The sequence below is a fragment of the Pseudomaricurvus sp. HS19 genome (assembly GCF_009857815.1).
Taxonomy (GTDB): domain Bacteria; phylum Pseudomonadota; class Gammaproteobacteria; order Pseudomonadales; family Cellvibrionaceae; genus Pseudomaricurvus.
The window spans coordinates 1,206,957-1,264,627 of the sequence record NZ_WVVW01000001.1; the positions used below are offsets into that span (position 1 = coordinate 1,206,957).

Annotated in this window: 47 protein-coding genes (2 of these 47 cut by a window edge); 15 read left to right on the forward strand and 32 right to left on the reverse strand. The window is 57.4% G+C overall.

Annotation, left to right across the window (positions count from 1 at the left end; translation table 11 throughout):
- The 4 genes from GSF27_RS05415 to GSF27_RS05430 form a co-directional block, all read left to right on the forward strand.
- Positions 1 to 515: the final stretch of a Gfo/Idh/MocA family protein gene (locus GSF27_RS05415; protein ID WP_237457349.1), read on the forward strand. 643 nt of this gene lie to the left of the window's left edge; 515 of the gene's 1,158 nt are visible here — the last part of the coding sequence; its start codon lies beyond the left edge, outside the window; it ends in the stop codon at positions 513 to 515.
- Between the two features lie 34 nt (positions 516 to 549).
- Positions 550 to 1,626 (forward strand): sugar phosphate isomerase/epimerase, encoded by a 1,077-nt coding sequence (locus tag GSF27_RS05420; RefSeq protein WP_160966440.1) that lies wholly within the window; start codon positions 550 to 552, stop codon positions 1,624 to 1,626.
- 34 nt (positions 1,627 to 1,660) lie between these two features.
- Positions 1,661 to 2,821 (forward strand): ThuA domain-containing protein, encoded by a 1,161-nt coding sequence (locus GSF27_RS05425; RefSeq protein WP_202410269.1) that lies wholly within the window; start codon positions 1,661 to 1,663, stop codon positions 2,819 to 2,821.
- A 104-nt stretch (positions 2,822 to 2,925) separates the two neighbouring features.
- Positions 2,926 to 4,266, forward strand: a complete 1,341-nt coding sequence (locus tag GSF27_RS05430; protein ID WP_160966442.1) for a sugar MFS transporter — start codon at positions 2,926 to 2,928, stop codon at positions 4,264 to 4,266.
- Positions 4,267 to 4,299: 33 nt separating this feature from the next.
- Here GSF27_RS05430 and GSF27_RS05435 read toward each other — a convergent pair whose 3' ends face one another.
- The 9 genes from GSF27_RS05435 to uxaC all read right to left on the reverse strand — a co-directional run bounded on the left by GSF27_RS05435 (position 4,300) and on the right by uxaC (position 18,103).
- A complete protein-coding gene (locus GSF27_RS05435; RefSeq protein WP_160966444.1) occupies positions 4,300 to 5,304 on the reverse strand; it encodes a LacI family DNA-binding transcriptional regulator in 1,005 nt (334 codons plus the stop codon).
- Positions 5,305 to 5,380: 76 nt separating this feature from the next.
- Entirely contained in the window at positions 5,381 to 6,595 is a 1,215-nt protein-coding gene (locus tag GSF27_RS05440; RefSeq protein ID WP_160966446.1) for an alpha/beta hydrolase, read from the reverse strand.
- A gap of 114 nt (positions 6,596 to 6,709) precedes the next feature.
- Positions 6,710 to 8,419, reverse strand: a complete 1,710-nt coding sequence (locus GSF27_RS05445) for a GMC family oxidoreductase (RefSeq protein ID WP_160966448.1) — start codon at positions 8,417 to 8,419, stop codon at positions 6,710 to 6,712.
- Positions 8,420 to 8,462: 43 nt separating this feature from the next.
- Positions 8,463 to 9,089: a gluconate 2-dehydrogenase subunit 3 family protein gene (locus tag GSF27_RS05450; RefSeq protein WP_160966450.1), complete on the reverse strand. Its 627-nt coding sequence runs from the start codon at positions 9,087 to 9,089 to the stop codon at positions 8,463 to 8,465.
- A 434-nt stretch (positions 9,090 to 9,523) separates the two neighbouring features.
- Positions 9,524 to 11,893, reverse strand: a complete 2,370-nt coding sequence (locus tag GSF27_RS05455; protein WP_160966452.1) for a TonB-dependent receptor — start codon at positions 11,891 to 11,893, stop codon at positions 9,524 to 9,526.
- Between the two features lie 1,186 nt (positions 11,894 to 13,079).
- Complete coding sequence (gene uxuA / locus GSF27_RS05460; RefSeq protein WP_160966454.1) at positions 13,080 to 14,258, reverse strand: mannonate dehydratase; 1,179 nt, start codon at positions 14,256 to 14,258, stop codon at positions 13,080 to 13,082.
- 47 nt (positions 14,259 to 14,305) lie between these two features.
- Positions 14,306 to 15,172: a sugar kinase gene (locus GSF27_RS05465; protein ID WP_160966456.1), complete on the reverse strand. Its 867-nt coding sequence runs from the start codon at positions 15,170 to 15,172 to the stop codon at positions 14,306 to 14,308.
- Positions 15,173 to 15,176: 4 nt separating this feature from the next.
- Complete coding sequence (locus tag GSF27_RS05470) at positions 15,177 to 16,685, reverse strand: mannitol dehydrogenase family protein (RefSeq protein WP_160966458.1); 1,509 nt, start codon at positions 16,683 to 16,685, stop codon at positions 15,177 to 15,179.
- Positions 16,682 to 18,103 (reverse strand): glucuronate isomerase, encoded by a 1,422-nt coding sequence (uxaC, locus tag GSF27_RS05475; protein ID WP_160966460.1) that lies wholly within the window; start codon positions 18,101 to 18,103, stop codon positions 16,682 to 16,684. Before uxaC ends, GSF27_RS05470 begins: the two co-directional genes overlap by 4 nt.
- Before the next feature lie 233 nt (positions 18,104 to 18,336).
- On the opposite strand from uxaC, the gene GSF27_RS05480 reads away from it, so the two are divergent.
- Genes GSF27_RS05480 through GSF27_RS05490 form a run of 3 tightly spaced genes read left to right on the forward strand, consistent with a single transcriptional unit; the run spans position 18,337 to position 21,122 of the window.
- Complete coding sequence (locus GSF27_RS05480) at positions 18,337 to 19,329, forward strand: TRAP transporter substrate-binding protein (protein WP_160966462.1); 993 nt, start codon at positions 18,337 to 18,339, stop codon at positions 19,327 to 19,329.
- Positions 19,329 to 19,808, forward strand: coding sequence for a TRAP transporter small permease (locus GSF27_RS05485; protein WP_202410270.1), 480 nt, complete (start codon positions 19,329 to 19,331; stop codon positions 19,806 to 19,808). The genes GSF27_RS05480 and GSF27_RS05485 overlap by 1 nt, the downstream gene beginning before the upstream one ends.
- A 12-nt stretch (positions 19,809 to 19,820) precedes the next feature.
- On the forward strand, positions 19,821 to 21,122 hold the full coding sequence (locus tag GSF27_RS05490; RefSeq protein WP_160966464.1) for a TRAP transporter large permease: 1,302 nt from the start codon (positions 19,821 to 19,823) through the stop codon (positions 21,120 to 21,122).
- Positions 21,123 to 21,163: 41 nt separating this feature from the next.
- Here GSF27_RS05490 and GSF27_RS05495 read toward each other — a convergent pair whose 3' ends face one another.
- Positions 21,164 to 21,853: a FadR/GntR family transcriptional regulator gene (locus GSF27_RS05495; protein WP_160966466.1), complete on the reverse strand. Its 690-nt coding sequence runs from the start codon at positions 21,851 to 21,853 to the stop codon at positions 21,164 to 21,166.
- A 285-nt stretch (positions 21,854 to 22,138) separates the two neighbouring features.
- On the opposite strand from GSF27_RS05495, the gene GSF27_RS05500 reads away from it, so the two are divergent.
- Positions 22,139 to 23,416, forward strand: coding sequence for a sugar MFS transporter (locus GSF27_RS05500; RefSeq protein WP_160966468.1), 1,278 nt, complete (start codon positions 22,139 to 22,141; stop codon positions 23,414 to 23,416).
- Between the two features lie 47 nt (positions 23,417 to 23,463).
- On the opposite strand, the gene GSF27_RS05505 is transcribed toward GSF27_RS05500, so the two are convergent.
- The 6 genes from GSF27_RS05505 to GSF27_RS05530 form a co-directional block, all read right to left on the reverse strand.
- Positions 23,464 to 24,894, reverse strand: coding sequence for a hypothetical protein (locus GSF27_RS05505; RefSeq protein ID WP_160966470.1), 1,431 nt, complete (start codon positions 24,892 to 24,894; stop codon positions 23,464 to 23,466).
- On the reverse strand, positions 24,881 to 26,569 hold the full coding sequence (locus GSF27_RS05510; protein WP_160966472.1) for a hypothetical protein: 1,689 nt from the start codon (positions 26,567 to 26,569) through the stop codon (positions 24,881 to 24,883). Before GSF27_RS05510 ends, GSF27_RS05505 begins: the two co-directional genes overlap by 14 nt.
- A 44-nt stretch (positions 26,570 to 26,613) precedes the next feature.
- Positions 26,614 to 27,129 carry a DUF1579 family protein gene (locus tag GSF27_RS05515; RefSeq protein ID WP_160966474.1) on the reverse strand — a complete coding sequence of 172 codons (516 nt, stop codon included), beginning with the start codon at positions 27,127 to 27,129 and terminating at the stop codon, positions 26,614 to 26,616.
- Between the two features lie 41 nt (positions 27,130 to 27,170).
- Complete coding sequence (locus tag GSF27_RS05520) at positions 27,171 to 28,031, reverse strand: DUF4231 domain-containing protein (protein ID WP_160966476.1); 861 nt, start codon at positions 28,029 to 28,031, stop codon at positions 27,171 to 27,173.
- A gap of 301 nt (positions 28,032 to 28,332) precedes the next feature.
- Positions 28,333 to 29,172 (reverse strand): S-formylglutathione hydrolase, encoded by an 840-nt coding sequence (gene fghA, locus GSF27_RS05525; protein WP_160966478.1) that lies wholly within the window; start codon positions 29,170 to 29,172, stop codon positions 28,333 to 28,335.
- Positions 29,173 to 29,206: 34 nt separating this feature from the next.
- The gene (locus GSF27_RS05530) at positions 29,207 to 30,319 is read right to left on the reverse strand and encodes an S-(hydroxymethyl)glutathione dehydrogenase/class III alcohol dehydrogenase (protein ID WP_370462579.1); all 1,113 of its coding nucleotides are present in this window, start codon (positions 30,317 to 30,319) and stop codon (positions 29,207 to 29,209) included.
- 142 nt (positions 30,320 to 30,461) lie between these two features.
- Between GSF27_RS05530 and GSF27_RS05535 the strand changes: the two genes are divergently transcribed.
- Positions 30,462 to 31,337, forward strand: a complete 876-nt coding sequence (locus GSF27_RS05535) for a LysR substrate-binding domain-containing protein (RefSeq protein WP_160966482.1) — start codon at positions 30,462 to 30,464, stop codon at positions 31,335 to 31,337.
- Between the two features lie 52 nt (positions 31,338 to 31,389).
- Here the strand turns inward: GSF27_RS05535 and GSF27_RS05540 are convergent, their stop codons facing one another.
- The 7 genes from GSF27_RS05540 to GSF27_RS05570 all read right to left on the reverse strand — a co-directional run bounded on the left by GSF27_RS05540 (position 31,390) and on the right by GSF27_RS05570 (position 37,613).
- Positions 31,390 to 32,652, reverse strand: coding sequence for a cytochrome P450 (locus GSF27_RS05540; RefSeq protein WP_160966484.1), 1,263 nt, complete (start codon positions 32,650 to 32,652; stop codon positions 31,390 to 31,392).
- Between the two features lie 471 nt (positions 32,653 to 33,123).
- A complete protein-coding gene (locus GSF27_RS05545; RefSeq protein ID WP_160966486.1) occupies positions 33,124 to 33,771 on the reverse strand; it encodes a TetR/AcrR family transcriptional regulator in 648 nt (215 codons plus the stop codon).
- Positions 33,772 to 33,959: 188 nt separating this feature from the next.
- Positions 33,960 to 34,559 carry a carboxymuconolactone decarboxylase family protein gene (locus GSF27_RS05550; protein ID WP_160966488.1) on the reverse strand — a complete coding sequence of 200 codons (600 nt, stop codon included), beginning with the start codon at positions 34,557 to 34,559 and terminating at the stop codon, positions 33,960 to 33,962.
- Between the two features lie 24 nt (positions 34,560 to 34,583).
- Entirely contained in the window at positions 34,584 to 35,318 is a 735-nt protein-coding gene (locus tag GSF27_RS05555) for an SDR family NAD(P)-dependent oxidoreductase (RefSeq protein ID WP_160966490.1), read from the reverse strand.
- A gap of 101 nt (positions 35,319 to 35,419) precedes the next feature.
- On the reverse strand, positions 35,420 to 36,199 hold the full coding sequence (locus tag GSF27_RS05560; RefSeq protein ID WP_160966492.1) for an SDR family NAD(P)-dependent oxidoreductase: 780 nt from the start codon (positions 36,197 to 36,199) through the stop codon (positions 35,420 to 35,422).
- 92 nt (positions 36,200 to 36,291) lie between these two features.
- A complete protein-coding gene (locus GSF27_RS05565; RefSeq protein WP_160966494.1) occupies positions 36,292 to 36,771 on the reverse strand; it encodes a hypothetical protein in 480 nt (159 codons plus the stop codon).
- A 77-nt stretch (positions 36,772 to 36,848) separates the two neighbouring features.
- Positions 36,849 to 37,613: an SDR family oxidoreductase gene (locus GSF27_RS05570; protein ID WP_160966496.1), complete on the reverse strand. Its 765-nt coding sequence runs from the start codon at positions 37,611 to 37,613 to the stop codon at positions 36,849 to 36,851.
- 251 nt (positions 37,614 to 37,864) lie between these two features.
- Between GSF27_RS05570 and GSF27_RS05575 the strand changes: the two genes are divergently transcribed.
- Genes GSF27_RS05575 through GSF27_RS05585 form a run of 3 tightly spaced genes read left to right on the forward strand, consistent with a single transcriptional unit; the run spans position 37,865 to position 40,198 of the window.
- Positions 37,865 to 38,689 (forward strand): TauD/TfdA family dioxygenase, encoded by an 825-nt coding sequence (locus tag GSF27_RS05575; protein WP_160966498.1) that lies wholly within the window; start codon positions 37,865 to 37,867, stop codon positions 38,687 to 38,689.
- A gap of 54 nt (positions 38,690 to 38,743) precedes the next feature.
- A complete protein-coding gene (locus GSF27_RS05580; RefSeq protein WP_160966500.1) occupies positions 38,744 to 39,604 on the forward strand; it encodes an SDR family NAD(P)-dependent oxidoreductase in 861 nt (286 codons plus the stop codon).
- A 33-nt stretch (positions 39,605 to 39,637) separates the two neighbouring features.
- Positions 39,638 to 40,198, forward strand: a complete 561-nt coding sequence (locus tag GSF27_RS05585; protein ID WP_160966502.1) for a nuclear transport factor 2 family protein — start codon at positions 39,638 to 39,640, stop codon at positions 40,196 to 40,198.
- Positions 40,199 to 40,676: 478 nt separating this feature from the next.
- Here the strand turns inward: GSF27_RS05585 and GSF27_RS05590 are convergent, their stop codons facing one another.
- From GSF27_RS05590 to GSF27_RS05600, 3 genes are all read right to left on the reverse strand, one after another.
- On the reverse strand, positions 40,677 to 42,062 hold the full coding sequence (locus GSF27_RS05590; protein WP_160966504.1) for an ATP-binding protein: 1,386 nt from the start codon (positions 42,060 to 42,062) through the stop codon (positions 40,677 to 40,679).
- Positions 42,062 to 42,715, reverse strand: a complete 654-nt coding sequence (locus tag GSF27_RS05595) for a response regulator transcription factor (protein WP_160966506.1) — start codon at positions 42,713 to 42,715, stop codon at positions 42,062 to 42,064. The genes GSF27_RS05590 and GSF27_RS05595 overlap by 1 nt, the downstream gene beginning before the upstream one ends.
- Positions 42,716 to 42,791: 76 nt before the next feature.
- Entirely contained in the window at positions 42,792 to 45,500 is a 2,709-nt protein-coding gene (locus GSF27_RS05600) for a glycoside hydrolase family 2 TIM barrel-domain containing protein (protein ID WP_160966508.1), read from the reverse strand.
- 274 nt (positions 45,501 to 45,774) lie between these two features.
- On the opposite strand from GSF27_RS05600, the gene GSF27_RS05605 reads away from it, so the two are divergent.
- On the forward strand, positions 45,775 to 47,661 hold the full coding sequence (locus GSF27_RS05605; protein ID WP_160966510.1) for a cation:proton antiporter: 1,887 nt from the start codon (positions 45,775 to 45,777) through the stop codon (positions 47,659 to 47,661).
- Between the two features lie 162 nt (positions 47,662 to 47,823).
- On the opposite strand, the gene GSF27_RS05610 is transcribed toward GSF27_RS05605, so the two are convergent.
- The 3 genes from GSF27_RS05610 to GSF27_RS05620 are packed head-to-tail and all read right to left on the reverse strand — an operon-like array spanning position 47,824 to position 50,778.
- Positions 47,824 to 48,852 carry a phosphotransferase gene (locus GSF27_RS05610; RefSeq protein ID WP_160966512.1) on the reverse strand — a complete coding sequence of 343 codons (1,029 nt, stop codon included), beginning with the start codon at positions 48,850 to 48,852 and terminating at the stop codon, positions 47,824 to 47,826.
- Between the two features lie 15 nt (positions 48,853 to 48,867).
- Positions 48,868 to 50,091, reverse strand: coding sequence for an acyl-CoA dehydrogenase family protein (locus GSF27_RS05615; RefSeq protein WP_160966514.1), 1,224 nt, complete (start codon positions 50,089 to 50,091; stop codon positions 48,868 to 48,870).
- A gap of 15 nt (positions 50,092 to 50,106) precedes the next feature.
- Positions 50,107 to 50,778 (reverse strand): histidine phosphatase family protein, encoded by a 672-nt coding sequence (locus GSF27_RS05620; RefSeq protein WP_160966516.1) that lies wholly within the window; start codon positions 50,776 to 50,778, stop codon positions 50,107 to 50,109.
- 96 nt (positions 50,779 to 50,874) lie between these two features.
- On the opposite strand from GSF27_RS05620, the gene GSF27_RS05625 reads away from it, so the two are divergent.
- Positions 50,875 to 51,798, forward strand: coding sequence for a LysR family transcriptional regulator (locus GSF27_RS05625; RefSeq protein ID WP_370462580.1), 924 nt, complete (start codon positions 50,875 to 50,877; stop codon positions 51,796 to 51,798).
- 325 nt (positions 51,799 to 52,123) lie between these two features.
- Positions 52,124 to 53,041 (forward strand): hypothetical protein, encoded by a 918-nt coding sequence (locus GSF27_RS05630; protein ID WP_160966520.1) that lies wholly within the window; start codon positions 52,124 to 52,126, stop codon positions 53,039 to 53,041.
- A gap of 399 nt (positions 53,042 to 53,440) precedes the next feature.
- Here the strand turns inward: GSF27_RS05630 and GSF27_RS05635 are convergent, their stop codons facing one another.
- The 3 genes in view from GSF27_RS05635 to GSF27_RS05645 are tightly spaced (each overlapping or abutting the next) and all read right to left on the reverse strand, a layout consistent with a single transcriptional unit that may run on beyond the window.
- Complete coding sequence (locus GSF27_RS05635; protein WP_160966522.1) at positions 53,441 to 54,772, reverse strand: DUF1552 domain-containing protein; 1,332 nt, start codon at positions 54,770 to 54,772, stop codon at positions 53,441 to 53,443.
- Complete coding sequence (locus GSF27_RS05640; RefSeq protein ID WP_160966524.1) at positions 54,769 to 56,472, reverse strand: DUF1800 family protein; 1,704 nt, start codon at positions 56,470 to 56,472, stop codon at positions 54,769 to 54,771. Before GSF27_RS05640 ends, GSF27_RS05635 begins: the two co-directional genes overlap by 4 nt.
- On the reverse strand, positions 56,462 to 57,671 hold the 3' portion of the coding sequence (locus tag GSF27_RS05645; RefSeq protein WP_160966526.1) for a hypothetical protein. 23 nt of this gene lie beyond the right edge of the window; only the last 1,210 of its 1,233 coding nucleotides appear in the window; its start codon lies beyond the right edge, outside the window; the stop codon is at positions 56,462 to 56,464. The genes GSF27_RS05640 and GSF27_RS05645 overlap by 11 nt, the downstream gene beginning before the upstream one ends.

Sequence of the window (57,671 nt, forward strand, 5' to 3'; positions counted from 1 at the left end):
TGCAGATCAGTGAGATGTGTGCCGACCTGGCCCCCGTAGTTGCCGGCCGCACCCTGGACGACGACGGTTCGATTTTGCTGCGCTTTAACAACGGTGCCAAAGGGGTACTGATTGCCAGTCAGGTCAGTGTCGGTGAAGAGAACAACCTGCGTATCCGTATCTACGGTGACCAGGGCGGCCTGGACTGGTCGCAACAGGAGCCCAATACCCTGTGGCTGAAGTGGAACGACCGACCCACGCAAATGCTGCGCACCGGCATGCCTTACCTAAGCGAGCTCGCAACCGCCAACACGCGCACACCGAACGGTCATCCGGAAGGCTACCTGGAAGCCTTTGCCAACCTTTATATGGCCTTTGCCGGGCAAATTCGTGCCAGGGAGAGCGGCTGTCAACCGGATGCACGAGCGATGGATTGCCCGGGCATTGAAGATGCGGTGAGAGGCATGGCGTTTATTGAGCACGCCGTGGCGGCCAGTAACAGCGAGAAGAAATGGCACTCGCTGCCACAGTACTGACTGTTATCACACCCGTTTAACCATAGGAGCCACCATGGCTGACAGCACTACAAGCTCCGGTATCAAAGGCCCGGGAATATTTCTGGCACAGTTTGCCGGTACAGAAGCGCCCTTTAACAATCTGCGCAATATAACCCGCTGGGCCGGAGAGCTGGGCTACAAGGGAGTACAGATCCCTACCTGGGAGTCCGGCCTGATCGACCTGCAGCAGGCCGCCAGCAGCAAGGACTACTGTGACGAGCTGGCCGGTGTCTGCGCGGAAAACGGTGTGGTCATCACCGAACTCTCCACACACCTGCAGGGCCAGCTGATTGCCGTTCATCCCGCCTATGACGAGCTGTTCAATGGCTTCGCACCGGAGGCATTACGCGCTAATCCCAAGGCACGCCAGCAGTGGGCTGTGGAGCAATTGTTACTGGCCGCCAAGGCCAGCCACAACCTGGGACTGAAGGCCCACGCCACCTTTTCCGGCGCACTGCTCTGGCATACCCACTACCCCTGGCCACAGCGCCCCGCCGGTCTGGTGGAAACCGGATTTGCTGAATTGGCTGCGCGCTGGCTACCCATACTGGATGCCTTCGATGCCGCCGGCGTGGATCTCTGTTACGAAATTCACCCCGGCGAAGACCTGCACGATGGCGTAACCTTCGAGCGTTTCCTGGACGCTACCGGTAATCACCCCCGCTGCAACATGCTCTACGATCCCAGTCACTTTGTGCTGCAGCAGCTGGACTACCTGCAGTTCATCGACATCTATCACGACCGTATCCGCATGTTTCATGTCAAGGATGCCGAGTTCAATCCCAATGGCCGCAGCGGCGTCTACGGTGGCTACCAGAACTGGAAAGATCGACCCGGCCGCTTCCGCTCCCTGGGTGACGGCCAAATTGATTTCGGCGCTATCTTCAGCAAGCTCACCCAGTACGGTTTCGACGGCTGGGCGGTGCTGGAGTGGGAGTGCTGCCTGAAGCATCCCGAGGATGGCGCCCGGGAGGGAGTGGAGTTTATCAACCGCCACCTGATCCGCACCACCGACAAGGCCTTCGATGACTTCGCAAGCAGTGGTGCCGATGAGGCCAGCAATCGCCGCATACTCGGCCTGGCCGATTGACAGCATAACTAAAAAAGTTTCAGGAGTGCCTGACATGATGTGTTTTCCCCGTGATCGCAAGGGTCGTACCTTGCTACAGCAACTTAGCCGCAGGGCTGTCCAGGCAACCATGATAGTGGCCGCTGCGATGGTCACACCCGTAACTTCCCTGGCCGCAGAGATTATCGACTGCCCCTTGCGTGATGCCCCCTACTCCGTCGAACTGCCTTTTATCGACATCCTCAACAACCCGCAGGCCAAAGCCATTGCCGAGAGTAAGCTCCCGGGAATCAGCGGCCTGCCGGAGATGATGACGCGCACCGAAGTGCCTTCCTTCGGCACGATCATGTCCCTGCGCAATATCGCCGGGATGCTGAGAGCACCCGGGGAGACAGTTGAGGCCATCGACGCGGAACTGGCAAAGCTGGAGGTCACCGATGCTGACAGGATGTCCCGTTGCAAACGCTACGACGCGGACCTGCAAAAGCTGCCGGTGGCTGATGCAAAAGCCCGGCTGCTGGTGTTCACCAAGATCAATGGTTTTGATCATGGCCCTTCGGTTACTGCTGCCACAGAGGCCATCCGGAAAATTGCTGAACAGCAGGGCTGGGCCGTCACCGTCAGCAACAACGGCGGGATCTTTACCCCAGCTATCCTGCAGCAGTTCGATGCGGTTATCTGGAACAACGTCAGTGGTGACGCCCTGACCCTTTCCCAAAGAAAGGCGTTTGAGGACTACATCAATGGCGGTGGTGGTTACGTGGGCATCCACGGCTCCGGTGGAGACACGCTTTACCTGTGGGACTGGTATGCCAATACCCTGCTCGGCGCCCGTTTTATTGGCCACCCGGCCGACCCGCAATTTCAGGATGCCCGGATTAACGTGGAAGCCACCAGCAGTGGTATCGGCAAATCCCTGATGCCTGGCTGGAATATGGAAGATGAGTGGTACTCGTTCCGCGAAAGCCCGCGCCTGAACGGCGCCGATGTTATCGCCACCCTGGATGAATCCACTTATGTTCCCGTGGGCTATTCCGGTCAGGACCTGCGCATGGGCGAGGATCACCCCATCGTCTGGAGCCGCTGCATCGGTGCGGGGCGCGCGTTCTATTCCGCCATTGGACATCGCCCTGAAGTCTACCAGGATGCCAATAACCTCAGCCTTATCCAGCAAGCCCTGACATGGGCAACTACCGACGGCGTTTGTGCCAGGTAGGTAACCAGACTTAACACAGAGACGCCTGACAACCGTTTGCCCTGATAACGCTACAGGGTAAACGGACCTGATAATAACAACGATAAATCCGCAAGGTGGAGCCTATGAACAACACCGCCATCAATCGACAGCGCCTGTACCTGATCGGCAACCTGTCGATTTTCATGATCGGCCTCGGCTTTGCTGTGCGCGCCAACATCGCGCCGGATCTGCAAGCCAATATCTACGACCAGATTGACCTTGCGACGTCCGCCACCAGGGTGGGTGAAGCACTGGGGGCGACCTTTACCGGCTTTGCCCTGACCCTGCTGTTTGGCAGCGCGCTTGTGGATTTGATCGGCATGAAACGCATGCTTCTGCTGTCGGCGCTCGGCTACGTACTCGGCTCTGTCGGCCTGGTTGTGGCCTCACTGCTACCGGCGGACCAACTGGCGGAGAGCCTGGTTCTCGGCAGCTTGCTGCTAACGGGGCTCGGCTGGGGCGCCGTTGAGGCAGCCTCCAATCCCATGGTGGCAGCCCTCTATCCCGAAGAGAAAACCCATCGCCTTAATATCCTGCACGCCTGGTGGCCCGCCGGCATTGTGGTTGGCGGTCTACTGGGTGTGACCATAAGCAGCGTTGGCTTACCCTGGCAGCTCAACCTGCTGATCCTGATGCTGCCGTCTGTGGTGATGGCATGGCTGGTGGTGCGGGCACAGTTCCCGGTCACCGAACGCGTTGCTGCCGGGGTCAGCTACCAGGGTATGCTGGCTGAATTGATCCGTCGTCCGCTGTTCTGGGTGTTCTGGGTCTGCATGTGGCTCACGGCGGCCACCGAGCTGGCGCCCGGCCAGTGGGTAAACATGGCTCTCTCCAATATTGTGGGGATGCAGGGCATTTTGTTGCTGGTGTATGTGAGCGCATTGATGTTTGTGATGCGCCATTTTGCCGGCGCCATCGTTGAACGTATCTCTTCAGTGGGCCTGATGTTTGTCTCCTGCATCGCCGCTACAGTCGGGCTCTATGCATTGAGTAAAGCCAGTTCGCCATTGCTGGCGTTTGGTGCCGCCACCATCTGGGGTATCGGGGTTTGCTACATGTGGCCCACCATGCTGGCAATAACGGCTGAGCGTTTTACGCGCGGTGGTGCGCTGGCAATGGGCTTGATGGGCTTTGCCGGCGGCATGTCCATTCAATTTGTGCTGCCGCAGATGGGGGCTGTTTTTGACAGTGCCAAGGCAGAAGCTGCCGGCGGCGCAGCCGCACTGGCCACACTCAGTCCGGAAGCCATGAGTGAAGCCGTGCGTTACGCCTCGGTACAATCATTCCAGGCCGTCGCCTTCGTCCCCCTGCTTCTGTTACCGGTCTTCAGTGTCATCTGGATGCTGGATCGCAAACGTCGTGGGCAGCAGCCTGCGGTGATTGGCGAGCCAGGCACACCACTGACAGTTAACGGCAAGAAGTGAGGCAGCCACTGCCGGGAGAGAAGGCGGATCGCCCTACTGTGTAGCTGTAGATGCCCGCACCACCAGTTCATGGGGCAATATCACCAATCGCGGCATAGGCGGCTTTTCTCCCAGAGCCTCCAGCATCAGCGCCATGGCAGTCTGCCCGATCTCACTGCGTGGCTGTCTTACGGTGGTCAGGGGCGGGTAGCTGTAGGCTGCTGCATCAATATCATCAAACCCTGCGATGGCAAGATCGCCGGGGATATCCATGCCCAGATCCCGGGCCGCGTGCATTGCACCGATTGCCATCTCGTCACAGGCGCAAAACAGGGCAGTGGGTTTACTGCGCTGTTTGAAAAGACGTCGGGCGGCCTCGTAGCCGGATGCCAGACTGAAGTCGCCGGCCTCGATCAGTGCTGGCTTCACCTCAATACCGGCGACTCGCAAGGCGTCACAATAGCCCTGCAGGCGGCCCACACACAGCGGGGAATCTTCGGGACCATTGATAAAGCCTATGCGTTTGTGACCAAGACTTAACAGGTGCTGCACCATATCCTGGGCCGCCTGCACGTTATTGATAACAACGCTGGGCACTTTGAGGGGGCCGGAGTATTCGCAGGCCATAACAACCGGCAGCGAGTCGTCTGCACTTTTGCGATTCAGCTCGCGGTCCACCGGAATCTCGCGTCCCAGGCAGATAAGTCCATCCGCCTGACGCTGACGAACCAGCTGGGCATAGGCCTTCTCCCGCTCCCGACTGTGCAAGGTATCCCCCAGCAGGATGCGGTAGCCAGCCTCCATGGCCCTGCTCTCTATGCCCTGAATGACAGCAGCGTAAAAGGGGTTGCTGATATCCGGCACCAACACGACCACGTTGTTGGTTTGGCGACGACGAAAGTTGCTGGCCAGCGCATTGGTTACGTAACCACTTTTCGCAACTGCCGTCATCACCTTCTCGCGGGTCGCCTCAGCGACACTGTCGGGTTTGGAAAGCGTACGTGACACCGTGGCGATGGAAACTCCGGCAAGCCGGGCAACGTCTTTGATGGTGACCATGTTGAATCCGTTCTGAAACAGTGGGCCTATTCTACCTCTATCCCCGCTGCCGTGCAGGCTGAAAACCCTGACCCGATTATGGCGTCCGGCCAGAGCCATCAAGCAGGTCAAGGTCTGCCTGAATCGCGGCCAGTACCTCATCGCTCAAGCTATCGCCGGCTTGCGCCTGCAAACCACTCAGCGTCTGGCCCCGGATCATTCGCAGATAGCGACTATTGGTGATATCGGGGACGTGCTGGTCAAGAACGGCTTTAGTTGCGGGATTATCCACCAGCTCACCGATTGAACTCCCGGCAACAGAATAGCCACGGTGGCCCGAACCTGACGTTGCCGCCTGCCTGGTCAGCAGCCTCTGATCGTCCATCCAGCCATAAAACTGGTGGATCCACTGGGCGGAGGCCTTGCTGTTACCCTGCATACCAAAACCGTGACCGCCGGTCGTGTAGAGATGTGCTTCAACCGGCTTGCCGGTCTTGCGCCAGGCATCAATCAGGCCCAGTGATTTACCTTCCGCGAACAGAGGATCATCCAGTGCAATGGCCAGGAACATGGGCGGCGCATAACCAGGTACTGTGCGACTCATCATGGGCGGATAGACAGGGGCAATAAAGTTCGGGCGGGAGCCCTCGTCGTCCTGTAACGCTACCCCTATTGCCGTCATGGCGCCTGCGGAAAAGCCGGCAAATCCTACACGATCCGGATCAACACCCCACTCTGCCGCGCGCTCACGCACCAGGCGCACTGCAGCCTGACCATCCACCACCGCTTCAGCAGTCGCGTCCAGCGGCTTTTCCGTGGGTACATTACTCATCAAATCCATCAGCTGCTGCTGAAATACCTCGGGGTCTTCGGCCGTGGTGCGTGTGCGGTACTTCAGTACAAATGCGGCAATTCCGTGTTGTGCCAGCCAGCGCGCCACCTGATAGCCTTCGCTGTCGATAGACAACATCAGAAAGCCTCCTCCCGGTGCGACAATGACCGCCGCCCCGGTAGCCTTGCCGGGCGCCGGCAACAGAGGCGTCAAGGTTGCCCTGGTCACATTGCGCACGTCACGCGCCTCCGGAGTGCGCAGGCTCCACTGTTCCTCCACATCCGGCACATTGTCGGCCTCGGTATGCAGCGGAATGTCATTCAGAAAGCGGATATCAGCCGCATCATTACCTGCCACAACCCATGGCGCCACAGCACTGAGGATAAACAGAAACACATACCGGCATACAGAACGGGTTACGCCCTGAGTGCTGGTACCAGTGCGGATACAGAAGCCGTGCGCGACCGATAGAGCTTTCATAGACATCTTTCCTTGTTGTTATTGTGTCCAGGTCGATGGGAACAAGTATGGCTACGTGCCTGAAGGCAGACATGAATACGACCACAGCCAGGCTGTAGTCGTATTCACCGGTGGTTAAATGGTACCAGCCTGCATCTGTTTGACGGCGTAGTCACAAGCGCGTGCGGTAAAGGCCATATAAGTCAGGGAGGGATTCACGCAGGAGGAGGAACTCATAAAGGAGCCGTCCGTGATAAACAGGTTGGGAACATCGTGAGCCTGGTTGTATTTATTCACCACCGATTGTGTCGGGTCGTTACCCATACGTGCAGTGCCCATCTCGTGAATGCCGGAACCGGGTACCGAAAGTGTCTCCGGATCTCCAAGTGACATGCTGAAGGCCGCACCGGCGGCGTCCATGATGCGTTTGGCCTGGGCGTGAACATCCCGGGCCATGGCTTTTTCGTTCTCTCCCCAGCTGAACTCAAACGCCACCTGGGGAATACCGTAACGATCTTTCTTTTTGCTGAGGTAGACACGGTTATTGGGATTGGGCAGACACTCACCAAAGCCTGCGGCAACGAACATCCAGCCTGCCGGTGGCTTGCGCAGATTGTCTTTCAAGCCGGCCCCAAAACCCTTCTGATTGAAGCTGCCGGTCCAGTTGCTGGTGTTCACCATGGTCTGATAGCCGTAACCACGCACAAAACCGGGATCCTCGTCCTGCCCCGGCAGGTTGCGGAAGCGCGGGATATAGAGGCCGGTGGGACGATTGCCGTAGTAGTAGCTATCCTGGTGCTCCATAAATATGCCCACGGAACCCAATCCCAGGAAGTGATCCATGAGATTGCGCCCCAGCATACCACTGCTGTTGCCGAGGCCATTGGGGAATGCTGCACTGGTGGAGTTGAGCAGCAACTGGGCAGAGCCGATGGTTGAAGCACAGAGGAAGACCACCCGTGCGCTGAATTCATGACGTTTCAGCGTTTCAGAATCGATAACATGCACCTTGCTGATACGCTTGCCTGTTTCGTCATACTCCAGACGTTCCACCACCGAATTGGGTCGGATGGTCAGGTTTCTGGTAGCACGCGCTGCGGGTAAGGTTGAGCTTTGGGAGCTGAAATAGCTGCCGGTAGAACAACCATTTTCGCAAGGCCCGCAGTAGTGGCAGGCGGAGCGCCCCGGCAGATCTTCGGTAAGGATCGCGGTACGGGCGTTGGTCAGGGTAAGTTCCGGGGCATTCTTTTTAAGTCGGTCCCGGACGGTTTCCTCGATCGCGAACCAGGGCATCGGCTTTTGAAACTCACCATCGGGCAGCTGTGGCAAGCCCTCCTTGCGGCCATTAACGCCGATAAACTTTTCCACATAGCTGTACCAGGGAGCGATATCCTCGTAGCCCACTGGCCAGGGGATCCCATGGCCATCCCGGGCGTTAGCCTTGAAATCGTCCTCACTCCAGCGGTAGGTCTGGCGTCCCCACATCAACGAACGACCACCTACCACGCCACCGCGATACCACTCAAAGGGTGTGCCTTCATCCATCGCATAGGGATTCTGCTTGTCGTTATTCCAGAAATGTCGATTCGCTGTGCGAAAGGCGTAGACCTTGCTCTGTACCGGAAATTCTTCCTCTACTACCTTACGATCACTCTTGCCGTTAAAAGGCATCTTCCAGCTTGGGGCATGTTCACCCAAATAGCCGGTGCCGTGCTGCAGATCGCGGCCGCGCTCCAGCACCAGGACTTTAAGGCCTTTTTCGGTCAACTCCTTGGCGGCCCATCCCCCGGTAATACCTGACCCAACGACGATGGCATCAAAATCAAAATTCTTTGCGGTAATCATATCTGGCTATCCAATTTTTCTTATCTGTCGACGAGTCACGTAATCAGCTGAAAAAAGCAAATGGCGCCCAGGCACTATCCTCGCCATTGCGGGGGTAGTGACCATCAAACTTCATTGGCATTGGGTTGTAACGCAACACCTGCTTTACGCCGGCTTCGGAAGTAAAGAAGCCCCAGATCGTCAGCTCCTTCAGCTGGCAGATAAAAGGGGCATCGCTGATAAAGGCTCGCCGCACATTGCCCTGGACATACCAGGGGCTGTCACTGGCTGCCGCCTCAAGACCCTCCAGCACAGCCAACTGCTGCTCCTGCGCCAACTGGTCGTAGGATTTACCAAACTCTTGCGGAATTCGTGTTTCCAGGTCACTGAGACCATTAAGAAAAATGGCCCGCTCTTCGTCATTGAGCCAATCCTGCACCATTAATTCAATGAAGTGCGGTACACCGGCATCTATGGCACCGGGCGTGTCGGTACGGGGAATAATAATTTCAGCCGCCGCTGCGACAATGGCTCTCTGGCCGACGGAAAACAGTTTGGCCGGTTGTTTGACGTAGTCGTCGGCCGCTGCCAGGTAGGTCATTTGCTCAGGAGTAAGGGCAAAGGTGGCTGGGGTTATACCGGCGCTACCCAGCAGAACGGCAGCACATTGGAGAAACTCTCTTCGATTCATTATCCGATTCCTCTCATGCAGCGATGAGATGCTTATAGTTATTTGAAAACTACCCCGTCCGAGGGGACAACGATCACACAGGCATAATACGTAAGTCCCCTAGTGTACCGTGGACCGCAATAATGTAAACGTTTACAGATCACTGACAAACACAATTTTTGTAAATAGACCCCGGCCCGAGGGGCAACCTGAAGAACCAGGAGATGACAATACGCCAGCGAGCAATGCCATAAATGGGCGCTCCCCTGACGGATCAAGGCAATTTTCTATGGGCCTTATCTGACACCGGAGCACTTAATTACCGATCGCTCTCGTATGAAGATGATGGGCGAGCGTCTGTCAGGCACAGCTATCGCCGCGGTCACCACTAACGAAAAAGGCCGGTACCCTCGCGGGTACCGGCCTTTTAGCTATCGCTTGTCAGCGATGTTGGATCAGAAGTTGTAACGCAGGCTAACACCCACTTCGCGACGTGGAGTCACCTCTACTTCGCGGTAGCCGCCACCAACGAGAGCGCTCAGGTTGCTACCCTCGCCGATCTCGATATCGTCATAGCGCACGGTTTCATCTTCACCGGTTACGTTCTTGACGAACATCTGCACATCCCAGGTGCCTTCACCGTCACGCACACCAAAGTACAGGTTCAGCAGACCGTAGGAATCGATAACAGTGTTTTCGTGCTTGTTATCGTTCTCACCCTGCCAGGAGTAGATACCACGTACGTAACCATCCATCATGTCAGTCACTGGCATGCTGTATTCAGAGGTGACAGACGCTGTCCACTCAGGCTGGGTACTGGCGGACAGACCACCGGAACAGAAGTTGATCTGACTGGTCGGGCTGAAGTTGTCAGGAGTCTGGTTACATGGGATATCGTCCTTCACTTCGCTGTCCATCCAGGCCAGCACACCGGATACGGTCCAGTTTTCCATAATCAGGAAGCTGGCATCCAAGTCGATACCCTGTACGACGGTATCAGCGTTGGAGGTGAAGTTGAAGGTATCCACGTCTTCATTACCAGTGCTACCAGTCAGGTAACGAACTTCACCCGGGGTATAGTAGAAGTAGCCTTCAAAGTCCTGATAGTAGTAAGCGGCGTTCAGACGACCACGACCATCCATGAAGTCCCACTTGGCACCCACCTCATAGGAAATGGAACGCTCGTTTTCACGCTGGCCGGTAACCCGGTCCATGCCGCCCTGGAAAGGCACACCATTGAAGAAGTTAACACCTACAGTGGCGTTTGGCCCCTGACGTACTGCGGTACCCACGTTGGAGTACATCATGAAGTCATCAGCAAAGCGGTGGGACAACGCCACGTTCCAGATAAACTCTTCATCCTTGCCGGACTGATCGTCCAACACGTTGCCCGCCACAAGCAGCTTGTCTTCTTTGGTCTCAAACCAGATCTGACGACCACCGATAGCCAGCTCGGTGCTGTCTGTCAGGTAGAAAGTGAAGTTGGCAAAAACCGAAGTCTCTTCGGTGGTAGACATTGTCTGAATAGGCACATTCAGGATATAGGCACCAACGGCAGTACCACTTGGGTCAAGAATGCTGGCCAGCGGACCGTAAACAAAGGGGCTGAACGGTGACGCGCCCAGGAAACGGTGTGAGAAGAGGTTATTCTCACCCTCTTTCTTCTGGTAGAAAACGCCCGCGGTATAGTCGAAGAAGTCACCAAGCGGCTCTTCGGAGGAGATGCGGATCTCATGGGACTCCTGATCCTGCCACAGGTCCAGCTCCTGGTACCACTCATCAACTGTAGAGGCGACAATAATTCCCGAGCCGGGAGGAGCACCCAAAACCGGACTCAGATCGTTGGTCTCTCCATTGGATGTACCAATCCAGTTAATGAAATCCTGTGGACCTGTACCAGTGTTGGAGAACTTACTCACCTGCCCCACGTAATTGAAGACCTGGCCAACAGCAGTCAGCTCCAGGTTCAGCACGGTGGCTTCAAGTTCATTATCTGTCTTGTTGGGAGATGCCTGAACACTGCGACGATCCTCCGGAGCAATGGCGCCGAAGTCGTGATGGGACAAGCCACCGCCAAAGTTTGCCAATGCGCCATTACGCGCTTCACCAGCATGATGCGGGAAGATCAGACGATCCACCTCCATCTTCTGATGCATCAGGGAGCCTTCGAAATTATCGGTCGGTGCGAAGCCCAGAGTGAAACGGTAGCCAGTGGTATCAACGTCAGGCTCCTGATCGCTGAACATGCTCTTGACGCCATTGGCTTCGTTCTCGTCGACAACACCCGCCACACGCAGTGCCAGCTTGTCTTCAACCAGCGGTACGTTTACAGCACCCTGGTAGTTGGTAGCGCCTTTGTTGGTCGCAGTAGCATTCACGTAGCCTTCAAACTCGGACAGGTTGGCGTCGCGAGTGGTTACAGTAATCGCACCGGAGGGTGCAGAACGGCCACGCAGGGTACCCTGTGGACCACGCAGAACTTCCACCTGACCGATATCGAATACCTGGGTGAAGATCTGGTTGGACTCTACAGGCGCATCGTTCAGATAGAATTCAACGGATGGGGAAGACTGGGCCTCAATACGGAAATCAATACCGCGCATACTGGCGCCGGTGGTGTAACCGTTGGAGCCGGAATCCAGGGAGATGCCGGGAACCACGGACTGCATGTCTTCAAAGTTCAGGATGTTGAGTTTTTCGAAGGTGTCGCTGCCGACGGCGTTAACAGTCTGAGGAACATCCTGCAAACTTTCGTCTTTACGACGAGCGGTAACCACGACCTCTTCGAGAGCGAAACCGGTGGAACCACCAGTATCCTGAGCCATTACGTCTACCGCGCCACCCAAGGCCAACAATGAAACAATTGCAGCTGACTTGCCGCCTTTGTTTACAGCCTTGATAGCACGAGCCAGAGGTGCTTGGGAGGGTTTATTCAGCATGTTATCGATGCTCCTTGTTATAGTTTTTTTGCTTTTTATTTATTGGTATTGCTTTATTTGCCTGATCTGAAAACAACCGATGCTATCGCTCAATGATTGTTTTCAGCTCACACAGATCCCAGTGCTTGCTGATCCTGCCGCCAGCCATACTAAGGGCGGGGATTGCGAGCCATCAATTACTTTTTTTGATTTTCCGAAACTGTTTGTTCAATCCGTTGCTTGCTGGCAACTGTTGTTATTTATGTTTTTGGGATTCAGGTTTTCGGCGTTAACCCTAACTGTGCCGGGACCCTCTTGAATCCACCTGTTTTAATTCACCTGTCATTTACAGCACGATTCTTCTGCGCCCAGACTACTACAAACACAGCGCAGGACAGATGTGGCATTTTTGCCAAATCGCGCATTAAAAATCAGGTTGTTGTGTTTTCGTTTCGCCCATCGGGCGGGCCGTGTTGCCAGGACAATGCCCGACAAGACCAAATGTTTTAAAACTTTATAGTTATACGTATTACTTTCAGGTCAATAGCTGTTGTCTTCGCGCCCTGTTTTTATGCTGATTGTTTCAGGGCCAGGCGAGACCGGACTTTGCTCAACTTTACATGGTCGACCGGATACAGGTCAACAATAATAACTCGTCGCTATATAAATTGTACAAACTGATCAGACTCGCTTCCATGCCACCCTGGGGCGGTCATTCTGACGCTCCTCAGAAACCAGAATAATCCAATATTTTCAGATAGTTAAAGTGCACCGAAGCGGATTTGACCGCTCCGGTGCCGGCCATGATAAAACACGCCAGCGGCATGTTAAATCACTGCCCGGGCAGGGTTCGGCAAGGCAAAACAGCGGCATTATGATTGCTGCGGCGACATATCACGCTGTCCCGGCCGTCAATCCCAATCCAGCAATTTATCCGGACTATTAGCTCTGGAAGAGTACCGACCCGAAGCAAGCCCCCCGGTACTCTACCCCGAATGCCCTACCCCGGGCTGCTTCGTCCCAGCGCCTGTACAGTGTCGCTATCGCAGCCGGGACAATGACTCCAGGCTGCCAACCCCCAGGCAGGGTTGCATTATTGCCGTCTCATGCTCTGCAGGACGTGTAATGCACCGCGCAGCTCTGCCAGGGATTTCATGCGCCCACCGTAGGAGTAGCCGGGGTTGGTGCCGGGCTTGTCGACCTCTGCCGCCAGCAGGTGGCCGTGATCCGGGCGCATGGGGATCGAACGTCCGCCCTCTTGCGAGCGACGCCCTTCTTCATCGAGCAGCGCATTCATAATGCCGATCATGTCGTTGTCACCATCCAGGTGATCCGACTCGTAAAAAGAGCCATCCGCTTCCCGCTTCACATTACGCAGGTGGACGAAATAGATACGCTCCCCGAAACGGCGAATCATGCGCACCAGGTCGTTATCCCCCCGCGCGCCGAAGGAGCCGGCACACATGGTCAGTCCATTGCTGGGGCTGGGCACGGCGGTCAGGATTGCGTTGGCGTCGTCTTCTGTGGATACCACACGCGGCAAACCAAACAACGAAAACGGCGGATCATCCGGATGGATACACATCTCCACACCGGCCTGCTCGGCCGCGGGAACAATGTCCCGCAGGAAAGCGAAGAGGTTTTCGCGGTAGCCTTCTGTGCCCAAGGCAATAAATTCGGCAATGGCCTGCTGGATAGTCTCCCGGGAGTAAGAGCCCTCACCGCCTGGAAGACCGGCGATGATGTTGCGCTCAAGCAGCGCCTGCTCCTCCTCTGTCAGCTCCTCAAAGCGCTGTTTGGCTTTGGCCAGCTGCTCTGCACTGTAATCCCCTTCGGCACCCGGGCGCTGCAGCATGTAGACGTCGTAGGCGATGAAGTCGGACATCTCAAAGCGCAGTGCACGGGCATCACTCTTCAGGCGATAGTTGAGGTTGGTACGGGTCCAGTCCACCACCGGCATAAAGTTGTAACAGACGGTATGGACACCGGCCTCACCGAGGTTGATAAGCGTCTGGCGGTAGTTATCCAGCAACTCCAGATAATTGTCTTTGCGCAACTTGATATTGTTGTGCAGGGGGACACTCTCTACCACCGACCACTCAAGACCCGCCGCCTCGATCTCCGCTTTGCGCTTGAGGATTTCATCCAACGGCCAGAGATCACCGGTGGCAATGTGGTGCAATGAGGTAACGATTCCGGTTGCCCCGGCCTGCGCCACCTGCTGCAGAGTGATCGGATCCGAAGGGCCAAACCAACGCCATGTTTCCTGCATAACTAATAGACCTGCTTTAGCAAAAATCGCTGAAAAATATAAATGAACTATCGGGGCAGAACCGCGCCCCGATGCATAACAACCTGTGCCGCCAGCTGCTGCGCCCGGCTCACCGCCGTTGCGACGGATTCACCACTGGCACGGCTGGCAATATACGCCGCGTTGAAGGAGTCACCGGCGCCGGTGGTATCCACCGCATCCACCGCTTCGGCTGGCTGAAAATAACTGCTGTCACCCATCCAGACCTGACACGCGGGTCCTGGCACTTTGATTACCAGTTCCTGAACACCTTGAGCCCGGTAAAAATCACGACACGCCTCAGCCGAGTCGATGCCCCACAACTGGGTCTCGTCGTCCAGGGTGGGCAGCACCATGTCACAATGACCGAGTACGGCCTCATAACAACTCCGGGCCTCTTCCACCCCGGACCACAAACGCGGCCGGTAGTTGGGGTCAAACACAATCTGGCAACCACGGCGCCGCAAACCGGCGATCAACTGCACCAGGTTATCCAGCCCGCTGCGTGTTACTGCCAGGGTAATACCGGAAAAATAGAAGATATCGGGCACATCCACCAGTTCCACCGGCTCGTCAAACAGCTCCCGCGCCGGACTGCGTCCGCGCCAATAACGGAACTCCCGTTCACCATCTGGCTGGTTGTGAATGGTGTAAAGGCCGGGCTGGCGGCCTGGCAGTCTTGGAATCAACCCGCTTCCCACCTGCTCCCTTGCCAACGCGGCCAGGATTTCAGCGGAGAAATGGTCATCGCCCAGCGCCGTCATGTATTCCACATCCATCCCGGCGCGCGCCATATAGATCGCGGTATTGTAGGTGTCGCCACCGTAAGCCTGCTGCCACGCCCCTCCACCGGAGGCGAACTCGACCATTACTTCACCGGCACACAAAATACGCATGGCGTCAGACCTCCGCCGCCGGCAAGCTGGCGACCAGCGCATTGATCACCGATTGGTTACCTTCGTTGCAAAGACGGGTATAGAACGCAGTCACCTGTTCGAGGAGAGCAGGGTCTTGTGCGGCCAAATCGCCGAACACCTGGCGCTGCTCCATAACAGTTCGGACCAACGCAACATTCCCGCCTGTCACCTCCAGTCTGGCCTGCAAATCAACCGCCAGAGGATCGTCCACCACAAAGGTTTCCCGGTTGTCCCGCTGGCCACCCAGAAACTTCACCCAACCAGCAATGGCCAATGCCAACAGGGTCGAATCCTGACCGCTGTCCAGCAGCTGCCTCAGACTCTGTAACCAGCGCTGGGGAATTTTCTGTGAGCCATCCATTGCGATCTGTGCCGTGCGGTGTTGCAACGCCGGGTTGGCAAAGCGCTGCAGTAACTGCTCCTGGTACTCTTCGATATCAAAATCCGCGGGTACTGTCAGCGTCGGCAACACCGACTGCATGTACGCCCGGACCAGTGCCAACATAGCGCCATTGCTCACCACCTCGTGCACATAGTCGTAACCGGCCACATAACCCAGGTAAGCGATAAGGGAGTGACTGCCATTGAGCAAGCGCAGCTTGATCATCTCGAAAGGGGTGACATCCTCAACCAGCAGCGCACCCACCGAGCCCCAGTCCGGCGCCGTGGTGGCAAAATTGTTTTCTATCACCCACTGACTGAACGGCTCGGTGCTCACCGCACCCTCATCGCTCACCCCCAGCGCCTCTTCGGCCAGCTGACGATCAGCGGCTGTGCTGGCGGGTACAATCCGGTCCACCATGGAGCAGGGGAAGGTCACCTGCCGGGCAATCCACTCCGCCAGGTCGCCGTCCAGTCGCGCCGCCAGCGCCGTCACTACCGCACCCAACACCCTTCCGTTGTGCGGCAGGTTGTCACAACTTAACAACGTAATACCCGGCAGCCCCTGCTCCCGGCGGCGGCGCAGGCCTGCCACCAGAAAGCCAATGGCCGTACGCGGCGTGGCCAGCCCATCGGCCACTTCCGCTTCAATAGCCGGGTGGTTCTGCAACAACTCCCCACTGGCCGGATCGTGGCAGTAGCCTTTCTCGGTGATGGTGAGAGTAACCACCCTGGTGGAGGACGATGCTATGGCCTGCACCAGCTCGTCAGGCTCCTGGGGCGCCACAATCACTCGCTGCAGGCAGCCGATGACCTGAAAACGGTTGGCCTCGCTCTTTTCAATCAGGGTATAGAGACCATCCTGCGGGTTGAGCTGCTGCGCCACGTCAGCGCTGCGCATGCTGGCCCCGATGATGCCCCAGTCACCGCCGCTGCGGTTCAGCAGTTGCTCGGTATACCAGGCCTGGTGAGCACGATGAAACGCCCCTACCCCCAGGTGCACAATACCGGGCTGCAGATTGTGGCGGTCGTAGGAAGGTAGCTGTACAGCAGCAGGCAGCGCCTCAAGCAGACCATTGTGCAGGCGCTTCACGGGTGCAGGGTTACTCATAATTTGTACGCGGTCCGGGCCAGGTTATAAGCGAGGTCAACAGCCGTCTCCGCCGCTTCCTGCTGAGTCAGTCGATGCTCTGCCACCAGCTGCGCGAGGAACGCACAGTCCATGCGCCGGGCCACATCGTGACGAGCGGGGATGGAGAGAAACGCGCGGGTATCGTCGTTAAAACCGACGGTGTTGTAGAAGCCGGCAGTCTCGGTAATTTGCTCGCGATAGCGGCGCATCCCCTCGGGGCTGTCGTGGAACCACCAGGCGGGGCCCACTTTCAGTGCCGGATAGTGACCCGCCAGGGGTGCCAGTTCGCGGCTGTAGGAGGTCTCGTCCAGGGTGAATACGATAATGGTCAGGTCAGCATTGTTGCCATACTTGCTGAGCAACGGATGCAGCGCGTTCACGTATTCCGTCTGCAGGGGAATATCCGCGCCCTTGTCACGACCAAATTGGGTAAACAGCTGTGGATTGTGGTTACGGAACACACCGGGGTGGATCTGCATCACCAGACCATCCTCCAGGCTCATGCCCGCCATCTCCGTCAGCATCTGGGCCCGGAACAGCTCGGCCTGGGCCGCGTTGGCGTGTCCGCTCATCACCAGCTGGTAGAGCTGCTCACAGTCTTCCCGGGACAGATCTGCGGTAGCCGCCGTCGGATGTCCGTGATCGGTAGCCGTCGCGCCGTTGGCTTTAAAGAAGGCCCTGCGTGCAAACAACGCCCGCAGATAGCCATCGAAAGTCTCCACCGATTCGCCGGTCAGGCGACCCAGCTCCTGCACATTGCCCACAAAGCCCTCGTACTGGGGATCCAGCACCGGGTCGGGCCGGAAGGTAGTAATCACCCTGCCCTGCCAGCCGCTCTCGCGGATCTGGCGGTGATGGCGCAAGTCGTCCAGCGGCCCCTCGGTAGTGGCCAGCAGTTCGATATTGAAACGTTCAAACAGCGCCCGGGGACGAAATTCATCGCTGGCCAGGGCCCGGTTGATGTGCTGATAATAGTCGCCGGCGGTAGCACTGGTGAGCACCTCATCGATACCAAACACCTCGGCAAAGACGTGATCCAGCCACATACGGCTGGGTGTGCCGCGAAACAGATAATAATGGTCCGCGAACCGCTGCCAGATCACCTCCGGGTCGGTCTCCACCGCACCGGCATCACTGCCACCGATGCCCAGCGCCGTCAGCGGGATACCCTGGCTGTAGAGCATGCGCAGCAGGTAGTGATCAGGCTTGATAAGCAGCTCGGCGGCATTTTCAAAGGGCTGATTGCCGGCAAACCAACGGGGATCCGTGTGGCCGTGAGGACTGATAATCGGCAACCCGGACACCGCCTGATACAGCTCGCGGGCAATACCCCGGGTGGTGCTATCGGCGGGAAACAAGCGATCGGGGTGCAAACTCAGGGCAATCTTTTGCGTCATGGCTCTCTGCTCTTGACTGACTCTCTGCTCTTATAGAAGGCCCTACACCCCTGACACCGCAAACCGGTATAGTGGTAAGGCCAATTTGATGCTATTCTCACAGCCTGCGCTATAACAGTCAAGATAGCCCGCGATTGCCACATTCACATGACATAAGCTGCAGAACCGAACTGCCTAAAATTCACTAAAAACACATTCACTAAAAACAATAGATTGCCAACCTACGGCTTGCCATGAAACCACTGCTACCGCTTTTGCGACTGCGCACCTGCCTTGTCGCCATTCTGCTCACCATCCTCTGCGCCTGCGGTGGACAGGAGAAGTACTCCGTCCTCAAGCTGGCCCACGGGCTGGACCAGAATCATCCCACACACAAGGCCATGGTCTATATGGCCAAGCGCCTGGAAGAGATCTCCGACGGCCACCTGCAGATGGACATTTACCCCGGCGGGCAACTGGGTGAAGAGCGCGAACTGATAGAGCTGTTGCAGATTGGCAGCCTGGCCATGACCAAGGCATCTGCCAGCCCGATGGAAGGTTTTGTTCCCGACTTCAAGCTGTTCAGCCTCCCCTATGTCTTCCGCGACCACGACCACTTCTGGCGCGCACTGGAGAGCAAAACCGGCCGCGACCTGCTCAGCAGCGGCGAGGCCGTACGCCTGCGGGGACTGGCCTATTACGACGCCGGCAGCCGCAGCTTCTATACCATCGACAAGCCAATTCAGACCCCGGAAGACCTCAGTGGCCTGAAGATTCGTGTGCAGCAGAGCATCACTTCAGTGGCCATGATCAACACCCTGGGCGGCTCCGGCACACCGGTGGACTGGGGCGAACTCTACACCGCCCTGCAACAGGGTGTGGTAGATGGTGCCGAGAACAACCCCCCCAGCTTTTACCTGTCCAAGCATTACGAGGTCGCCCGCTACCTGAGCCTGGACGAGCACACGTATGTGCCCGACATCCTGCTGATCAGCCGCCCAATCTGGAATCGCCTCTCTCCCCAGCAACAAGGCTGGTTACAACAGGCGGCGGAAGAGTCCAGCCACTATCAGCGTAAACTGTGGCAGGAGGAGACTGAACGCGCCCTGCAACAACTCACCGCCGACGGCGTCACCATTGTCCACCCTGACAAGGCCGCATTCCGCCACAAGGTACAGCCCATGCTGGCGGAATACGACGGCACCTCTGTTGGCGCCATGATCCAGGCCATCCGGAGCCTTCCCTGATGCTGCAACGACTCCTGCACCACACCGATCAACTGCTCAAGGGCCTGCTGATCCTGATCGTATCCACCATGGTACTCAATGTCCTGTGGCAGGTGGCCACCCGTTTCCTGCTGGGCAGCCCCAGCTCGTGGACCGAGGAGCTGGCGCGCTTCCTGTTGATCTGGCTGGGCCTGTTTGGTGGCAGCTACGCCTACCGCACCCACGCCCACATTGGTATCGATATCCTCACCCGCAAGCTGCGTGGCACCAGCCAGGCCATCGTCACCAACCTGGCGCTGGTAGTAGTGGTGCTGTTTGCACTGGTAGTTATGGTCTACGGCGGCAGCCAACTGGTTCTGCTGACGCTGGAACTGAAGCAGACCTCCGCCTCGCTGGGCATCCCCGTTGGCTACGTTTACCTGGCTCTGCCAGTAAGCGGGCTGATGATTGCGATATACAGCCTTGCCCAGCTTTTCCAGCCCAAGCTTCGCGCCGAATAAACGGAACACACCATGGAATTTTCCGGCCTGATACTGATTCTCTCTTTCCTGTTGCTGCTGTTGATGCGGGTCCCGGTGGCCATCTGTATTGGCGCCGCCACGTTTGTGGCCATGCTGGCCAGCATCGAGTTTACCGCCGCCGCCACGACGGTTGCACAGCGCATGGCCGGCGGCCTCGACAGCTTTGCCCTGCTGGCAGTCCCGCTTTTTATTATGTCCGGCATCCTGATGGGCCAGGGCGGCATCGCCCGCCGCCTGATTGAATTTGCCAAGGTACTGGTGGGCACTCTGCCTGGCGGCCTGGGGCTGGTGAACGTGATCTCCTGCACCCTGTTCGGTTCCATCTCCGGCTCTGCGGTGGCGGCCACCTCGGCGATTGGTGGCTTCATGATCCCGGCGATGGAGAAGGATGGCTACAACCGCAACTTCAACGCCGCACTGACCATCACCTCCTCCACCACCGGCCTGCTGATTCCCCCCAGCAATGTGCTGATTATCTATTCGCTGGCCAGTGGCAGCGTCTCCATTGCCGCCCTGTTTATTGCCGGCTATGTACCGGGAATCCTGCTGGCCCTGTCCCTGATGGCCATCGCCATGGTCTACTCGGCCCGGGCCGGCTTCCCCCGCTCCGGCCGCATTCCCCTGCGCCAGGCAATGCCAAAGCTGCTGGATGCCATCCCCAGTCTGCTGTTAGTCGTGATTGTCATCGGCGGCATTATCGGTGGTGTATTTACCGCCACCGAAGCCAGTGCCATTGCGGTGCTCTACTCGCTGATCCTGGCGGTGGGAGTCTACCGGGAGGTCAAGCCCAAAGAGTTGCCGGCACTGATGATCAAAACCGCCGAGACCAGCGCGGTGGTACTGCTGCTGATCGCCACCTCCACAGCCATGTCCTGGATGCTAGCCTACGAGAATATTCCGCAGTCTGTCAGTGAACTGTTAATCGGCCTCAGCGACAATCCGCTGCTGATTCTGCTGCTGATCAACATTGTGCTGCTGCTGGTGGGAACCTTTATGGACATGACACCGGCCATCCTGATCTTCACGCCCATCTTTTTGCCGATCGCCGAATCGCTGGGGATTTCACCCCTGCACTTCGGCATCATGATGGTGTTGAACTTATCCGTTGGCCTGTGCACCCCGCCCGTAGGCAGCGTGCTGTTTGTCGGCTGCAGTATCGCCAAAACCCGGATGGAGTCGGTTCTCAAGCCATTGCTGCCCATGTACGCCGCCATGCTCCTGACCCTGGTGTTGATTACCCTGTTCCCGGCCCTGAGCGAGTGGTTGCCACGGGTTAGCGGCCTGATTGACTGAGGGGATTGCGGCCGGCAAGCGCCGACCGCGATGGCGGAGGCTCAGGCCTCCAGATAGGTTTTACTGTCGATCAATGCGCTGCTGATATGATCGCGCATGGCGTCTTCCGCAGCGGCGGCATCCCGCGCCGACAATGCATTAAACAGGCGCTTGTGCTGTCCCAGGGAAGGATGCACACCCACTTCACGTACACGCTGGTGAAACAGGGTGCTCAGCTCCGAACTGATCCGCATATCCCACAGCCAGGTGACAATGGCAGCCAGGGCGCTGTTGCCGGCCGCCTCGGCAATAATGCAGTGGAAGCGCTTGTCAGCCTCTTCCGATACCGAGCCTTCGGTATCTTCACGCTCCATATCATCCAGGGCCACTTGCAGCTCCTGCAGCTGCGACTCGCTGATGCGTTGCGCGGCAAGCTTTGCCAGCTCCGGCTCGATCATCAAACGTGCTTCAAGAATTTCAAAGGAACCCGGCCCAACGTCTTCAATTCCCCGGGCTACCGGGTTGTTGCGCACGTAGATGCCGGAGCCGGTGCGGATTTCTACCAGCCCCGCGATCTCCAGCGCGATCATCGCCTCACGGATAGTGGGCCTGCTCACCTCAAACCGCACCGCCAGATCACGCTCGGACGGCAGGCGCTCTCCCGCTTCTATCTGTCCGCTGGTGATCAGGTTTTCAATTTGGCTGGCCACCTCCAGATAGAGACGGCGGACTTTTACGGCTTCGATTTTCATAAATTTATTATCAACCTGAACGGAAACGCAGAAATTGCGGGCCATTCTACCCTGCCCGTCCCTCCGAGGTAAGAAGCTGCCCCGAGGTAAGAAGCCGCCCCGAGGTAAGCCGCCACCCCGGGGCAAGAAGACGTCCCCAACCCGGGTATTTCCGTAAACCTGCCGCATCGACATGGACGGGAGGCACCACTTCTATATAATTGACAGCGCTGTCGGAATGGCGGAATTTGCCGCCCAGCCAACTACTACAATAAAAGCCTAACCACCGGAATTGAATTACACATCATGCAATCGCCTTCCCCCACCCACGCTGCAGCACCGGCTGCGACCGGCAGCTACCGCCTGCCACTGATCATACTGACCAGCCTGTTCTTTATGTGGGGTTTTATAACCGCGCTGAACGATATCCTGATCCCTCACCTGAAGAGCGTCTTTGACCTGAATTACACCCAGGCCATCCTTGTACAGTTTTGCTTCTTCGGTGCCTATTTTCTGGTGTCGCTGCCTGCAGGCGCCCTGGTGGGACGCATCGGCTACCAGAAAGGATTGGTGCTGGGCCTGCTGACCGCGGCAGTGGGCTGCCTGCTGTTTTTGCCAGCAGCGAGCCTGCGGCTCTATCCACTGTTTCTCGGGGCCCTGTTCGTGCTCGCCAGTGGCGTCACCCTGCTACAGGTATCGGCTAACCCATACGTTACAGCGCTCGGCCCAGCCAGCAGCGCGTCCGGCCGCCTGACCCTGACACAGGCCTTCAATTCCCTGGGTACAACGGTCGCACCGCTGATCGGTGCGGCGTTGATTTTCAGTGCCGTACCCGAGCTGCCCGATGCAACTGCCGGCGCCCTGAGCGCCGCCGACAAACTGGCAGAGGCGGACTCGGTCAAACTCCCCTACCTGATTCTTGCAGCAATGCTGGGCACACTGGCGCTGCTGTTTGCGGTTATGAAGCTGCCCGCGCTGCACACTCCGGATGACCATCAGCAGGCGAGTTTCTCCGCCGTGTTGCGCTACCGGCACCTGGTACTCGGCGCGCTGGCGATTTTCACCTACGTCGGTGCCGAGGTATCCATCGGCAGCTTCATGATCAGCTTTATCAAAGAGCTGGGGCTGCAGGACATCACCGAGCATGAAGCGGCCCGCTATGTGGCCTGGTACTGGGGCGGCGCCATGGTGGGACGCTTTGTGGGGGTATGGCTCATGATGCGGGTGGATGCCCGCTACCTGCTGGCGGCCAATGCCAGCTGTGCAGTCCTGCTGGTGCTGTTTGCCTGTTTCTATAAGGGCAACGCCGCTGCCATCAGCCTGCTGGCCGTGGGACTGTGCAACTCCATCATGTTCCCCACTATTTTCAGTCTCGCCCTGAAAGACCTGGGGGCACTGACCAGCCGCGGCTCCGGGCTGCTCTGCTGCGCCATCGTAGGTGGCGCACTGATTCCACTGCTGCAGGGCATGATTGCCGACTGGCAAGGCCTGCAGATCTCCTTCCTGCTGGCGGCTGCCTGTTATGTGTATATCGCCTACTACGGATTGGAAGGATCAAAAGTGCGTAGCCCCCCAGTACAGTAACCGCACAGTAACCGCTACGGCATTGGAGGGCTCTCAGGCCGGTGGTGTCACAACACCGCCGCAGGAGCCCCTCCCTCGCCATCGGGGTTCTGCCCTGCCGGCCCCTCGGCGAGAACCGCCAATAACTTCTGCCTCAACTCACCCGCTTGCCATAAGCCGCTGCCGCTGTAGACCATTAACTGTGGCTGCTCCACGCCCGTACCCAGAGTCGCCTCCAGGGCTTGCCGCGCCTGTTGCACCTGACGCTCATCGACCAGAAACGCCACCCGGTGTATCACCGCCGCATCCCGCAGCAGGTGGAGCTCCCACTGCATATTGATGCTGATATCCGTGAGGTCCATGACGACAGCGTCGCACTCTGCCAGCAGTCTTGTGACACAGGCCTGCCAACCGGCATCCACTGTGGCGACCGGGAACAATTTGTCGCGGCTCACCGCCCAGTTGAGGTTGCGCAGCACGCGGCGCTGCATCGCCCTCACCAGTGCCGCCAGATGACGGGGCGCCACAATCTTGCGCTGGCGAAAGGTGAGAAAGGTGAGCTGGCCGTAAAGCAGCGGTATTCGCTGCAACGCTGAGATGCGGATGTTGGCATCCGCCAGCGTGTAACAGTGCCCCAGGGCAATCACCTCCTCGCGCAAAACCCGTCGCAACGACGCACTCACACCACGGCGATTGAAAGGCCGCAACACCAGAAACTTCAAAGGCTGCTTCCAGCGCAGCGCCAGTGGCAGGCTGATGGGCAAGGTGACCAGAAAAGGGATAAGGAAGGCAGACAGATACGCGAGGATCATCCCCAGGCCCACCAACCCTATTGTCAGCAGCGACACCAGAATCCAGATCAGGGCAACCACAGAATTTTCCGCTGCTGCCGCCTCCTGCAGCCCGAACACGGCATACCCTCGCCCAACAATCCACAACCAGCCGACAGCAACGACAAACAGCAACCAGGCAACAAGCCCGGAGCCCACCACCAAGTTACCGCAGATTCGTCCCAGCCGTTGACGCCGGGCCGGATCAGCCTCTGCGGCCAGGCGCGGTCGTCCACGACCGTCTGCTATTGCCACCTGCTCCCAAGTGAGGGGCGTCCCATGGTTACTGCGTACTTCGGCCAATTCCCGCAGGTTCTCGCTGGCGTACAGAACCGCACCGATTAACAACAGCAGTAAGGATGCGCCTACCTGCAAAAGCGAGCCCTGCCCGGCACCATCGTTCGACAATTCCATAACACTGTACCCCAGTGCCATTAGCCCCAACACCGTTGTCAGCGCCGACACGATCCAGCGAGGCCAGCGTCGGCCCTGGTAGACCAACCACACAGTCATAGTCGCGATACCCAGCACCAGGAGGCCTTCGACTTCACCGCCAGCGGCGATGGCTAATAGCGCCAGCAGTCCGAAGGCTCCGCCAACCACCATCAGGCTGGGCAGACAGCGGCGTTGCAGTTGACGCCACGAAGGCAAGGGCTTACCGGATTCCATGCTGCAAAGCCTCACTCTGCGCCGGCGTTGCGTGTGTGGTGCAACAAAGTCGGGAAACCAGTTTTCGAATCGCGGCATCGCCATGGCGAAATTCAAAACGAGGGAAGTCATCACTCTTTAAGGATGCATTGCAGCCATCGGCTGGCACGGCCGCCAGCGCCTGCTGCAAGGTTCGGTTCAGATAATCGCGGTCGGTGCTGCTGTCCACCAGTAACAGACACTGCTCTGCCGGCACATGCGCCGCGATAAAATTCAGCTCTTCGCGGCAACCGGCAGCGGCGTCGGAAAAGCCCCGCAGATCCATCAACACCATTTCACCAGACCGCAACAAACTGGGCAGCGCCGATTGCCATGTATCCTGATAACAAAACAGGGTATTGATACGAAAACGGCCATCGGGATCGGGAAGCCGGTCCATGGCTTGTACCGCCTCCAGCAGGGACTGGCGGTTACTGACGAATTTCTGCCCCAGTCGCCTGCCGAGAAACGCGAGGAACTGATCCGGCCGCACCGTGCGGGTCGCCACATCGGGCCCCACAATCAACTGGATACTGCCAATGCTGCGCCAGTAGCCGGCAACGGCCTCCAGCAGCCGCAGGCTGCGGCGCCCGAGGGCGAACACGCGCAGGAAACACAGGTTCCGGGGTATCTGTCGTTGCAACAGTAAGCGACGCAACACCCACAGCATCAGTTTATAAATCCCGAACGCCAGCGGCAGACACAGCAGCCACACCAGGCCACCCAACACCAGCCACAAGGTATACATGGAGAGGAAGATCAGGTAGGCCGCGTCCAGGTAGAGCGACCGATCACTGACACGCTGGCGACGATGTGCGGCCGTCAGCAAACAGGTCAGCTGCCACCCCGCCACCAATAACAGCAGCACTACCAGCACCAACCCCAACGCCGCCAGCTCGACCATGCCAACACCGGAGGCGATGGAAAAACGTTCCAGCGCCAACAGCACCGGTCGGGTGATCAACAGGTTGGTGGCAAACCAGAAGCCGCTGATCAATAGACTGACCATGGCCAGCACCAGTCCGGCAATGGAACGCACCAACGGCAAAAAGCATAAACCGCAGAGCAGTGTTGGCAGGGCGTTCACGCTGATCCACAACCCCATCATGGCCTGTGGCGTTACCCCGGAGCGGTCCTCCAGCAGTACACCGCCCGATACGTTTTGGATAGTGGCAGCCCACAGCGAGAGACCCACATAGATCAGAAAGTAAGCCGCCAGCAGTCCCGCGCCGTGAATTAGCGGACGCGGCACCAGCAGCAGGCAAATGGCTACAGCCGGCCAACTGTAAACGGCAACACCAATGACAAAGCCCGCCACCCCCAACTGTGTCTGGAACACCGACTGGGCCACCAGTGAGAGCGGCAGTGCTGCCACCAATATAGCAACTACATAGATGAGCGCATCCCGCCGGGGAGCGCCCAACGCCCGGCGCAAATGGTCGCTGCGGGAAAACTCCCCGGCAATCACCGCGGGCGGGGGGGCAATTTCCATCCCGCCCGATGCGGCTTCCCCTGCGCGGTGATGCATGGACCGGGTGACCGCCAACCGGTAGCGCCATAAAAGCAGCAGGGATACCAGTGCCGTGATCGGCAAGGACGCAATCATCACCAACAGCAGGGAAATTGAGAGCAGTTGTGGAGTGACTTGCTCAATCATGGTGATCGCCGCTCAGCAAGCGTCATGGCGCAGGAGCCCGAACCTCATGGCGGCAGCCGCTCTGCGGTCCAGGAGAGTTCATTGAGCACCCGCCCCTTCCAGTCCTTTACCACCATAAAACAGCGGCGTAGGTCGCGGGTCGGAAACTCACACTCGGAGATATAGGAGATATCCAGCTGCGGAGGATTCTTCCACTGCATCACCCGCCGCCGCGCATCCCAGGTAGCGGGCGGGAGCCAGGTGTAGGCCCCCGAAGAAGAGAAAATCCAGAAGGGGTAGCCCCGCGCCTTCGGGTCATAGGTGCCGAACACAATGTCCATCGTGCCATCCGGCTTGCGGCTGGTTTCACCGCGGATGTAGTTGCCATCCAATACCCGGGTATAGGTTTCCGTGTAGGTAATCTTCTGGCGCTGCGGCCTGACCTGGTCGGTTTTTACCACCCAGCTGCCAACAAACAATTGCAGGGGATCCTCTTCCGCCTGTGCCTGCGGTACATGCAATGACAGGCCGACAGCCAAACCGAGCAGAAGCGTTGCCCTCAAGAGTGGTAGTGTTTGCATCACAACCTCCTGCAGTCGCAGCGCATTCGATGCGGGCGCGATCACTGCTCCCCGGCTGCGCCTTTAGCGTTTTGCAGCACCCAGTGCCCCCGTTCTGCACTGATAATGTTTTCGCAGTTCTCCACCAACAGTTCGAACCGCTTGCCCTGCCCGCGGTAAATGCCAGCCTTGGCCAGGTACTGGGCAAGATGAGAGCGCAAGTCCTCGCAGGTGGCACGATACTTCACCCAATTTTCCTGGCACTTGAACAAGCCCAGCAAGCTGACAATGACCGCCGAACCACCACCCAGCAGAGCCACCGCTGTAGTTGCATCGCCCAGATACTGCGCAGCCCAGCCGTTGCCGATATCGTTGCCGCTCAGCACGGGCACCAGCGCGGCAAAGATAATGGCCAGGGACTGCCACACCAGGAAATTGGCCCGGCTTAACTTCGCCTTGCGGTTGTACCAGCTGATCTGGTCCGGCAGGCGCCCGTTGAGGTACGCGCGCCGCGTGTCAGGCTGTGGCTCATCCGGCTCCATCGGCTCATACATTTTCAGGAACCGGTATCGGCCCACGGCATAGGCAGCCCCGCCCATCTGCCGGTCGTAAACCAGATAATCCCCCACGCCATAATCCGAAGCGCCCTCAAGGGTGGGAAGGCTTCCCGCCTGCTCCGCCTCCTCGGCCCACACCTCGCCCACTTTTATAAAATGCCCCGGGCTGATCTCGCGGTAGCGATCCGCAAAGTAGTCGGCGGCAACGGTATAGACGTCGCCACCGTTATTCACCAGCCAATCACCGGCACGGCAAGTCTGGGCATCACCCCATTTACGGTATTGGAAACCATCAAAATCCAGTTGCAGCTGTACCGCTGTAATCGTGTACCCGGGTCGTTTGCAATAACGCTGTCGTGTCGACATAGAGCCATCTCCGCAACCGGATCAGGCCGGTCTGATAAAGGAGAGAGTCACGGGGGGAGCCGTAGTGGGGAATCGCGATTGAAGGATAAATGTCATCCATGACCACTTACGTGGGCCACGACTTGCCCCCGCTGTTCAGTAGAGTCTAATAGCCAGATCGGGAACCCGCCATTAAGCGGTCTGTTTAGCGGGAGCCGGTGCGGGGAGAAAGACCGTCAAAAAGCATATAGACAGGCAGCTGGAAGAATTGTGCGGACTACCCAACCCAGTCAGAACGGGGTAGTCCGCACGTTAGCCATGCTCAAAAATGGCTGGCAAGAAAACGCAGATGATCTTCGATAAAGGTGGCAATGAAGTAATAGCTGTGGTCATAACCTTCATGACGACGCAGCTCCAACGGGTAACCAGAAGCCTCTGCAGCCTCTTCCAGAGCCTCGGGTTTCAGTTGTTCCTTCAGGAAGCTGTCAGCCTCACCCTGATCTACCAGCGCCGGAATTTTTACGCCCGACGACCGCATCAGCACACTGGCGTCATACACCTGCCAGGTACTGCGATCACTGCCCAGGTAATTCCCCAACGCCTTCTGTCCCCAGGGGCAGTTGATGGGGCTGGAGATGGGACTGAAGGCGCTCATGGCCACATAGCGTTCCGGGTTCTTCATGGCAATGGTCAAGGCACCGTGACCACCCATGGAGTGGCCGGTGATCGCCCGTTGCTGCGACACCGGGAACACAGACTCCACCAGCGCAGGCAGCTCTTCGACGATGTAATCATACATCTGGTAGTGCTTGCGCCAGGGCTCCTGGGTGGCATTGACATAAAAGCCGGCACCCAGACCGAAGTCCCAGGCGCCTTCCGGGTCATCCGGCACACCTTCACCGCGGGGACTGGTGTCAGGGGCGACAATCGCCACCCCCAACTCCGCCGCGATGCGATGAGCACCGGCTTTCTGCATGAAGTTCTCATCGGTACAGGTCAGGCCGGACAACCAGTAGATCACCGGCACCTTGTTCTCCGCTGACGCCTGCGGCGGCAGGTAGATCGCAAAACGCATGGTGCAGTTGGTGGTGGCAGACACATGGGTGTACTGCTTGTGCCAACCACCAAAAGTCTTTGCCTGACTCACTATTTCAATCGTCATCTCATCCCCCTTCAATTTGGTTGGTGAACTGCGATCAGTAGTGAATGACCGAGCGAATACTCTTGCCTTCGTGCATCAGGTCAAAGGCGGTATTGATCTCGTCCAGCGGCATGGTGTGGGTAATGAAATCACTGAGGGCAAACTTGCCCGCCAGGTAATCTTCCACAATGCCTGGCAGCTGCGAACGACCCTTAACACCACCGAAGGCGGTACCGCGCCATACCCGGCCGGTAACCAGCTGGAACGGACGGGTGGAGATCTCCTGACCGGCACCGGCCACACCGATAATCACGGATTCGCCCCAGCCCTTGTGACAGCACTCCAGCGCAGAACGCATGACATTGACGTTACCGATACATTCGAAGGAGTAATCCACACCACCATCGGTCATCTCAACAATGACTTCCTGAATTGGCTTGTCGTAATCCTTCGGGTTAACGCAATCGGTGGCACCCAGCTTTTTCGCCAGCTCGAATTTGCTCTCGTTAAGATCGATGGCGATGATGCGACCGGCCTTGGCCATGGTGGCACCAATCACGGCGGACAAACCGATACCGCCCAGGCCGAAGATGGCAACCGTTGCGCCCTCTTCCACTTTGGCGGTGTTCAGTACCGCGCCCATACCGGTGGTAACGCCGCAACCCAGCAGGCACACCTCTTCCAGTGGCGCCGCCTTGTTCACCTTGGCCAGGGAGATTTCCGGCAGTACGGTGTACTCGGAGAAGGTGGAGCAACCCATGTAGTGGTAGATAGGCTGGCCGTCCTTGTAGAAACGGGTGGTGCCATCGGGCATCAGGCCCTTGCCCTGGGTCTCACGTACCCGGGAGCAGAGGTTGGTTTTGCCGGATTTACAGAACTTACACTCGCCACACTCGGCGGTGTACAGCGGGATCACATGATCACCAACCGCCAGGGAGGTCACACCCTCACCCACCGACTCCACGATGCCGCCACCCTCATGACCCAGGATCGCCGGGAACACGCCTTCCGGATCATCACCGGACAGGGTGAAGGCATCGGTATGGCAAACACCGGTGGCGACGATACGCACACGCACTTCACCGGCCTTTGGGGGATGAACTTCCACCTCTTCGATGGACAGGGGCTCACCCGCTTTCCAGGCTACCGCTGCCTGACACTTAATAATTTCGGCCATAGGAACATCCTCCACATGCTTGGTTAACGTTAATACCCGGCCATTCTAATTGTTTCAATTAGGCGTATAATCTACCAAAACCGAAAAACACTATTACCATACAGTAACAATAGCCCGCCAATAACGGAGAATCATGGTCAAGCTGGATGGCATCATTGAATTTATAGCAGTGGCGGAGACAGGAAGCTTCACTGCAGCTGCCCGGCGCCTGAAACTCTCCACAGCCCAGGTCAGCCGTATGATCTCGGCGCTGGAGAAGCGCCTGTCACTGACCCTGTTCTACCGCACCACCCGGCGGGTATCCCTGACCGATGAGGGCAACACCTACTACCACCACTGCAAACAGGCGCTGGAAGGTCTGGAACTGGCGGAACAGGCATTGGGGCAGCTGCATGTGGTGCCGCAGGGAAAAATCAAAGTCACCGCCCCCCACACCTTTGGCGAACTGCAAATCGCCCCGCTGCTGAACGACTTCGTGGTGGCCTACCCGGATATTGAACTGGAGTACGAACTCACCAACAAACAGCTGGATCTGATCGAAGGAGGATACGACCTCGCCATCCGTGTGGGACAGCTGGAAGACAGCAGCCTGATCGCCAAACGGCTGGGCTCCCGGCGGCTGTTCGTCTGTGCCTCGCCGGAGTACCTGGCCATACATGGCACACCCCACTCGCTGTCGGAACTGAAACACCACAACTGCATTCTTGGCACCCTGGAATACTGGCGCTTCGAGGAGAACGGGCTGGAACGGAATATCCGTGTGAGTGGCAATTTGCGCTGCAACAGCGGACCGGCACTGCTGGATGCAGCCATGAAAGGCATCGGGTTGGTACAGCTGCCTGACTACTACCTTGCCGATGCCATCAGCGAGGGTAAGCTGGTAACCTTGCTGGAGAAATCCCAATCCGCCCAGGAAGGGATCTGGGCGGTGTACCCCAGCCGCAACCTGTCGTTTCGCGTGCGGACGCTGCTGGAGTTTCTGTTGGAAAAGATGGCTGCTGCCCCGTAAGCAAGTCACACCGACGGATGAACGCTCCCCCCTCCTCCAGCTGCCTGTGTTTTCAGGCCTTTTTAAACTTCAAATGCACTGCACACAACGCACGCTGGGTGTAATTGGCCTCGTATTCATAGTGCCGATTGCCAACCGGACCATGAAACTCCTCATCAATATCAATCAGTGAGGTGTGTTTGAAAATATGTTCCAGCGCAATCTTGGCTTCGGTCCGGGCAAGGGGCGCTCCCATGCACATATGAATACCCTGACCAAATGCCATTTGCGGCTGCAGGTTTTTCCGATCCAGGCGGAACTCGTTAGGAGATTCAAACCGACGGGGATCGCGTCGCATGGCACTTTGCATCAGCATGATAGTGGTACCCGGTTCCACTTCCAGATCACCCACTTTGGCACGTCTCTTTGCCAGTCGGAAATGCGCTTTTGTAGGTCCATCCAGCCTCAGGACCTCCTCAATGAAGTTGGAAAAAAGTTGGGGATTGTCACGCAGGTAAGCCTGGAGTTTGTGGTCTTCACCCAGGGTCTTCAGCATTGCCACCAATAGTCGAACCGTTGTGTCCTGCCCTGCTCCAAACAGTGTCGCCGCATGACCGGTTATCTCGACGATGTCCGGCAGCTCACCACCCGGATATCTGGCATTGGCGAGCTCCGTCATAATGTCGTTTTTGGGTTCACGACGACGTTCATCAATGTACTTGAAGAAGTGCATTCCGATTTCCATCATCGGATTATTCTCCAGCGGTACATCCCCGCCTATTTGGCCCGGCAACGGACCAAGCAGACTGCAGAACAACTCGTGATCCTCTTCCGGCACCCCTAACAGATCAGCAATGGTGAGTGTCGCCAGTGGATGACCAAACTGGGATACCGCTTCGAACTTGCCATCATCGATAAATTCGCTGATTTTTCGGTCGGCAGCCTGATGAATGAAATCCTCATTCTCTTTGAGACGTCTTGGGGTCAGCAGTCCGGTCAACAGCGCCCTGGACTTGGTATGGTCAGGTGGATCCTGGGTAACCAGCATGGAGCCAAACGCCATTTCTCCCCGGCATTTTGCAATCTGGTCAGTGATATCTTCACCTTCGGGCTTAAACGGCAGGGGTGGCAATGGACCGGTAGCAGAGTTGATTGAGGAAAAGGTTTCATGATCACGCAAGACCTTCATTCCCTCTTCATAGCCAACTACTGCAACCACATTATGCTTCGGCAGGGGAACTACCGGGCCCTTTGCGCGCAAGTATTCAAAATAGGGGTAAGGATCTGCGACCAGGCCAAGTTCATTGAAGTAGTTGACCGTTTCAAAATCCATCATTTAGATTACCTCTGAGTGTTAATCCCAGCCTTTTGCCAATCATGCTGCTGAGCTTTTTATTTTCTATTGGGCACAGACTACTGCCCGCAATTACAGGAGTCAACGAAAATTAGTCCGCCCGGTCGAAAAAAGGGACCAAAAGGACTATCGTTTAAAAAAGCTATAGATTTGCAGTGCATGGGGAACACAATGCAATAAGACGCTGGGCCGGAACTTTAGCCAGGTTTGATTGGATGGGAGACGCAGAAATGCGTTTTTTAAGGGGTAACAGCACCCAAAATCTGGCTGCTGCCACAGAGATTTTTAAAGGGAGTTAATCGGTAACGCCATAACAATTGCAGCAATACCTGCGGGATACCCGGAACTGCTGTGGCCATTCAGGCAAGAGAACCCAGCGGGTAGAAAATGGCTCCACTGGGATGTTGAGAGGGTTCATTTGATGGTACAGAGGACGTCTGAGATCACAGCCTGCTATTCCAGTGTTGATGCCGCCCCTACTATCGGCTCAACTTCGTCATTCGCCTCACCGCTTGCCTCGAAATGCGATAGAGAACGCTCAACCAGGGCTTCCACTTCTTCATGACCACCATGTATGCCAAGGGTCGACTCCTGCACCAGTAGCCTGGCCAGGGCAGATGTCATGATCGACACCATTTGCGGGGACACTCGCGGCTTAATGCCTCTCTGTTCCAGGTAGCGGGCAATACCTTCGGTTTCAAGTTCACGCAACCTCTCAGAGTTTTTTGCCAGCTCGGCACGAATCATTTCGTTATGGTTGGCCAGCGCCAGAAACTCCAGGCCTATCTTGGCGAATTCGGGATTACTGATCAGATTCCACATTGCACGCAACGGTTGCGGGGAATCGATAGCCTCTTGAAGGCATTTCTTGTGGGCTTCCATAGAGCGGTGCAGCACTTCCATCAACAGCTCGTCCTGTGAGCCGAAGTAATAGAATACCGCTTGGTGCCTCATCCCGACTTCACTGGCGATGCGTCGCGCCGTGGCAGCAGCATACCCCTCTTCCCGCACAATCTTTTCCGCCGCAAGCAACAGAGTCTCGCGAACGTCAGGTCGTGGTACGTGGCGCTTTTTTCCGGTGCTTTTTGAGCTGGCAGTCATTTAACTCACCTGGTGCAATTCATTACAAACCGAACACTCCGTAGAGTATTCCGGTGATTATATACTGATGCACCGGTAATGTTGACGGGAACCCGCCAACAATCGCATTGCACCTCCTCCTGACCATGCTCCTCCCAGGTTCCGTGATCCCGGAAATCCTGGTGGCAGGTGCTACATTACCCGACCGCTCAGAACTCCGGCGCGCCGAATCTGGCCGCCAACACGAGCAGCTCGTCTTCGCGCTCTATGCCTATGCTATTTATAGCCAGTGACAACAAGACGTAGGTTCCCACGGTAAAGAGGAGGTCCATGAGCTGCTCTGTAGAGAGAAATGCCTTTAGGCCATCCCAGTGCCTGTTATCCAGACTACCCTCCTCCAACAGCTGATCGGTGGCCTTGATGATATACCGCTCCTGATCCGTCCAGTACTCTGATTCCGCCCCACGCTTAACCTGGGCGAACTCTTCACCGTCAAATCCCCGCAATAATGAAGTGCGCAGGTGACTCGACCACATGTATCGTGCATTTTTTAGCCAACACACACGTAATATGGCCACCTGCCGCAGTCGGACAGGCAGGGTGGACGACTTCAGCAGGTAATTATTGAAAGGCAGAAACGCCTTTGCCAGCTGCGGGTGTTGGCAGAAGGTATTAAGTACCGGGTTGTCGTCCACATTGATGCGGGCGGTACCAGCGAAGATATCAATGATTTCCCGGGCTTCTGCCGTCCGCTCATCAGCTCTGACCGGGCTAATACGGGCAACGGGATCTTTTTGCTGGCGATTCACGGACACAAGGATCTCCCTGCAGCGCTACTGGAGATAACGACCACCATTCACACTAAGGGTTTGGCCGGTAACGTAGCCTGCATCGTCAGATACCAGGTAGGCGCAGGCTGCCGCCACCTCTTCCGGTTTACCGGCACGCTTCATCGGAGTGTGCACCGCAAAGCCGTCCACATCTACCGGGGATGCGCGCAGCATTGGGGTATCCACAAAGCCCGGTGGGACGTGGTTTACCGTGATGCCTGAAGCCGCAAATTCGATGGCCAACGTTTTGGTCAACCCAACAATGCCGCCTTTGGTGGCACCATAGTGCGTCATACCGGTAGAGCCAGCCTGCGCCGACGACGACGAAATATTAACAATTCTCCCCCATCCGGCTGATAGCATATCCGGAATCACCTTTTGGGTGAGAATGAAGGGGCCCCTGAGGTTAATTCGTATCATCTGATCCAGTTTCTCAGCTTTCACATCGAGAAATTTGCAGAAGTCAGAGAGCGCAGCATTATTTACCAATACCGTAATCGCCCCCAGCTTTTCTCGGGTCAAGGCCAGCGATGCATCAATCTGTGATTCGTCGGAGGCATCCCCAATACAGGCAAGCCCTTCCCCACCACCCTTCCGGATCAGCTCAGCAGTCTCTTCGGCGCCCTGGGCATTGATATCCCAAACAGCGACTTTGATACCCTGCTCTGACAGTCTCAACGCGATTGCACGACCAATTCCACTGCCAGCGCCTGTCACTACTGCTACCTTGTCAACCATCACGACCCTTGCTCTCAATCTCAATTATTAATATTTCAGATTCAGCGCCGGGCAAGGCTGATACAGCAGAAAGACTTGCCCGGCATTGGTAAAGCCGACGACTATTGCCCCATCTCCGGCCAATGCGCCCGACTAAAGAGCCCCCCATCCAGGTGGATTCCTTCACCCGTGATGTAGGAAGAACGATCTGATAACAGGAAGACAGCGGCGTTGCCAATCTCTTCCGGGGTACCTGACCTTCTGAGGCAAGTCAGGTCGGTAAAGCCTCGTGTCATTTCTGCTGGCACCTCGACCGGCATAACGAAGGGGTACAGGCAGTTTGCGCGGATATTGTCAGGGCCGTAACGTCTGGCAATATGGCGCACGACGGCGTCGAGCCCCGCCTTGGAAACGCTGTAGCCCAGACGGATACCATCGGCATACTTACCCGCTGCGGAAGAATTGAACACGAAACTCCCGCCTCCATTTTCGATCATCGCGGGAACGGTGTACTTGGCCGTAGCGATCGCCCCCATGAGATTGATATCCATGGTGGTCTTCCACAGCTCCGGATCAATATCCAGGCCATCGTGCGCATGATCATAGAAAGGCGCGTTGTAGAACACCCCATTTATGATGCCGAACTCGGCTGTCACCTTTTCCAAAGCCGCTTTAATGGTGGCTTCGTCCGTTACATCGCACTGGACCGCCATGGCGGTACCGCCGGCAGCGTTGATTTCCGTCGCCAGCGACTCGATTGTATCCCTGCTGCGTGCCGCAACCGCGACTTTCGCACCTTCCGCAGCAGCGATACGCGCTACCGCCTGACCCATTAACGGGCCAATACCGATCATCAGGATTACCTTACCGTCCAACAACCCTGCACCACTTTGAATTCCCATATCACTATCCTTCACCGTTTCAACAGGCCCTCCCCGGAGGGCCTCAGGACCTTAACCGAGCCACACCACGGGCATGGCTGTCAGCCTCTCTATTACTCGGCAATACCTTCGTAACCCTTTGGAATTTCATCGGCAGACTGAGGGGCCTGTTGCAGGTACACGTCGAGACGATAGATCTTCCCGGTCTCATTGAACTCATAGACGGAAACCGTATTAACCACGTTGGTCATACCCGAAAAAGTAGCCCTCTCTTCCAGCTCCAGAATCACCACATTGTCCGCTTCTGTAATGCGTTTGAAGGAGCATTCCCAGGAAGACTTCGGTGCCCACTGGGTTTGAAAGCGCAGGTAGGTGGGGTAATCCATGACCTCTTTCAGGTGACCAATACGCTGAAAATTCTCAGTATCAAATACCTTGGAGAAGTGCTCATCCCAGGCTTCATCTTTGAAACCTGGCTGTTTACACAGCTCGTTCATCTCCTTGGTTACAACGTTGTAATCCAGGACCTTTCTGGATAAACCGGTGTAATCATTAATGATTTCGGAGACGTCTTTACTGACCTTGGCTACCATTGCATGAACCTCTCATTCTTGATTTATATTTATGGCATTAACGTAAAGCTGACACGCTCAGCGCTGTCGCCAGCGGATCAGGCGCGAATAATGGTTCCACCATCGACACACATCACCTGACCGGTGATGTAGGAGCCCTCATCGGACATAAGTAGCGCCGCCATAGCGGCAATGTCTTCAGGACGGCCCACCCGGGATTTGATACAGGCTGCGGCCTTCGCACCGTCAATAAACGCCGGCGGCAACACCTCTTCCAGTGCGGGATGGATGGTCATGGCTGGTGCGATGGTATTTGCTCTCACACCTGCAGGCCCATATCGGGTCGCCACATGCCGCATCAACGCTTGCCCTGCTGCCTTACTCATCGCATAGGCGACAAATGCCGCGCCACCGCTGTAAGCCGCAGCTGAGCTGGTGTAGACAATTGAGCCAGAACCCTGCTCAATCATTGTTGGCAACACCGCGCGAGTGCAGAGATAAAAACCGCGGGCGTTAATGCGTTGAGTTTCGTCGAACACCTCAAGCGGCAGCTCCAGGATGCCCTCCATGGGATTACTGTCCGCCATCAGGGCAAAGTTGGCATGCAGCCCGTCGATCCGGCCATAGGCATTAAGCGTGGCCGCGACGGCTGCATTAACTGACTCTTCATCAGAACCATCCAGGAGGAGCGCCGTGGCCTCACCACCGGAGGCCTTGATCCCCTCAACCACTTGCCTGGCTGCGTCCTCATTAATGTCACCCAACACCACCTTTGCGCCTTCCTGCGCGTAGCGCTGGGCCAGACCTGTGCCAATCCCACCCGCTCCGGCGAGCAGAATCACTTTATCTTTCAGTCTATCCACAAAATTGTCTCCCACACTTTCCTGACTTCCGATCACCACTCAGGTCGCCATCACACGGGACGACAGCCTTACCAGGCCATCCGCTTGCAGCGATCCAACATCCCCAAAAAACCGGGACCAACAAATGTTAGACCACTTGGACTAATTATACTACCATTAGGACTAATTAAATGCGGGCACCGCGTTCCCACCCTCCCGAAGTGAACAATAAAATACCCCCCAGCCACAGCGCTGGATCTGGAGAGCATGTCATGACAACTCAGAACACAGACCTGATTCGCACAGATCTTACCCCCCTTATTGCCACTCAGCTGGAAGCCAACATCAGCGACCTGATCAGCGGCAAATTCTCCAATGAGATCGGCGAGCTTCTGGAGCAACGGGGGGTCGTTGCTTTCCGTGAGCTGAACCTCACCGATGAGCAACAGCTGGCGTTTACCCAAACGCTGAACACGACCGACATCCAGGATTACAAAGTGACCAAGATCACCATGGATCCACTGGAAAACCCCAATGCCGATTACATCAAGGGAGCCTTCTACTGGCATATTGATGGCACTATGCTGGACATTCCCGTCTTTGCCTCGGTGATGTCTTCACGAAGGTTGTCAGAAACCGGCGGCCGCACCGAGTTCTCCAACACCTACGCTGCCTACGACGCCCTGCCCGAAGACGAGAAAGCTGCATTGGAGGGATTGCAAGTGGTGCATATGTTTGAAACTTCGCAACTTTACGTTAACCCTGAGCCGAGTATTGAAACCCTGAAGATGTGGCAGAGCTTTCAGCCCAACGTACTGCCGCTGGTCTGGACCCACCGTTCCGGACGCAAATCCCTGGTGCTGGGCTCCACCGCATCCCATATTGAAGGCATGAGCCTGCGGGAAGGCCGGGCCCTGCTGACCAAACTGCGTGACTGGGCTACCCAGCCGGAATTTGTCTACAGTCATGAGTGGAAGCTGGGTGATCTGGTTATCTGGGACAACACCGGCACCATGCACCGCGCCACCCCCTACCCTCTGGACAGCGGCCGCTTGATGTACCGTACCCAGATCGCGGGCGACGAACCGTTTATGTGACGTCGGCAACACCCAAAATAATAATGACACCCCCAGGCACAGAGGAAATTTCGCATGTCAGCAACCCCACCCGTAGCAGTAGTAACCGGCGCCAGTCGCGGCGCCGGCCGTGGCATTGCCATTGCGTTGGGCAGTCATGGATGCACGGTCTATGTTACCGGCCGCTCCGAAAAGTCTGCGGACTCTCCCCTGCCAGGGACCATCTACGAAACCGCTGAAGCGGTCACTGCTGCAGGCGGCAAAGGCATTCCTGTGCGGGTGGACCATGGCGTCGACAGCGAAGTCAAAGCCCTGTTTGAACAAGTCCGGCAAGAACAGGGCAAGCTGGACATACTGGTCAATAATGCCTGTGCCCTGCACGATGACCTGACCTTACCCGGTAACTTCTGGGAAAAATCCCTAGGCATCGTCAATATGCTGGATGTCGGTTTGCGCAGCAGCTATGTCGCCAGTTATTACGCGGCGCCCCTGATGGTGGAGAACAATCACGGATTGATGATTTTCACCTCTGCGTCCGGCTCAGTGCACTACGTCTACGGGCCTGTGTACGGGGCCCACAAATCCGGTATGGATAAGTTTGCCGCCGACATGGGCGCCGATCTCAAGCCCTTCAACGTGGCGGCGGTGTCGGTCTGGATGGGCGCCCTGAAAGCTGAACGACTGATGCAACTGATTGAGTCCGACCGCGAGAAGTATGGCTATCTGGAAAGCGTCACCGAGACGCCGGAGTTTACCGGCCATGTGATCTGGGGGCTCTATAACGACCCGGACTTAATGAGTGTAAGCGGAGAAACGGTCATTGGTGCCGAGATGGCTGTGAAATATGGGTTTACTGATAGCGATGGTCGCCAACCACGATCCTGCCGGGAGAACGGTGTCGAGCCACGGGTTCAGCACCCCTATACTATCCGCTAACAGAAGCATGTATAAAAACAGGACATCAATGCTATGAACACAGAAGAGCAGCTGGCTCAACTGCTGAAAGATGTACAGTATCTCAAGGATCGACAGGCCATCCTGGATTGCGTCAGCAATCACGCGAGAGGATGCGACCGCTTCGATGAGGCGCTACTCTCCTCCACCTACCATGAGGACGGTGCCGACGAGCACGGCTTTGTGATCAATCCGGGGCCGCAGTACGCCGGGTGGGCCAACAAAATTCACGCGGCCGGATCGCTGATGCACACCCACAACATCACGACACACACCTGCGAGATTAAGGGTGATGAGGCTTTCGCAGAGAGTTACGTTATGGTGGCACTGCTCAATAATGATGGCACCAGTGCACGTATCATCAGCGGTCGCTATGTGGACCACCTGCAAAAACGTGATGGCGAATGGAGAATAAAGCTCCGCCGCTCTACTGTGGATCTTTTGCTCTCTGGCGATGCCTCGATCCTGAACGCTCCCATCTTCAAGGATCAGGGCTACGCTAAAGGTATTCGGGGACCGAAAGACGTATCGTATCAGCGCCCCCTGACTCTCGATGAGACACCTGAGCGCTGGTAGCCTCCCAGGGGGCTATCTTCTCTAACCTTTCTATATACCGTTTTGACACCCAAAAAAGCAGTTTCGCCCCTGCATAACAAATGATCGAAAACACCGATTTTAGCTTTTAACTCCAATATTACCTTGCTCTCAGGTGGCTCGACCGGCAGGCTCAGGCCACCAGTCACCACAGCTTCAGTCTGGTGGAGGGATTCACTAAAAGGCGGAGGCACCATTTTGTTATGCCCTTGCAGGGCTCATGTACGGCCGACTGTTACCTTACTCCTTCGCTTGTGAGACCAGCACCTCTATCTGGAGTTGCCTCTGCCACTGTTCCAACTGCTACTGCCCATCCACGGCACTGCTGCAGTAGCCGGATTTGTTCCGGCACGCACCGGCGAAGAACGCCAGCATCTGCGTACTCTTGAACTCACCCTGGGCCAGAGCACATGTCTCGTTCTGCCGGTTCTGATGATTCATTCAGCAGCAGATAGGTTCGTCAGGTGCGCCTGAAAATAACCTCGGCCCTGAATCCGCTGCCGTTTTTCCAGGCCGACAGATGCAATTCGGCTCCATGCAGGTCCGCAATGCGTTTAACAATTGAGAGGCCCAGACCCACCCCCTGCTGGCTGTTTCCGGAACGACGGTAGAAGCGATCCGTCAGCAGGGCAAACTCGCCCTCCGGAATCACGCTGCAATCGTTGCAGATTTCCAGCACCACGTTTCGATCGCTGCCAGAGAGACGAACCTCTACCTGTCCCGGTGAAGGGGAATGATTGATGGCGTTAAGCAACAGGTTGCCCACCAGTATCTTCACCCACTCCGGATTGCCATCAATGATGCAGTCATCGTTCTGCAGATCCAGGTTGAATTCCAGCTCACGGTCTACCGCCAGGGCACCCAGATCGGCCACCACTTCCAGCAGCAGCTCCCCCAGCACCACCGGCTGAAGGGTGATCTGTTGCTCCGGATCCAGCCTGGCCAGCGTCAGCAGCTGCCTTACGGTATCGGTAGCGCGGCTGACGCGAGTAGAGATGCGTTCCAGCATCACCCGGGTATCGCCATCACTGACGTGGCGCTGATGGCGCTGCACCTCCGCCTGAATTGCGGCCAGGGGTGTCTGCAACTCGTGGGCCGCGTTGGCAGTAAAGCGCTGCTCGTTATCCAGCGCCCGCTGCAGGCGATGCAACAGATCATTGAGAGAGGTAACAACCGGCTTCATCTCAGCTGGCACGTCCGCATCATCAATGACCTGTAAGGCAGACGGGCTTCGGGAAGCAATTTTCCTCGCCAGCGTATTCAGGGGTGCCAGGCCACGGTTGACCCCAAACACCAGGTACAGAATCACTACGGGAAGCACAATGATCAAGGGCAAGATGGTACGCCAGGCAGTCGCCACACCGAACTGATGGGCATGGGCCATATTAACGCCCACTGCTAACCAGACTTCGCTGCCGGGGTTAAATCGATACAGAACCCGCCACTCGGTGGTCACACCGTTATCGGTCAGGGATATGGTCTCGATACCCTCTCTCTCGCGCCGCGGGAATACCGGGGCGTCCACGCCCAGCACCGATTGGCTGCTTTTACCGAGCAGGTTTACGGCGATCTCCTGCCCCTGATTCCCCAATCCCCTGAGCCTCGAGATTTCCGCACCTGCATCAATCATGGACTGACGCCGGAAGTATTCCAGAATCTCGTCGTCCCCGGACACAATATCGAAGATCGACTGGATCATATCCATATAGTGGTTGAGCTGCTGATCGATCTGACTAATGACCAGGCTTTGTGCGTAGATGGCGGTAATGGCCGAAGAGATCGACCAGGTCACCAGCGAGAGAGTGAGGAGAATGGTAATGAGGCGGCGGCGCAGGGATATCAGCATTACCTGAACCGGTACCCCACCCCGCGCAAGGTTTCAATGGCATCACGGCCGAAACGTTTGCGCAATCGGGATATATAGACCTCGATGGTGTTGGACTCTACCTCCTCCTGCCAGTTGTTGCTGGAATCCAGCAGTTGCGCTTTGGTGATAAAGCGCCCGCGGTTGCGCAGCAGTGTCTCGAGGATCGAGAACTCCTTCAGGGTCAGGTCGGCAATGGTCTCTCCACGGAAGGTGACCACCCGCGCGGCAGGATCAAGCTCAAGCTCACCGGAGATCAGGGTCGGCGCCTTGCTGCCCAGCCGTCGCAGCAATGAACGCATACGGGCGAAAAGCTCATCCATGTCAAAGGGTTTGGTAAGGTAATCATCGGCGCCGGCATCAAGTCCGGCCACCTTGTCACCAAGGGCGTCGCAGGCCGTCAACATCAGCACCGGGGTGTTGTCGCCCCCGCTGCGAAGCTGTTTCAGGATCTGCGTCCCCTCCAGTCCCGGTAAACGCTGATCCAGAATCACCAGGTCATACGGACTGGCCTTGAGCGCGGAAAGCACCTCTGCGCCACTGGTCAACCAATCCACTGCGTAGCCCTCTGCAGCCACAGCGGCCTGCACCGAGTCGCCCAGCAACAGATCATCTTCAACCAGCAGTACCCGCACCTGTCTATCCTCTGTCGCGCTCAGCCCGGCGACTACGGGCCGGGCCCTGTGGCCAGATACGCAGTTTACCCGCTGATCACTGCCGGGTAATGGCAATGGCGGAAACAATTGCATCCCCGTCATTGCCAATAAAATCCAGCGACAGCAAACCGTTGTCCACAGTCACACCGAAGGATGGCGTGGTGGCGGCAAAGGCCGCCCCCGCAGCGCGGGCGGGGCTGAAGTTCTCCAGCACCGCCACACCGTTGGCGTTGACGTTAAAACGGCGGCTCGCGGCTTTGGACTCATTGGGCTCCATGATGGACAGGGTCACCTGCCACTCACCATTGGGCAGCGGTAACTGGTAACTGAAGTTACCCTCACGATACGCCTGGTAGAGCTCCGGAGAATCCGTGCCCGCAACCGGCTTGGGCTGGCGGTTGTACATCAGGAACGGCACCACCGGCGCGGCTTTACCACCGCTGAAAAAGTTGTCCGAACCATAGCGGTTACCGTCGGCGGTCACAATACCACTGAGGCTGCCGACCAGGATGCGCAGGCCCTGCTCCGCATCCGGCGCGTTCCAGCTGACACTATCCTGCAGCAGCTGGCCGTCGATGGTGGCTTCCACCCGTACGCTGTTGGCACCGCTCTGCAGCGCCACACTGGACCAGACACAGATGCCATCCGTACAGGGAGCCTTGCCCAGTTCCTGTTCGTTCAGGAACAGGGTGGCTTCATCCGCGTTGCTGTACACACGTACGTCGACCACCGGGTAGGCGCGATCGGTGTAGCGACGGCTGGTGATGTATAGCACCGGCTCGTCCGACCAATTGGCCTTGTAGAAGTAGAAGGCATCCTTACGCTGCTTGTGGTCGTTGTGCACCAGCCCCTTGTCGTTGATGTTGACCGTCTCGCCCTCGGCCCGCTTGACGGAGTGGCTGCCGGCGGCGAAGTCAAACATGTTCCATATCCAGGTACCGAACAGATAGGGGCGCGCCTCGATCACCTTCCAGTTCTCTTCGTGATACCAGCTCTGGTACTCCTCCGGATGAGGACGTCCCTGCGGATTGATCGGCCCGCCCAGAGGGTTGTCGGTGTGCTGGGAAAAGGCACCACCGGCACCGTATTCACTGACACCGAGTGGTTGATCAGGGTACTCGGCGTGAAACTGATCCAGCATCTCACCCATGGTCGCGGGATCACCGTAGTACCAGCCATAGTAGCGGTTGAAGGCCGTCACCGAAGTCGCCCCCACCAGGTCTTCCATACCCGGCACTGCGATCGGTGTCGCCTTGCAGCAATCGGCGTAGGCCGTCACCCGGCCGCTGTCATCTTCACGCAGGGCCAGTTCACTGAGAGATTCCAGAAACTCCCGGGCCTGAGTCAGTTCACCCTTACCGCGCTGGCGTCGTACATTCACCAGATTGCCCACATCCACCTCGTTGCCCACAGCCCAGATGACAATGGAGGGGTGGTTGTAGTTCTGACGGATCAGTTCCACCAATTGGCTTTCAGCGTTGGCCACCAGTTCCGCCGACGGGCGCGCCGCGTGCGTGATCGAGGTTTCATGGGTATAGGGCAGTTCCGCCCACACGATCATACCGGTCCGATCCGCGGCGTCGTTCCACTCCGGGGCGTGCTGATAGTGGGCCTGGCGGACGGAGTTGATGCCCATTTCCGCCATGGTCGCCATGTCTTCAATATGGTCCTCAGGCGCCAACGCCCAGCCCTTGCCCTGCCGGTCCTGATGACGGGAGGCACCCAGCAGACGCAGCGGGGAACCGTTGAGGATAAAACCTTTATCGGCATCAAAGGCGAACTGGCGCACACCCAATGGTTGCTCAACGCGATCCAGCAGCTGCTGGTCCGCCACCACATCAACCGTCACCCGATAGAGATAGGGGTCCTGACGTCCGTTCCACAAGCGCGGCTTGTCCAGCTGCAAGAGACTGTTCACCTCCACCACCGACGCTGGCTGCACGCTCACCGGCGTGGTCAATGTCGCCACCGCCGCGTCGTCAGCATCCGTAATAGTGACCACCAGCGACACGTCGCGGGTTTGCCGGGCGGCATTGCGTACGCGGGTTTTCACATCCACCGTGGCCAAGTCGTCAGCCACCGTCGGCGTCTTGATATATACCCCGGGTCCACCGTGATCCAGCAGGTCAATCTGCACATCAGAAGTCGTAATCAGGGAGACGTTGCGATAGATACCACCGAAGAGGAAATAGTCTCCTCCCAGCGGCAGTACGTGCTCGGTACTGCTGCCTGGAGCGGAGACACTGTTGTCGGCCTTCACCACCAGCAGGTTGTCACCGGCCTGCAAGGCGCCACTGACATCGAAACGGAAGCGCGAGTAGGCCCCCTTATGCTCTCCCAGCCGCTGCCCGTTGAGCCAGACCTCGGCGATAGTAGCCACAGCATCAAACTCAAGATAGGAGCGGTTCTGGTCGTCTGCTTCGCTGGCAACAAATTTCAGCCGGTACCAGGCGACACCACGATCACTGTTGGCGTCCGGGCCCTCTTCCAGATCGTAGCTGCCCACCCGGTTCCAGGTGTGCGGCACAGCAACTGACTGCCAGCCGCTATCATCAAAGTCCGGGGCCAGTACCCCTTCACCGACGTCACCGTACTGAAAGCGCCACCCCTCGGTCAGCAGCCGGGTTTCACGGGGGCTCTCTGCAGCGACGTCGGAAGACGTGCCTGAAACCCCGATGGCATCGGTATTACTCGTGTCTGAACCGCAGGAGGAGATCGATAGGGCCGTGGCGACCAAGGCGCCCAGAAATAGCAGCTTTTTCAAAACAATTTACCCTTGTTATTGTTAAACCCGGATTCCTGGAGAAACCCGTACACACTGTGCCCGCTGACAGTCAGGCCTGACCGGCCATTGTCCCATGGAAAGCTGAAACGAAGCTGAAACGAGGCACTACGGCAATTGCCCAAGCCATCAGCCGCTCATCTGCCCGACCAAGTATAGAACAACGGGATTACATCCCCCGCTCCCGCTTCGCCTTGTGGCCCATACGGTAAAAGATTGTTACTTTAGCGGCAGCTCCACACCGGGTCGAATTTTCATGACGGACTTCCTGTTACTGACATTTATCTTTCTCGTCGCCGGCATTGTCGCTGTACCACTGGCTTCACGCTTTGCCCTCGGCTCTGTCCTGGGCTACCTGATCGCCGGTATCGCCATCAGCCCCCTGCTGGCATTGCTCAGTGTCGACGTTGAAGCGATCCAGCATTTTGCCGAGTTCGGCGTGGTAATGATGCTGTTTCTGGTGGGACTGGAGCTGGATCCCAAAACCCTCTGGGCCATGCGCACACGCCTCATTGGCCTGGGTGGTGGACAGGTTATTGTCACGACACTGGTGGTAATGGGTGCGGGCATACTGCTGGGCCACAGCTGGTCCATTGCCCTTGTCATCGGTCTCGTGCTCGCCCTCTCCTCCACAGCGATTGTGTTACAGACGCTGACGGAAAAGGGGCTGCTCAAATCCGACGGTGGCCAGGCCTCGTTTGCCGTCCTGCTGGCCCAGGATATCGCCGTCATTCCCATGCTCGCCCTGATCCCACTGCTGGCACTGCCGGAGCTGGTGCAGGCGATTGCGCAAACTGCCAGTGAGCTGCCCTCAGCCACTCACGACAGCTTCAGCCTGGTCGAAGGGCTCAATAACTGGCAGACGGCACTGGTGACGGTTGTCGCCGTCGCGCTGGTGGTTCTGGTGGGCAGTTACCTGACCGCGCCGGTGTTCCGCTTTGTGGCCATGGCCCGGCTGCGTGAGCTGTTTACCGCAGCCGCCCTCATGTTTGTTATTGCCATTGCCTTGCTCATGTCACTGGTGGGCCTGTCTCCGGCTCTGGGTACGTTTATCGCCGGGGTGGTCCTGGCCAACTCCCGCTATCGCCATGAACTGGGCAGCAATATCGGCCCTTTCAAGGGCTTGTTGCTGGGACTGTTTTTTATCACCGTGGGTGCGAGCATCGATTTCCACCTCCTGAATGAGAACCTGCTTTTAATTATCGGCCTGACCCTTGGGCTGATGGCCTTAAAAGGTTTGGTACTGTTTGTTCTGGCGGCGCTGTTCAGGATACGCGGCAGTGACAAATGGCTGCTCGCCCTCGGGCTCTCCCAGGCCGGTGAATTCGGCTTTGTATTGCTGGCATTCTCGGTCAGCAATGGGGTACTTCCCGCCGCATTGGGGGATCAGCTGTTGCTGGTGGTGGCGCTGTCTATGTTACTGACACCCCTGCTGTTTATTTTCTATGACAGGGTCATCGCCAGACTCTATTGCAGCGGGCAGCAGAGGCAAGCCGACACGCTACCCGACGATGCCCGGATTATTATTGCCGGCTCCGGTCGCGTCGGTGGGCTGGTGGACCGGATTCTGAGATCTGCCGGTTTCGAAACCACAGTTATCGATTTCAGCGCGGATCGGCTGGATGCCCTGGAAGCCTTTGGCGTCAGGACCTATTTTGGCGATGCCACCCGTCCCGACCTGCTCTATTCGGCCGGCATTGATAAAGCCACACTGCTGGTGGTCGCGTTGGACGATCCGGAGCAGATCGCCACCCTGGTCCAGCACGTGATCGGTAACTACCCTCATGTGCACGTCCTCGCCCGTGCCGTGGACAGGCACCACGTCTATGACCTCTACGCCTATGGTTGTCGGGACATAGTGCGGGAAACCCACGACAGCAGCCTGCGCATGGGACGCTCCGCCTTTGAGGCCCTGGGGATCCCCAAAAAAACCGCTGCAAAAATGGTGGAGGTCTTCAACGACTCCGACAGGGTAATCATGGAGGCCATGGCCGATGCCTATAAGATCGGAATTCCCACCCATGAGAACCCCGAGTATGTCGCACGGCTGCGGGAAGTCAGGGACGTACTGGAACCTGAGGTGGAAGCCAAAATGCGGGCAATCCGCGAAGGAGATACTTCGCTGAACTCTGCCCCGGGCTGATATCGGAGCTAATGAATGTGACTCGCCGCCGGGCACTGGTTTGCACCGCGGTACAACTGACAAGTATTTGAGACTGCTGTTAATCAGAATAAAAAAAGCCGGAGCTGCGGGGTTGAACTGACCACCACGCACCCGGCTTTCTTTTAGCTCGCCTGCCAGCTACTACAACAACTCCAGCGCCTGCTCTGCCAACGGCCGTACCAGCGCCCCCATCTGCAAGGCCTTGTCACTGGAGGCATTCCCCTGCAGGGCGCGCTTTTTAACTCCCTGCAAAATGGCGGCAAAGCGGAAGAAACTGAACACTAAATAGAAGTTCCAGTTGTCGACTTTCTCCAGCCCCATACGTTCACAATAGAGCGCGACGTACTCCTCCTCCGACGGAATACCCAGCGCCTGCCGGTCGAGACCACCCAGCCCCGGCATAACACCACCGTGGGGCATACGCAGCTGCATACACTGGTAGGCGAGATCGGCAAACGGGTGACCGAGGGTAGAAAGTTCCCAGTCCACCAGCGCCAATACTTCCGGCCTGGCATGATGAAACATCATGTTGTCGAGACGGAAGTCACCGTGTACCAGTGCCACCCGGCCATCATCCGCTGGCGTATGGTCCGGTAACCATTGCAGCAGGGTTTCCATCGCCTCAATGGTTTCGGTTTCGGAATCCCGGTACTGGCGGCTCCAGCGATTCACCTGACGCTCAAAGTAGTTGCCCGGTTTGCCGTAATCACCCAGGCCCACCGCCCCAACGTCCACGGAGTGCAGCGCGGCCAGCACCCGGTTCATCTCCCGGTAGATGGCGCTGCGGCTCTCCGGTGTCTCCCCTGGCAGCGAGGGATCCCACATAACCCGTCCATCCACGAACTCCATCAGGTAGAACATGCTGCCGATGACGCTGTCGTCTTCACACAGGTGATAGGCTTTCGCCACCGGCACTTCAGTATCCGCCAGGGCAGCGATGACACGGTACTCCCGGTCAACCGCATGGGCGGATTTCAACAGCTCTCCGGAAGGCTTGCGGCGCAAAACATAACGGCCACTGGCGGCAGTAATTTTGTAGGTCGGGTTTGACTGCCCGCCAGCAAATTTCTCCGCCTCGATCGGACCACAAAACCCCTCCACATGCTGTTCGAGATACGCAGACAGCGCTTCTGTATCAAGCTCAAATACGCTCTTTTCGCTATTGGCCATGGTGGTAACTCCCGGTCAGACCTTGGCGTAGCGATCAATGATCTGCTTGCCCAGTGCCATCTGGTGCACCTGGTCAGGACCATCTGCCTGCCGGCACCAGCGCGCGTAGTTGAAAGCTTCCGCCATGCAGTAATCTTCGGTGAGTCCGCCCGCACCGTGCATCTGCATGCAGCGGTCAATGACGTTCTGCACCAGCAACGGAATGGTGGTCTTGGTAGCGGCAATCATATCGATGGATGCCGGCACCCCCTGGGTGTCAATCTTGTGACAGGTTTTCAGCACCAGCAGCCGGGCCATTTCAATTTCGGAAAAGCTGCGCGAAATCTCTTCCCGGATCGACTGGTGCTTGCTCAGTTTGCGGCCAAATGTTTCCCGCTCTTCCACTCGCTTGCAGGCCAGCTCAAGAGATCGCTGCGCAGAGCCAATCAGACGCATACAGTGGTGCATGCGGCCCGGGCCAAGACGGCTCTGGGCGATCTCAAAACCACGGCCTTCACCCAGCAATACGTTCTCCAGCGGTACGCGCACGTCCTCCAGCACGATCTCCGCGTGGCCAATGGGAGCGTCGTCATATCCCAGCGTGGTGAGCGGGCGGATAATCTTCAGGCCCGGCGTGCCCTTCGGTACCAGCACCTGTGTCTGCTGCAGGTGGCGGCTGGGGTTATCGGGATCGGACTTGCCCATAACGATAAAGATTTGGGTGCGCTCATTCATGGCATTGGTGATAAACCACTTGCGCCCGTTAAGTACCCACTCGTCGCCCTCCTTGCGGATCTGCAACTGCACATTGGTGGCATCACTGGACGCCACCTGCGGCTCGGTCATGGCGTAGGATGAACGAATCTCACCCTCCAGCAACGGCTTCAGCCACTGTTCCTTCTGCGCGGCGGTACCGAAGTTCATCAGCACCTCCATGTTGCCGGTATCCGGAGCGTTGCAGTTAAACACTTCCGGCGACCACACCACCCGTCCCATCTCTTCGGCCAAAGGTGCATAGTCAAAGAATGAGAGCCCACCGTGATCGCAGTATTCGGCGTGATCTTCCGGCACAAACAGGTTCCACAGACCGGCGGCACGCGCCTTGCCCTTGAGCTCATCCATCAGCGGCAATGCAGCAAAACGGTTGCTGGCATTGTGCAGCTGTTCCGCATAGGCCTGCTCATTAGGGTAGATATTCTCGTCCATAAAGGTTTTGAGACGAGCCAGCAACTGCCGGGATTTTTCGCTGTGTTGGTACATTAGGCGTCCTCTGAATCAGGTAAACGTAATGGCATGCTGACGCTCTGTGGACATCAGGTGACTGACATCGTTGAAGCTGTCGAGGGTGAAATAGTGGCCGTTGGAGAGCAATGTGCTGCAGCTGGAGTTCTTGATCTGCAGGGCCAGCTGACGGGTAGCGGCATTGTCCAGTCCCAGCAACTGACCAAGAATGACAGCAATGGGGCCGCCGGAACTTACCACCAGGGTGCGTTTGGCACCGGTGCCACAGGCCGTGTCGAATGCGTCGCGGATACGCCGGGAGAAGCTCTCCCAGCTGTCGAGACCATCATCGCTGATGGTGCCATCCATCCAGTAGCTCATCGCTTTCTGCATGTTGAAGTAGTAATCGCGGCCGGCATTACCGGTCTCTTGCCAGAGATGGGGATGCTGCGTGCGCAGGGGATCCAGTAACCCCTGAAAACGGTATTCATTAAGGCCCGGCTGGATGTGCAGTTCCAGCTCCCGGCCCAGTCCCTGCAGGATGGCTTCCGCAGTTTGCCGGTGGCGCGCCATATCTCCCATGAAGACGGAATCAACATCTCGTCCCAGAGCCCTTAAATGCTCCCCCAGCCACTGCGCCTGACGACTGCCCAGCTCACTCAATTGGTCATAATTGGCGGCGCCAAAGGACGCCTGACCATGCCGCACAAGAATTATCTCTGCCATACCCGCCAACACAGATTGATTAGTTATTGACGGTCAGTATAGAACCCCGCCTATAATCATAGAAATTTATTATAATTATCATACGATATTGATTTGGTGAATGAACAAGCCATGCGCCTGGAGAAGATCGACCTCAACCTTTTCGTGGTGTTTGATGCCCTGTACGCAGAACGCAGTGTCACCCGCGCTGCCGAGCGCCTGCACCTGACCCAGCCCGCCGTCAGCAACGCCCTCAGTCGCCTGCGCCAGCAGTTTGATGACCAGTTGTTTGTACGCTCACCGGCCGGCATGCTGCCTACCCCGGTCGCCGACAGTGTGATTACGGATGTCCGCAAAGCCCTGGGGCTGCTCAGTCGCAGCGTGACCAACAATGCGCGCTTCGACCCATTGACGGCAGAAAAACAGTTTCGCCTGGGCATCCACGACCTGTTGGCCCCGCTGGTGCTGCCGCCCCTGCTGCAGCAGTTGCGTCAGGGGGCGCCCAATATCACCCTACACAGCTACTACCGCGACCGAAACACCGCCAGTGAGCAATTAAAATCGGGCGACCTGGACCTGCTGGTGGACTTCCCTGCAGTCAACGCCAGCGAGTTCCGCCAGCAAGCCCTGGGCTCTTCACCCTATGTGGTCGCCATGCGCCACGATCATGAGTTGGCCCACAGGAAGACCCTGCAGCTGTCAGACTACACTGAGGCCGAACACGTTCATGTGTCCAGCCGCCCCAAGGGGCGCGGGCCATCGGATATCGCCCTGCACGCCCAAGGTCACAGTCGCCGGATCGTGGTGCGTATCCCGCAGCAACAGGTAGCCGCAGAACTAACGGCAGTGTCGGACCTGCTCTGGACAACCCCACAGATCCTGTTGCAGCACAGCGGCCTTACCAGCAAGCCTTTGCCCTTCAGCGTCGAGCCCCTGGTGTGGAACCTGTACTGGCACCGCAGCGCGGAAGATGATCCGGCTAACCAGTGGTTACGCCAGCGGGTGATTGACACAATGGCAGCGTTTTTCGCCGCAGGGTAAGTACTGCCAGGTATCAGCCCGAAGCTCCTGGAGAGGATCGCAAGCTGAACACTGGTCGATCTGCACCACTTCCACACAAGTACTGAAAGTAAAAAAAAACACCAGCAAAAAAAGGTGAATGCACAGACCACTCAACTGCCCAAGAATGAACTAACGACATCTCACCAATCAGGAACAAGGCGAATCACAAACCGCTTTCTTCAAACTGAAGAACGGCTACAATAATCCCGAAAACCGGGAGCCCAGCAACACCTGTGAAGCCCTGTCCCACGCGGCCTCTGCCACACCGGCATACAAGCGCCAAGGATGGTTAACCAACAACCCTATGACACTTCAAGAGTTTTCCATCAAACAGCGGGTTCCCCGCAAACGGCTACTGCTGAAAGGCAGGGTCAGCTGGCGTCAAGGTTATTTTGATTTCTATGAGAAAAAGCGCCTATCCAGCCTCACGGATGTCAAGTTTATCCGTGACGACACTTTACTCGTGGCTCACCGGGCGGCGGCGCGCCTGTATCTGGTTGATATCAGCCAAACCAATCACAGAATTATTTCGGAACTGGAGATTGCTGATCCGGGATCAAAACGCGGTTTCTTGCATCCCGACCTGATGACGATGCACAGGGACAGCATCTATATCTCCTCCTTTACGGATCGGGTAGCAAAAGTTCGTATTCATGGAAATCAGTTAATACTCGAGGAAGTTAAAAGCCTCAGTGCCGACAGATACCACGGCTGTTATGCCGATCAGGAGACGCTCCTGCTGGGCCCCATCCACACAGATCAGATCCCCTGTATAGACTATACAAGCGGCAAGACTGAATACCTGACCTACAACAATTTCGGTGAACGCCGGATCAAGACCCTTGGTCGCCATGAAGAACTCTATGTCACGGGGCAAGACATCAAGTGGCACAAGGGGGAAACCGGCTACAGCTATTTTTCCCTGTATGAGAGAGCAGCCAATGCCCTGCTCCTGCTGGATGAAGCCAGTTTTATTCATACTCAAACAGATGGCCACGTCTACGTTCGTGATAAGGGTGTGCACCTGATTACCCTTCAGGACGGGGCAGACAATTGTGGCTACATCGTCAGTTTTGGGGTTGAGAACAGGAAGCTCAAATTGATCAGAAAAACCAAAGTGGCTGACTTTCCTCACGGCATTGACGTCTGTGGTGACCGGGTGGCCTATACACTCTACTCAACGAGCTCGGTCGTACTGGCACCACTGACCGATTTCACCTGATCTAAAGCCGTCCGGTTCACCGCTGGCCGGAGCCTGGCCCGTTGTTGTGTGCACGCCGGAAGTGCCCGTTGTCAGATGCTGGCATCGGCCGCCTTGCGAACCCGGCCAGCCCGGAAAGCAGACACATAATTGGGTCCAAGCGTACCGCACCTCCGATCCCACAGGGGTCGTGTACCCACCGTAAATACCTTTGAAAAAACGATGATGCTGATCGTGAAAGGTGGCCGTAATAAGCCACTTGGTCAACCAGCTCTTGTTCCACCACTTGGTTAGAAATTCATAACCGGTGTGCACATACAGCCCGATGATGATGTTGCACGGACCAATCAGGGACATGCTCTCCTTGTGCAATGTCAGAGTCGCCGTAAACTACGGTAAATGGCTCCTTTCAGGCCACGGTCAGGACAACAGGTCGGTTACCGTGCGGTTGGTCTCCATCGACAGCGCCCCCCACTTCTCCACCTGTACGCCCATCGCCTGCTGCACCGTCAAACCCACGCGGGTGATCGGGTCGGCAGCACCGGCGAGATGGAAACCGGTTTTCACCCGACCACCGCCGCTGCCGGCGATCATGATCGGAATGCCCTCTACCGCGTGCGACTTGGCGATGGAACAGTCGGAATGCGCCAACACAAGACAATTGTCCAGCAAGGTGCCGTCGCCTTCCGGAATGGCGGATACGGCGTCGAGAAAATCCCGCCAGGCCAACATGCTCTGCTGCGCAAACCAGGCCACGTCTTTCTGATAGCCGAGAACCTTGTCATCAGGCTCTTCATGGGTCAGGGTATGGTGGGTCGTGGTAGCCCCCGGGCGCCTCAGGTTTGACGCCGTATCAGACAACAACACATTAAATACCTGGGTCTGGTTGCACTGCAGTGCCCTGGCCAGCAGGCCGGCCATCAGTTTGTGATTTTCCATCACATTACCCATCTCTGAATCCAGCGACGTTTCCGGTGGCGCGTCCGGCATCACAAAACCGCGCACCGGTGCCGGCGGCTCCAGTTGCAGTGCCAGCTGCTGCTCCAGCTGCCGCAGGGACGTGAAGTATTCATTCAGTCGCTGACGATCTGCAGCCCCAACCTGCTTCATCAGTTTGCGACGCTCGTCGCCCACTGCAGACAGCACACTCTGCCGTACCATCACTTCGGTGTCCGGCGTAAAGGTCATGGCGTTAGGATCCTGAAAGCCCTCCCCGAAAATGCGTTGGTACAACGCCAGCGGGGAGACCTCACTGGGATTAGCGGAGCCCGCCGCCCGGTAGGAGTAGGAACGCTGCACCCCCGAGGTGCTCAGCTCCAGCGAACGAAAGCGCGTAGCGGTACCGATCTGATCCCCAATTAATACATCCAGCGTGGGTGCTTTCACATTTTCATTGGGTACCGGCACGCCGGTGCGCAAACCGAGGCAGCCGGTGACGTGGGGTTTGTTGGGCACACCATCGAGCTTTACATCGAAGCCGCTGAGAATGGCCAGTTGGTCGCGGTAGGCCTCCACCGGCTTCAGATGCTCGGGCATGGCGTAGTCGCGACCAGTGGTGGTGGGCACCCACAACTCCGGAATAAATCCGCACCCCCAGATCCAGGTACCGAAGCGCACCGGCAAGCGCGCACCGGTAGCGGCAAACGCCTTGCCATTGGTATCCAGGAAGCAATCCAGTAGCGGCAGGGCGACGCCCACACCAATGCCCTGCAGCGCACCGCGTAACAGCGTACGACGATTGAATTTTTTCATGAGCGAACCCCTTTCTCAGTGACTGCACTGGCATGTTCTGTGGTGACGCCGTGCCCGGAGTCCGGGTCGATGGCAAAAAAGTTTTTGCTCAGGGCAATGGTGCGCATCAGTTCCGGCACCCGATAGCCGCTGTCAACAAAGCGGGCGATCAGGTAATCCATGTAAGCGCGCTCGTCCCAGACGGTGTCGCGGCCCACCGCGAAGCGGTAGAGCTTCTCCACCACACAGCGTGGGGTTTCCGGGTGATCGTGCAGCGCCTGCGCGAGACCGTCCACATCATCAAACTGAGGGCCGTCCAGTGAACCACTGCTGTCGATCAGCGCACCGTTTTCGTGGGTGCGGTAGCTACCCAGACCGTCGTAGTTCTCCAGCGTCAGGCCCGCCGGGTCCATGATCTTATGGCAACCGGCACAGGAGGGTTCGGTGCGGTGCGCAGTGAGACGATCGCGGGCGGTGGGCATGGCCTGATTGGACGGGTCCTGCACCACCGCAAAGTTAACGTTGGCGGGCGGATCCGGCACCTCCTGGCAGAGGAAGATATCGCGTATGGCCAGGCCCCGCAGTGTCGGCGATGAGCGCCCCGGATGCGAATGCAGCGCCAGAAAATCGATATTGGACTGGATGCCTGCACGATGACTGCCAAGGGGGTATTCCGTCTCTTCCCAGCCGTTGCGGGTCACCACCGGCAGGCGGTAGACAATGCCCAGCGGCCGGGTGAGAAAGGTTTTGCGGGTGGTAAACAGCTCGCGATAGTCACCCTGCTGTGTAATCAGGTGATCCACAATAGTACGTAGGGTTTGCTCGCGGGCGTCGGCCGCCACCTGGGAGTTAAAGGCCGGGTAAATGCTCGGGTCCTTGGCCAGATCGTCAAACAGGTCGTATTGCAGCATGTCGGCAAAAAACGCTCGCACCGCCGCCTCAAAACGCGGCGAGGCTATCAGGCGCTCCACCTGCTGCTGCAAACCGGTCGCTGTATCCAGCTCGCCCGCGCCAGCAGCGCGTAACAGCTCGCGATCCGGTGTTGAATTGGTGAGGAAATAACTGAGTCGTGAGGCTTTGGACCAGGCATCCAGCTGTTGCCGGCCCGCGTCTGTCGCACTCTTATTAGTACGCTCGATGCGCAACAGAAAATCCGGCGCCATCAACAGCCCTACCAGGGCGTGCTTCACGCCGGCGTAAAAGCTGTGCAGCTGCTCACTGGCCTGCTGTGCCGCACCGAGGTATTTTTCCTGTTCTGCTTCGGTCAACGGTCGCCGGAACAACAACAAACCATAGTCATCGATAATACGAGCCGCACACTGGCCATCAAACACAGCCTCATCCTGCGGCTGACAGGACAGCAAGCTATTGCGCTTCTCCTCTGATACCACCGCCGCTGCCACGGATCGTGCAGCAGCGTCGTATTGCTCGATACTGAATGGCGACACACCGGCCTCACCGGTGCCGATGGCCAATAGCCCCTCGGCGCGCAGCTCGCGTTCGAAACGGGCCGCCACCGGTATGTCCGCACCAAAGATATCAGCGATGGTGGCCCGGTATTGCGACTCCGTAAGACGCCGCATCACCGTGGGCCCGCCCACCGGGTCGGGCTCGAGCGCGCCGGACTGACCGCGGTCACAGCCGCTTAACAGTGTCGCCAACAGCCCCACACACACCGCACCACTCTTTATCAACGGGAACCGCAGGTAATCAGTAAACATCGACACGCTCCGCTTTTTCCAGTTCGGCATTACTGGACGCCGTAACGGCATCCACCACAAAGGCCGGGATTGCCTGCAAACGGTACTGGGTCGAGATGGATGTGCACTCCCCGCTGCGGCCATCGCAATCACCGTCAGCCAGCTGATGCAGGGCCTGCCAGCCACCGTTGCAGGTATGCCCCAACACAAACGCGGCACCGTTGGCGGTACCCAGGCGCAGCTTCAGCGGTCCCGGCTTACCGTCACCGCCGCGTCCACTGCGGTAGCCATATTGCATATCGTACATGGCCTCTATCGGCGTATAGCCCGCCAGGAAGCCCTGCAACCCTGCGTCATCGCCGAGCGTGACTTGCAGGCGCGCATGACGCAGCGGCCGCTCCAGGCGCAGACTGTTGACGATGGAGTGAAAACGGATATCCACGGGTTCGGTATACAGCACGCCATCGCGGATCACACCGCTGGTAGTGGCCCGGAAACGCGGATCCTGGTCCATGGCGTAAGTGGCAAAGCCCAGGGGCTCACGCGCAGCACTGAGCTGGATCGGATCGGCGTTAGCGTAGATACCCACAGTCACCGCATCGTCGTTATGCAGATCATCAATGCCTTCCAGCGTCACCAGGATGCCCCAGGCACCCGTCAGCATCTCGGTACCGAAGGTGTTGGAGGGCCCGGTGGACTGGAACGAGCGACTGCAACCCACCACCCGATAAAACTGATTATCGATACCACGTACACCCTCCGGGCTGGTGAAATCATCCGCCGGATAGTCGCCGCTGTCGGCACCCTTGCCATCCAGATCGACACCATCAACCGGAATGTCGGAGCGGGTCACGGTACGGAAATGAGGATCGGCTGGTGCCGCCTCGGGATGCAGGCACACATTGTTGCCATCGGGCAGTGTTGCCAGCGCAGCCACGGCCTGACGAACCCGGGCGGTATAAGCGGCGTCCGGCTCCCCCGGCTGCTGCCGTCCATCTGGCTCGAGCGCGTAAATTTCAGCCAGGTTTTTTGCCATGCCCCGGGGACAGGTACCCGCTTCGTCTGCGTCTGGCCCGAGCACATAGGAGAATGTTGTTACCACAAACCCGGCACGGCCGTTGTACACCGCCAGAGAAGCCGGAGGATCAGCCAGCGCGGCCGACTGCCATAGGCCTGGCACCAGGGTAAGGGCGGTTGCTATCAGCCTGCCAAAGGGCCTG

What these genes read in the sequence shown, in the direction of transcription:
- GSF27_RS05490 (WP_160966464.1), top strand. Translation starts at nt 19,821, where the DNA reads ATGGAATTTTCCGGCCTGATACTGATTCTCTCTTTCCTGTTGCTGCTG.
- GSF27_RS05430 (WP_160966442.1), top strand. Translation starts at nt 2,926, where the DNA reads ATGAACAACACCGCCATCAATCGACAGCGCCTGTACCTGATCGGCAAC.
- GSF27_RS05440 (WP_160966446.1), bottom strand. Translation starts at nt 6,595, where the DNA reads ATGAAAGCTCTATCGGTCGCGCACGGCTTCTGTATCCGCACTGGTACC.
- GSF27_RS05515 (WP_160966474.1), bottom strand. Translation starts at nt 27,129, where the DNA reads ATGCAAACACTACCACTCTTGAGGGCAACGCTTCTGCTCGGTTTGGCT.
- GSF27_RS05590 (WP_160966504.1), bottom strand. Translation starts at nt 42,062, where the DNA reads ATGCTGATATCCCTGCGCCGCCGCCTCATTACCATTCTCCTCACTCTC.
- GSF27_RS05505 (WP_160966470.1), bottom strand. Translation starts at nt 24,894, where the DNA reads ATGGAATCCGGTAAGCCCTTGCCTTCGTGGCGTCAACTGCAACGCCGC.
- GSF27_RS05555 (WP_160966490.1), bottom strand. Translation starts at nt 35,318, where the DNA reads ATGGTTGACAAGGTAGCAGTAGTGACAGGCGCTGGCAGTGGAATTGGT.
- GSF27_RS05465 (WP_160966456.1), bottom strand. Translation starts at nt 15,172, where the DNA reads ATGCGTATTTTGTGTGCCGGTGAAGTAATGGTCGAGTTCGCCTCCGGT.
- GSF27_RS05480 (WP_160966462.1), top strand. Translation starts at nt 18,337, where the DNA reads ATGAAACCACTGCTACCGCTTTTGCGACTGCGCACCTGCCTTGTCGCC.
- GSF27_RS05435 (WP_160966444.1), bottom strand. Translation starts at nt 5,304, where the DNA reads ATGGTCACCATCAAAGACGTTGCCCGGCTTGCCGGAGTTTCCATCGCC.
- GSF27_RS05535 (WP_160966482.1), top strand. Translation starts at nt 30,462, where the DNA reads ATGGTCAAGCTGGATGGCATCATTGAATTTATAGCAGTGGCGGAGACA.
- GSF27_RS05470 (WP_160966458.1), bottom strand. Translation starts at nt 16,685, where the DNA reads ATGAGTAACCCTGCACCCGTGAAGCGCCTGCACAATGGTCTGCTTGAG.
- GSF27_RS05545 (WP_160966486.1), bottom strand. Translation starts at nt 33,771, where the DNA reads ATGACTGCCAGCTCAAAAAGCACCGGAAAAAAGCGCCACGTACCACGA.
- GSF27_RS05620 (WP_160966516.1), bottom strand. Translation starts at nt 50,778, where the DNA reads ATGGCAGAGATAATTCTTGTGCGGCATGGTCAGGCGTCCTTTGGCGCC.
- uxaC (WP_160966460.1), bottom strand. Translation starts at nt 18,103, where the DNA reads ATGACGCAAAAGATTGCCCTGAGTTTGCACCCCGATCGCTTGTTTCCC.
- GSF27_RS05610 (WP_160966512.1), bottom strand. Translation starts at nt 48,852, where the DNA reads ATGGCCAATAGCGAAAAGAGCGTATTTGAGCTTGATACAGAAGCGCTG.
- GSF27_RS05635 (WP_160966522.1), bottom strand. Translation starts at nt 54,772, where the DNA reads ATGAAAAAATTCAATCGTCGTACGCTGTTACGCGGTGCGCTGCAGGGC.
- GSF27_RS05445 (WP_160966448.1), bottom strand. Translation starts at nt 8,419, where the DNA reads ATGATTACCGCAAAGAATTTTGATTTTGATGCCATCGTCGTTGGGTCA.
- GSF27_RS05605 (WP_160966510.1), top strand. Translation starts at nt 45,775, where the DNA reads ATGACGGACTTCCTGTTACTGACATTTATCTTTCTCGTCGCCGGCATT.
- GSF27_RS05580 (WP_160966500.1), top strand. Translation starts at nt 38,744, where the DNA reads ATGTCAGCAACCCCACCCGTAGCAGTAGTAACCGGCGCCAGTCGCGGC.
- GSF27_RS05420 (WP_160966440.1), top strand. Translation starts at nt 550, where the DNA reads ATGGCTGACAGCACTACAAGCTCCGGTATCAAAGGCCCGGGAATATTT.
- GSF27_RS05575 (WP_160966498.1), top strand. Translation starts at nt 37,865, where the DNA reads ATGACAACTCAGAACACAGACCTGATTCGCACAGATCTTACCCCCCTT.
- GSF27_RS05455 (WP_160966452.1), bottom strand. Translation starts at nt 11,893, where the DNA reads ATGGCTCAGGATACTGGTGGTTCCACCGGTTTCGCTCTCGAAGAGGTC.
- uxuA (WP_160966454.1), bottom strand. Translation starts at nt 14,258, where the DNA reads ATGCAGGAAACATGGCGTTGGTTTGGCCCTTCGGATCCGATCACTCTG.
- GSF27_RS05510 (WP_160966472.1), bottom strand. Translation starts at nt 26,569, where the DNA reads ATGATTGAGCAAGTCACTCCACAACTGCTCTCAATTTCCCTGCTGTTG.
- GSF27_RS05450 (WP_160966450.1), bottom strand. Translation starts at nt 9,089, where the DNA reads ATGAATCGAAGAGAGTTTCTCCAATGTGCTGCCGTTCTGCTGGGTAGC.
- GSF27_RS05585 (WP_160966502.1), top strand. Translation starts at nt 39,638, where the DNA reads ATGAACACAGAAGAGCAGCTGGCTCAACTGCTGAAAGATGTACAGTAT.
- GSF27_RS05630 (WP_160966520.1), top strand. Translation starts at nt 52,124, where the DNA reads ATGACACTTCAAGAGTTTTCCATCAAACAGCGGGTTCCCCGCAAACGG.
- fghA (WP_160966478.1), bottom strand. Translation starts at nt 29,172, where the DNA reads ATGACGATTGAAATAGTGAGTCAGGCAAAGACTTTTGGTGGTTGGCAC.
- GSF27_RS05565 (WP_160966494.1), bottom strand. Translation starts at nt 36,771, where the DNA reads ATGGTAGCCAAGGTCAGTAAAGACGTCTCCGAAATCATTAATGATTAC.
- GSF27_RS05640 (WP_160966524.1), bottom strand. Translation starts at nt 56,472, where the DNA reads ATGTTTACTGATTACCTGCGGTTCCCGTTGATAAAGAGTGGTGCGGTG.
- GSF27_RS05425 (WP_202410269.1), top strand. Translation starts at nt 1,661, where the DNA reads ATGATGTGTTTTCCCCGTGATCGCAAGGGTCGTACCTTGCTACAGCAA.
- GSF27_RS05485 (WP_202410270.1), top strand. Translation starts at nt 19,329, where the DNA reads ATGCTGCAACGACTCCTGCACCACACCGATCAACTGCTCAAGGGCCTG.
- GSF27_RS05495 (WP_160966466.1), bottom strand. Translation starts at nt 21,853, where the DNA reads ATGAAAATCGAAGCCGTAAAAGTCCGCCGTCTCTATCTGGAGGTGGCC.
- GSF27_RS05520 (WP_160966476.1), bottom strand. Translation starts at nt 28,031, where the DNA reads ATGTCGACACGACAGCGTTATTGCAAACGACCCGGGTACACGATTACA.
- GSF27_RS05500 (WP_160966468.1), top strand. Translation starts at nt 22,139, where the DNA reads ATGCAATCGCCTTCCCCCACCCACGCTGCAGCACCGGCTGCGACCGGC.
- GSF27_RS05540 (WP_160966484.1), bottom strand. Translation starts at nt 32,652, where the DNA reads ATGATGGATTTTGAAACGGTCAACTACTTCAATGAACTTGGCCTGGTC.
- GSF27_RS05560 (WP_160966492.1), bottom strand. Translation starts at nt 36,199, where the DNA reads ATGGGAATTCAAAGTGGTGCAGGGTTGTTGGACGGTAAGGTAATCCTG.
- GSF27_RS05615 (WP_160966514.1), bottom strand. Translation starts at nt 50,091, where the DNA reads ATGTACCAACACAGCGAAAAATCCCGGCAGTTGCTGGCTCGTCTCAAA.